At 70.5% G+C, this 56,718-nt stretch carries 49 protein-coding genes, 2 pseudogenes and 1 riboswitch (2 of these 52 running past the window's edge); of the genes and pseudogenes, 19 read left to right on the top strand and 32 right to left on the bottom strand.

Going from position 1 to position 56,718, the window contains the following annotated elements; genetic code table 11:
- On the bottom strand, positions 1-441 hold the beginning of the coding sequence (locus tag P2Q00_RS45175; protein WP_275780631.1) for a xanthine dehydrogenase family protein molybdopterin-binding subunit. Its footprint begins 1,932 nt before the window's first position; the window shows 441 of its 2,373 coding nt (coding positions 1-441); it begins with the start codon at positions 439-441; its stop codon lies beyond the left edge, outside the window.
- A complete protein-coding gene (locus P2Q00_RS45170) occupies positions 438-908 on the bottom strand; it encodes a (2Fe-2S)-binding protein (protein WP_275780630.1) in 471 nt (156 codons plus the stop codon). Before P2Q00_RS45170 ends, P2Q00_RS45175 begins: the two co-directional genes overlap by 4 nt.
- Positions 909-1,155: 247 nt before the next feature.
- Here P2Q00_RS45170 and P2Q00_RS45165 point away from each other — a divergent pair, with 247 nt between their 5' ends.
- Complete coding sequence (locus P2Q00_RS45165) at positions 1,156-3,012, top strand: cellulase family glycosylhydrolase (protein WP_275780629.1); 1,857 nt, start codon at positions 1,156-1,158, stop codon at positions 3,010-3,012.
- 72 nt (positions 3,013-3,084) lie between these two features.
- On the opposite strand, the gene P2Q00_RS45160 is transcribed toward P2Q00_RS45165, so the two are convergent.
- Complete coding sequence (locus tag P2Q00_RS45160) at positions 3,085-4,332, bottom strand: YncE family protein (protein ID WP_275780628.1); 1,248 nt, start codon at positions 4,330-4,332, stop codon at positions 3,085-3,087.
- Positions 4,333-4,484: 152 nt separating this feature from the next.
- Here P2Q00_RS45160 and P2Q00_RS45155 point away from each other — a divergent pair, with 152 nt between their 5' ends.
- Positions 4,485-5,147: a TetR/AcrR family transcriptional regulator gene (locus tag P2Q00_RS45155; protein WP_275780627.1), complete on the top strand. Its 663-nt coding sequence runs from the start codon at positions 4,485-4,487 to the stop codon at positions 5,145-5,147.
- Between the two features lie 64 nt (positions 5,148-5,211).
- On the opposite strand, the gene P2Q00_RS45150 is transcribed toward P2Q00_RS45155, so the two are convergent.
- A complete protein-coding gene (locus tag P2Q00_RS45150) occupies positions 5,212-6,438 on the bottom strand; it encodes a glycosyltransferase (RefSeq protein ID WP_275780668.1) in 1,227 nt (408 codons plus the stop codon).
- A 239-nt stretch (positions 6,439-6,677) separates the two neighbouring features.
- Between P2Q00_RS45150 and P2Q00_RS45145 the strand changes: the two genes are divergently transcribed.
- The gene (locus P2Q00_RS45145; protein ID WP_275780626.1) at positions 6,678-8,645 is read left to right on the top strand and encodes an RICIN domain-containing protein; all 1,968 of its coding nucleotides are present in this window, start codon (positions 6,678-6,680) and stop codon (positions 8,643-8,645) included.
- Here P2Q00_RS45145 and P2Q00_RS45140 read toward each other — a convergent pair.
- Together P2Q00_RS45140 and ctaD are read right to left on the bottom strand one after the other, a co-directional pair.
- Positions 8,638-8,988 carry a hypothetical protein gene (locus P2Q00_RS45140; RefSeq protein ID WP_275780625.1) on the bottom strand — a complete coding sequence of 117 codons (351 nt, stop codon included), beginning with the start codon at positions 8,986-8,988 and terminating at the stop codon, positions 8,638-8,640. The two genes, P2Q00_RS45145 and P2Q00_RS45140, sit on opposite strands and share 8 nt — an antisense overlap.
- On the bottom strand, positions 8,985-10,592 hold the full coding sequence (gene ctaD / locus P2Q00_RS45135; protein ID WP_275780624.1) for an aa3-type cytochrome oxidase subunit I: 1,608 nt from the start codon (positions 10,590-10,592) through the stop codon (positions 8,985-8,987). Before ctaD ends, P2Q00_RS45140 begins: the two co-directional genes overlap by 4 nt.
- A 105-nt stretch (positions 10,593-10,697) precedes the next feature.
- Here ctaD and P2Q00_RS45130 point away from each other — a divergent pair, with 105 nt between their 5' ends.
- Positions 10,698-11,249, top strand: a complete 552-nt coding sequence (locus P2Q00_RS45130; RefSeq protein WP_275780623.1) for an RNA polymerase sigma factor — start codon at positions 10,698-10,700, stop codon at positions 11,247-11,249.
- On the top strand, positions 11,242-12,273 hold the full coding sequence (locus P2Q00_RS45125) for a CU044_5270 family protein (protein ID WP_275780622.1): 1,032 nt from the start codon (positions 11,242-11,244) through the stop codon (positions 12,271-12,273). The genes P2Q00_RS45130 and P2Q00_RS45125 overlap by 8 nt, the downstream gene beginning before the upstream one ends.
- On the opposite strand, the pseudogene P2Q00_RS45120 reads toward P2Q00_RS45125, so the two are convergent.
- Positions 12,274-12,762 (bottom strand): annotated as a pseudogene (locus P2Q00_RS45120) (tetrahydrofolate dehydrogenase/cyclohydrolase catalytic domain-containing protein); the annotation flags it as partial.
- Positions 12,720-12,803, bottom strand: a riboswitch (ZMP/ZTP riboswitch). (Overlaps the previous pseudogene by 43 nt.)
- 243 nt (positions 12,804-13,046) lie before the next feature.
- The gene (locus tag P2Q00_RS45115) at positions 13,047-13,412 is read right to left on the bottom strand and encodes a nuclear transport factor 2 family protein (protein WP_275780621.1); all 366 of its coding nucleotides are present in this window, start codon (positions 13,410-13,412) and stop codon (positions 13,047-13,049) included.
- 183 nt (positions 13,413-13,595) lie between these two features.
- Here P2Q00_RS45115 and P2Q00_RS45110 point away from each other — a divergent pair, with 183 nt between their 5' ends.
- Positions 13,596-13,886 carry a hypothetical protein gene (locus P2Q00_RS45110; protein WP_275780620.1) on the top strand — a complete coding sequence of 97 codons (291 nt, stop codon included), beginning with the start codon at positions 13,596-13,598 and terminating at the stop codon, positions 13,884-13,886.
- 97 nt (positions 13,887-13,983) lie between these two features.
- Here the strand turns inward: P2Q00_RS45110 and P2Q00_RS45105 are convergent, their stop codons facing one another.
- The 9 genes from P2Q00_RS45105 to P2Q00_RS45065 form a co-directional block, all read right to left on the bottom strand.
- Complete coding sequence (locus P2Q00_RS45105) at positions 13,984-15,231, bottom strand: type III PLP-dependent enzyme (protein ID WP_275780619.1); 1,248 nt, start codon at positions 15,229-15,231, stop codon at positions 13,984-13,986.
- A complete protein-coding gene (locus tag P2Q00_RS45100) occupies positions 15,228-17,000 on the bottom strand; it encodes an IucA/IucC family protein (RefSeq protein ID WP_275780618.1) in 1,773 nt (590 codons plus the stop codon). Before P2Q00_RS45100 ends, P2Q00_RS45105 begins: the two co-directional genes overlap by 4 nt.
- Positions 17,000-18,202 (bottom strand): MFS transporter, encoded by a 1,203-nt coding sequence (locus tag P2Q00_RS45095; protein WP_275780617.1) that lies wholly within the window; start codon positions 18,200-18,202, stop codon positions 17,000-17,002. The genes P2Q00_RS45100 and P2Q00_RS45095 overlap by 1 nt, the downstream gene beginning before the upstream one ends.
- Entirely contained in the window at positions 18,199-19,902 is a 1,704-nt protein-coding gene (locus P2Q00_RS45090; protein ID WP_275780615.1) for an IucA/IucC family protein, read from the bottom strand. Before P2Q00_RS45090 ends, P2Q00_RS45095 begins: the two co-directional genes overlap by 4 nt.
- Positions 19,899-21,074 (bottom strand): ATP-grasp domain-containing protein, encoded by a 1,176-nt coding sequence (locus tag P2Q00_RS45085; protein ID WP_275780614.1) that lies wholly within the window; start codon positions 21,072-21,074, stop codon positions 19,899-19,901. The genes P2Q00_RS45090 and P2Q00_RS45085 overlap by 4 nt, the downstream gene beginning before the upstream one ends.
- A gap of 88 nt (positions 21,075-21,162) precedes the next feature.
- Entirely contained in the window at positions 21,163-22,182 is a 1,020-nt protein-coding gene (locus tag P2Q00_RS45080; RefSeq protein WP_275780613.1) for an ABC transporter substrate-binding protein, read from the bottom strand.
- A 34-nt stretch (positions 22,183-22,216) separates the two neighbouring features.
- Positions 22,217-23,032 carry an ABC transporter ATP-binding protein gene (locus tag P2Q00_RS45075; protein ID WP_275780611.1) on the bottom strand — a complete coding sequence of 272 codons (816 nt, stop codon included), beginning with the start codon at positions 23,030-23,032 and terminating at the stop codon, positions 22,217-22,219.
- A 41-nt stretch (positions 23,033-23,073) separates the two neighbouring features.
- Complete coding sequence (locus P2Q00_RS45070) at positions 23,074-24,123, bottom strand: FecCD family ABC transporter permease (RefSeq protein ID WP_275780610.1); 1,050 nt, start codon at positions 24,121-24,123, stop codon at positions 23,074-23,076.
- The gene (locus P2Q00_RS45065) at positions 24,120-25,112 is read right to left on the bottom strand and encodes a FecCD family ABC transporter permease (protein ID WP_275780667.1); all 993 of its coding nucleotides are present in this window, start codon (positions 25,110-25,112) and stop codon (positions 24,120-24,122) included. The genes P2Q00_RS45070 and P2Q00_RS45065 overlap by 4 nt, the downstream gene beginning before the upstream one ends.
- 207 nt (positions 25,113-25,319) lie before the next feature.
- Between P2Q00_RS45065 and P2Q00_RS45060 the strand changes: the two genes are divergently transcribed.
- Positions 25,320-26,162 carry a (2Fe-2S)-binding protein gene (locus tag P2Q00_RS45060; protein ID WP_275780609.1) on the top strand — a complete coding sequence of 281 codons (843 nt, stop codon included), beginning with the start codon at positions 25,320-25,322 and terminating at the stop codon, positions 26,160-26,162.
- 85 nt (positions 26,163-26,247) lie between these two features.
- Here P2Q00_RS45060 and P2Q00_RS45055 read toward each other — a convergent pair whose 3' ends face one another.
- Positions 26,248-28,002 carry an ABC transporter ATP-binding protein gene (locus P2Q00_RS45055; protein WP_275780608.1) on the bottom strand — a complete coding sequence of 585 codons (1,755 nt, stop codon included), beginning with the start codon at positions 28,000-28,002 and terminating at the stop codon, positions 26,248-26,250.
- Positions 28,003-28,146: 144 nt separating this feature from the next.
- On the opposite strand from P2Q00_RS45055, the gene P2Q00_RS45050 reads away from it, so the two are divergent.
- The 3 genes from P2Q00_RS45050 to P2Q00_RS45035 all read left to right on the top strand — a co-directional run bounded on the left by P2Q00_RS45050 (position 28,147) and on the right by P2Q00_RS45035 (position 31,460).
- Positions 28,147-29,235 (top strand): S-(hydroxymethyl)mycothiol dehydrogenase, encoded by a 1,089-nt coding sequence (locus P2Q00_RS45050; protein ID WP_275780606.1) that lies wholly within the window; start codon positions 28,147-28,149, stop codon positions 29,233-29,235.
- Positions 29,235-29,867, top strand: a complete 633-nt coding sequence (locus P2Q00_RS45045) for an MBL fold metallo-hydrolase (RefSeq protein ID WP_275780604.1) — start codon at positions 29,235-29,237, stop codon at positions 29,865-29,867. The genes P2Q00_RS45050 and P2Q00_RS45045 overlap by 1 nt, the downstream gene beginning before the upstream one ends.
- A 678-nt stretch (positions 29,868-30,545) precedes the next feature.
- A complete protein-coding gene (locus P2Q00_RS45035) occupies positions 30,546-31,460 on the top strand; it encodes an SDR family oxidoreductase (RefSeq protein ID WP_275780603.1) in 915 nt (304 codons plus the stop codon).
- Position 31,461: 1 nt separating this feature from the next.
- On the opposite strand, the gene P2Q00_RS45030 is transcribed toward P2Q00_RS45035, so the two are convergent.
- Positions 31,462-31,989 (bottom strand): hypothetical protein, encoded by a 528-nt coding sequence (locus P2Q00_RS45030; protein ID WP_275780601.1) that lies wholly within the window; start codon positions 31,987-31,989, stop codon positions 31,462-31,464.
- A gap of 49 nt (positions 31,990-32,038) precedes the next feature.
- Here P2Q00_RS45030 and P2Q00_RS45025 point away from each other — a divergent pair.
- Positions 32,039-32,293, top strand: a pseudogene (locus P2Q00_RS45025) (SDR family NAD(P)-dependent oxidoreductase); the annotation flags it as partial.
- Positions 32,294-32,566: 273 nt separating this feature from the next.
- Complete coding sequence (locus tag P2Q00_RS45020; RefSeq protein ID WP_275780666.1) at positions 32,567-33,265, top strand: L,D-transpeptidase family protein; 699 nt, start codon at positions 32,567-32,569, stop codon at positions 33,263-33,265.
- A gap of 35 nt (positions 33,266-33,300) precedes the next feature.
- Here P2Q00_RS45020 and P2Q00_RS45015 read toward each other — a convergent pair whose 3' ends face one another.
- From P2Q00_RS45015 to P2Q00_RS45000, 4 genes are read right to left on the bottom strand one after another with little or no spacing between them, the layout of a single operon-like run.
- Positions 33,301-34,503, bottom strand: a complete 1,203-nt coding sequence (locus P2Q00_RS45015; RefSeq protein ID WP_275780665.1) for a Gfo/Idh/MocA family protein — start codon at positions 34,501-34,503, stop codon at positions 33,301-33,303.
- Between the two features lie 47 nt (positions 34,504-34,550).
- Positions 34,551-35,897, bottom strand: coding sequence for an extracellular solute-binding protein (locus tag P2Q00_RS45010; RefSeq protein ID WP_275780600.1), 1,347 nt, complete (start codon positions 35,895-35,897; stop codon positions 34,551-34,553).
- Between the two features lie 10 nt (positions 35,898-35,907).
- On the bottom strand, positions 35,908-36,831 hold the full coding sequence (locus P2Q00_RS45005; RefSeq protein WP_275780599.1) for a carbohydrate ABC transporter permease: 924 nt from the start codon (positions 36,829-36,831) through the stop codon (positions 35,908-35,910).
- A gap of 17 nt (positions 36,832-36,848) precedes the next feature.
- Positions 36,849-37,814 carry a carbohydrate ABC transporter permease gene (locus P2Q00_RS45000; protein WP_275780598.1) on the bottom strand — a complete coding sequence of 322 codons (966 nt, stop codon included), beginning with the start codon at positions 37,812-37,814 and terminating at the stop codon, positions 36,849-36,851.
- Between the two features lie 168 nt (positions 37,815-37,982).
- On the opposite strand from P2Q00_RS45000, the gene P2Q00_RS44995 reads away from it, so the two are divergent.
- Positions 37,983-39,143: an ROK family transcriptional regulator gene (locus P2Q00_RS44995; RefSeq protein WP_275780597.1), complete on the top strand. Its 1,161-nt coding sequence runs from the start codon at positions 37,983-37,985 to the stop codon at positions 39,141-39,143.
- A gap of 98 nt (positions 39,144-39,241) precedes the next feature.
- Complete coding sequence (locus tag P2Q00_RS44990; protein WP_275780596.1) at positions 39,242-39,427, top strand: hypothetical protein; 186 nt, start codon at positions 39,242-39,244, stop codon at positions 39,425-39,427.
- Between the two features lie 54 nt (positions 39,428-39,481).
- On the opposite strand, the gene P2Q00_RS44985 is transcribed toward P2Q00_RS44990, so the two are convergent.
- Both P2Q00_RS44985 and P2Q00_RS44980 read right to left on the bottom strand, forming a co-directional pair.
- Complete coding sequence (locus P2Q00_RS44985; RefSeq protein ID WP_439145909.1) at positions 39,482-40,831, bottom strand: S1 family peptidase; 1,350 nt, start codon at positions 40,829-40,831, stop codon at positions 39,482-39,484.
- A gap of 148 nt (positions 40,832-40,979) precedes the next feature.
- Positions 40,980-41,810: an SAM-dependent methyltransferase gene (locus P2Q00_RS44980; RefSeq protein WP_275780594.1), complete on the bottom strand. Its 831-nt coding sequence runs from the start codon at positions 41,808-41,810 to the stop codon at positions 40,980-40,982.
- Positions 41,811-41,970: 160 nt separating this feature from the next.
- On the opposite strand from P2Q00_RS44980, the gene P2Q00_RS44975 reads away from it, so the two are divergent.
- The 3 genes from P2Q00_RS44975 (at position 41,971) to P2Q00_RS44965 (ending at position 44,466) form a co-directional block, all read left to right on the top strand.
- Positions 41,971-43,149 (top strand): MalY/PatB family protein, encoded by a 1,179-nt coding sequence (locus P2Q00_RS44975; protein ID WP_275780593.1) that lies wholly within the window; start codon positions 41,971-41,973, stop codon positions 43,147-43,149.
- A gap of 56 nt (positions 43,150-43,205) precedes the next feature.
- A complete protein-coding gene (locus P2Q00_RS44970) occupies positions 43,206-43,952 on the top strand; it encodes a type 1 glutamine amidotransferase domain-containing protein (protein WP_275780592.1) in 747 nt (248 codons plus the stop codon).
- A gap of 127 nt (positions 43,953-44,079) precedes the next feature.
- Entirely contained in the window at positions 44,080-44,466 is a 387-nt protein-coding gene (locus tag P2Q00_RS44965) for a PPOX class F420-dependent oxidoreductase (protein WP_275780591.1), read from the top strand.
- Between the two features lie 64 nt (positions 44,467-44,530).
- On the opposite strand, the gene P2Q00_RS44960 is transcribed toward P2Q00_RS44965, so the two are convergent.
- Entirely contained in the window at positions 44,531-47,308 is a 2,778-nt protein-coding gene (locus tag P2Q00_RS44960; RefSeq protein ID WP_275780590.1) for a dienelactone hydrolase family protein, read from the bottom strand.
- 164 nt (positions 47,309-47,472) lie between these two features.
- Between P2Q00_RS44960 and P2Q00_RS44955 the strand changes: the two genes are divergently transcribed.
- On the top strand, positions 47,473-48,213 hold the full coding sequence (locus P2Q00_RS44955) for a hypothetical protein (RefSeq protein ID WP_338059416.1): 741 nt from the start codon (positions 47,473-47,475) through the stop codon (positions 48,211-48,213).
- 7 nt (positions 48,214-48,220) lie between these two features.
- Here the strand turns inward: P2Q00_RS44955 and P2Q00_RS44950 are convergent, their stop codons facing one another.
- On the bottom strand, positions 48,221-48,634 hold the full coding sequence (locus P2Q00_RS44950; RefSeq protein WP_275780663.1) for a Zn-ribbon domain-containing OB-fold protein: 414 nt from the start codon (positions 48,632-48,634) through the stop codon (positions 48,221-48,223).
- A 129-nt stretch (positions 48,635-48,763) separates the two neighbouring features.
- Positions 48,764-49,429 carry a TetR family transcriptional regulator gene (locus P2Q00_RS44945; RefSeq protein WP_275780661.1) on the bottom strand — a complete coding sequence of 222 codons (666 nt, stop codon included), beginning with the start codon at positions 49,427-49,429 and terminating at the stop codon, positions 48,764-48,766.
- A gap of 194 nt (positions 49,430-49,623) precedes the next feature.
- On the opposite strand from P2Q00_RS44945, the gene P2Q00_RS44940 reads away from it, so the two are divergent.
- The gene (locus P2Q00_RS44940; protein WP_275780589.1) at positions 49,624-50,283 is read left to right on the top strand and encodes a peptidoglycan-binding domain-containing protein; all 660 of its coding nucleotides are present in this window, start codon (positions 49,624-49,626) and stop codon (positions 50,281-50,283) included.
- 1,130 nt (positions 50,284-51,413) lie between these two features.
- Here the strand turns inward: P2Q00_RS44940 and P2Q00_RS44935 are convergent.
- From P2Q00_RS44935 to P2Q00_RS44920, 4 genes are all read right to left on the bottom strand, one after another.
- Positions 51,414-51,788: a hypothetical protein gene (locus tag P2Q00_RS44935; RefSeq protein WP_275780588.1), complete on the bottom strand. Its 375-nt coding sequence runs from the start codon at positions 51,786-51,788 to the stop codon at positions 51,414-51,416.
- Between the two features lie 417 nt (positions 51,789-52,205).
- Complete coding sequence (locus tag P2Q00_RS44930; protein ID WP_275780587.1) at positions 52,206-53,129, bottom strand: MurR/RpiR family transcriptional regulator; 924 nt, start codon at positions 53,127-53,129, stop codon at positions 52,206-52,208.
- A gap of 142 nt (positions 53,130-53,271) precedes the next feature.
- Positions 53,272-55,026 (bottom strand): ArnT family glycosyltransferase, encoded by a 1,755-nt coding sequence (locus P2Q00_RS44925; RefSeq protein WP_275780586.1) that lies wholly within the window; start codon positions 55,024-55,026, stop codon positions 53,272-53,274.
- A 42-nt stretch (positions 55,027-55,068) separates the two neighbouring features.
- A protein-coding gene (locus P2Q00_RS44920; protein WP_275780585.1) for a phosphatase PAP2 family protein crosses the window boundary here: on the bottom strand, positions 55,069-56,718 show its 3' portion. Its footprint extends 279 nt past the window's final position; only the last 1,650 of its 1,929 coding nucleotides appear in the window; its start codon lies off the right edge, out of view; its stop codon occupies positions 55,069-55,071.

Here is a 56,718-nt window from a genome sequence, read left to right as displayed (position 1 = left end):
CGCGGCCTCCAGGTCCAGGACCGGGGGCAGGGGCTCGTAGTCGACCTCGATCGCCTCCAGGGCGTCGGCGGCCGCGTACCGGTCGCGGGCCACCACCACGGCCACCGGGTCGCCCGCGTACCGCACCTCGTCGACGGCGATCGGCGGGTGGTCGGGCAGCACGATGTCCTCGGTCACCGGCCAGGCGCAGGGGAGCGAGCCCAGTCCGTCGGCCAGGTCGCTGCCGCTGAACGCGGCGACGACACCGGGGCGTGCCAGAGCCGGTGAGACGTCGATGCGCCCGATGCGGGCGTGGGCCATCGGGCTGCGCAGGATCGACATGTGGAGCAGCCCGTTGACGCTGATGTTGTCCGTCCAGTTGGTCTGCCCGGTGATCAGGCGGGCGTCCTCCTTGCGAAGCCGGGCCCGGCCGACCTCGCCTTCCACGATCTGGTCGGTCATGCCGGGACCTCCTGTTCGGAGGCGGCCTGTACGGCCCGCACGATGTTCTGGTAGCCGGTGCAGCGGCAGAGATTGCCCTCGAGGGCGTGGCGGATCTCGTCCGTGGTGGGGTGCGGGTGCTCGCGCAGCAGATCACGTGCGGCCATCAGCATCCCCGGCGTGCAGTACCCGCACTGCAGGGCGTGCTTCTCGTGGAAGGCACGCTGGAGCGCGGTCAGCTCCCCGTCCCGGGCCAGCCCCTCGACCGTCGTCACCTCACCTCCGTCCGCCTGGACGGCGAGCACGGAGCAGCTCTTGACGCTGACGCCGTCCAGCTCGACCGTGCAGGCCCCGCAGTTTGAGGTGTCGCAGCCGATGGGGGTGCCGGACAGGCCGAGGCGGTCGCGCAGATAGTGGACCAGGAGGAGACGGGGTTCCACGTCGTCCTCGTACGTCGTGCCGTCCACCTTCACCGAGATATGGGTCATGTGCCCTCCCAGGATCACGGACGTGATGTACGTCACTCTATGACCGGTTCCGGGAGGGGGCGAGGGCAGATGGCTCATTGGTTGAGCGTTAATCCGTTTTCAAGGTCGAGCGGGGCCCGGACCACGGCGCCGACGTCCGGGCGGACCCGGTGGGGGTCGGCCGGGAAGGGGTACAGCCAAAATCCCGATACTTACTCAAGAGTCAGAAGTATTGACGGTGTCAGGACATCACCGGACTGTAGTGAACATGCCGAATATCCGGACACGTCTGCTCCTTGTGCTGGTTGTCCTCTTCGGATCTCTGACGGTGGCGGGTGCGCCGTCCGCCACCGCCGCGACCCTTCCCGACTCCCTCTGGTTCGATGAATCACCCCTGACCGTGCAGAACGGCAGATTCGTCGACGGCAACGGCCGCGAGGTCGTGCTGCGCGGCTACAACGTCTCCGGCGAGACCAAGCTGGAGGAGAACGGCGGACTGCCCTTCGCCTCGGTCGCCGACGCCAAGAAGTCCGCGACCGCGCTGCGCGCCCTCGGCGGCGGCAACTCGGTCCGCTTCCTGCTCTCCTGGGCGCACGCCGAACCCACCCGCGGCAGGGTCGACACCACCTACCTCGCCGCCGTCACCGACCAGATGCGTGCGTTCCTCGACGCAGGCATCCGCGTCTACCCCGACTTCCACCAGGACCTCTACTCCCGCCACCTCTTCAACACCGGCAGCTGGTACACGGGCGACGGAGCACCCAAGTGGGCCGTGGCCCTGGGGAGTTACCCGACGGAGTCCTGCGGGATCTGCCTCTTCTGGGGCCAGAACATCACCCAGAACCAGGCCGTGACCAAGGCGCAGTACGACTTCTGGCACAACAACTACGGCCTGCAGGACGCCTTCCTCGACACCGCACAGAAGACCATGGCGTACGTCGAACAGCACCTGAGCGACGCGGAGTTCACGGGTGTCGTCGGCTTCGATCCCTACAACGAGCCGTATGCCGGCAGCTACGACTCCGGCCAGACCAGCCGCAGTTGGGAGCAGAACCTGCTGTGGCCCTTCTTGCAGAAGTTCCGGGCCCGGATGGACGCGGCCGGCTGGCAGGACAAGCCCGCCTTCGTCGAACCGAACCTCTTCTGGAACGCCAACATCGACTCCCAGAAGCAGGAGGGCGGGCTGTTGGATGCCGGAACGCTCGGCCCGCGTTACGTGTTCAACACCCACTTCTACGACCAGAAGGCCATCTCCGGGGTCCTGATGTGGGGCAATGCGTCCGACGGGCAGTACTCGACGGACTTCGGGACGATCCGCGACCGGGCGTCGGCCGCCGGGACGGCCGCAGTGGTCAGTGAGTTCGGCCATCCGCTGTCGGGAACGGTGTCGGGCAAGGCACCGACGGTCGACAAGGCGATGTACCAGGCCCTCGACTCCCGTCTGCCCGGCTCCAGTTGGTGGTCCAACCCGGCAGGCTCAGGCCCGGTGCTCTCCGGCAACCAGTGGCAGTGGGACATCTACAACGGCCGCCACCACGAGCTGATGAACGACAACCCCGACAAGGTCCAGACCTCCGGCGACGCCTGGAACGACGAGGACCTCTCAGCCGTGAAGCTGGACGACTCGGGCGCGGTGACACTCCGTCAGGACGCCCGGCTCCTCGACCGCGTCTACCCGAGCGCGACGGCCGGTACGACGCTCGCCTTCACCTACGAGGACCGCTCACGCGATGGCTCGACGACCCTGACCTGGAATCCGGTGCCGAGTTCGCTGCCGAACGTGTCCCAGCTGGTCGGCTCCGGCCAGTACGGGCTGCTGGTGTGGAAGTCGGGCAGCGGCTCGGCTCCCACCGAACTGCATCTGCCCGCCTCCTTCCCGAGGTCGGCGACCACCGTGGTCTCCGACCTCGGCACGGTGTACGGCCCGCCGGCGTACTCGACGTCGACACCGGTGGCGGCCGCCCCCGAACCGGGCGGCACGGGCAGCAGGCGCCTCCTGCTCACCGACTCGGACTCCGGTGTCCTGCACTATGCGCTGGTGACCAACGGGGCGACGGCACCGTCGGCGAGCCTGCTCGGTGCGGCGAAGTCCGAGCTGGCGGCCTGGGCGGCGGCGCACTTCTGACGGAGGGCACTCGGGCGGGCCGATCCGGAGACCTTCTCCGTCACGCCCGCCCGAGGCTCTGTGCCGGGGAACTCAACTGCCGGACGTACCCGACCAGTTCGCCTCCACATGCCCCAGTCGCACCCGCTGCGGATGGTCCCCGACCGGCACGGATGTGACCTTCTGCCCGGTCGCGAAGTCGATCGCCGTGACCTGGTCGGCGCCGCTCTCGGAGATGATGCAGTCCTTGCCGTCGCCGCTGACCGTGGCCCAGTAGGGCTTGGAGGCGGTGACCAGCGGACCCTCCTGGAGGGTGGCGCGGTCGACGACGGTCGCGTAGTTGTCCATCGTTCCGGCCACGCACAGCTTGGTGCCGTCGGGGCTCATCGAGATGCCGTGGTGGCGCGAGTCCAGCAGCCAGGTGGTGCGGTCGGTGCTGGTCGCCGGGTTCTCCGGCAGCGTCTTCACCCGGGTGATCTTGTCGGCGGCGATGTCGTACTCCAGGAAACCGTTGAAGAACGACACCTGGAAGTACATCTTCGACCAGTCGGGCGTGAACGCGGCAGGCCGCACCGCGTCGGAGAAGTTGGTGAGGCCGATCGCGTCCAGCCGGTCGCGCATGTCGATGACCTTGACCGTCTTGTACGTCGTGGCGTCGACGACCGTGATGTGCCGGTCGCCCTTCGTCCAGTCCATCGACGGGTCGTCCAGGGAGGTGGTGACCTCGCCGATCGCCATGTTCCAGATGTACTTGCCGCCGTTGGTGAAGACGTTCTCGTGGGGCTTGTCGCCGGTACCGAACTCGCCCAGTTCCTTGCCGGTGTTGATGTCGAGGACCTGCACCTTGTTCGCGGTGGACGCCGAGACCGCGACCTTGGTGCCGTCGGGGGAGACAGCCATGTGGTCGGCGCGGTAACCGGCCACCGGGAAACGCCAGTTGATCCTGTCGGTGGCCAGGTCGATCGAGACGACGTCGGCGAAGCTGGGGCGGGAGACGACCACGGACCTGCCGTCAGGGGTGGAGTACATGTCGTCGACGTACTGGTCGTGGCCCTGCCCGACCTCGTTGCGGATCGCCGTGTAGTAGATCCACTTGATCGGGTCGGCATTGATCTCGGCGATCCGCGCCGCCTTGTCGGGAACGACGTTGATCTCGCCGACCTTGGCGAAGTCGCCGGAGGACTTCAGGACGGTTGCGGTGCCGTCCCAGTTGTTGCCGACGAACAGCACCTCGCGCAGCGCCGCGGACGAGTCCGCGGTGGCCGCGGTGGCCGGAGCGGTGATGGTCAGGACGAGGGCGGCGGCCACGGAGCAAAGGTGCCTGGGTCTGAAGGCAGGCATGACTGCTCTCTCCTCTGAGGGGATGGGAACGAAGCCAAATCTGAAAACAAGCGCGTTCAGATTCTTACTTACTGGAAAGTAAGGAAGAGGTGCCCTTCTCCACAAGACTGCGTACACGACAAAATTGGCGGTCGGACGACAAGGGAGGTTCAGTGGCGGGAAGGCTCAGGGCGCCGACCGGACGCTACGGCGGCAAGACCGCCTCGGAACGGCAGGCCGAGCGGCGCAGGAGATTCCTCGACGCCGCGCTCGAACTCTTCGGCGGCGATCCCGGCTACCGCGCGACCACGGTCGCGGCACTGAGCGAGGCCGCGGGCCTGTCGACACGCCAGTTCTACGAGGAGTTCCGCACCCTTGAGGATGTACTGGCCGCGCTGCATCTCCAGGTCAACGACTGGGCCGAGGAGGCCGTCCTGACCGCGTTCGCCGAGGCGCAGGGCCTCCCGCTCGCCGAGCGCGTCACCGCGATCTTCCGGGCCTACGCCGCGAACGTCACCGGCGATCCACGCCGGATCAGGATCACCTTCGTCGAGATCATCGGCGTGAGCCCGCGCCTGGAGGAACAGCGCCTGGCCCGCCGCTCCCGCTGGGTGGACCTGATCTGCGCCGAGGCCGACACCGCCGCCGCCCACGGACAGGCCGCCCCGCGCGACTACCGCATCGCCGCCACTGCCTTCATCGGCAGCGTCAACGGGCTGCTCCACGACTGGAGTGCCGGATGGGTGAACGCGACGCTCGACGAGGTGGTGGACGAACTGGTCCAGCAGCTGCTGGCGATTCTGCGTCCGCCGGGGTGGGACGCGCCGACCGACTGAGTGGGGTGCGCCGCTGTCGGGGCCGCCGGCCGTGGTGCGCGGGTGCCGGGCGGCGTGCGCGCGATCAGCCGGTCCCGTTCACCGCGGCCAGCACCGGAGCCACCCCGTCCTCGTCCCGGATCCGCGCCCCCAGCTCCGCCGCGCGCCGCGCGAACGCCGGGTCTCGGGTGGCCCGCATCAGCGCCGTGGCCAGCGTGTCGGGGGTGAGGTGGCGCAGCGGCAGGGTGCGTGGGGCGACGCCCAGGGCGACCAGGCGGGCGGACCAGAAGCCCTCGTCGAACTGGATCGGAACCGGCACGGCCGGCACCCCGGCGCGCAGACCCGCCGCCGTCGTGCCCGCGCCCGCGTGGTGGACCACGGCGGCCATGCGGGGGAAGAGCGCGGAGTGCGGGACCTCGTCGACGGTCAGCATGTCGTCGCCGGAGGCCGCCAGGCCGGCCCAGCCGCGCTGGATCACTCCGCGCAGCCCGGCCCGGCGCAGAGCGCGCACGATGCAGATGCTGAGCCGCTCGGGGTCGGGCACGGTCGCGCTGCCCAGGCCCACGTACACGGGTGCCGGTCCAGCGGCGAGGAAGTCCTGCAGCACGGAAGGGAGTTGAGCCTCTGAGTCGTACGGCCACCAGTATCCGGTCACGGCCAGACCCGGCCGCCAGTCGTACGGCCGTGGCACCACCAGCGGGCTGAATCCGTGCAGCACCGGCCGCTCCGTCCGGTCTCGGTCCCGCCATGCCGCGGCGGCAGTCGCACGAGGCAGTCCCAGCCGCTCCCGTACGGCAGGCAGTGCCCCCGCGAAGACCTGCTCCACGGCCAGAACCACCCCGTGCCCGGCGATCCGGTTGCCCACGGCTCCGAGGGAGCGAGCCCCCAGCATCGGGGGCCCGAACTCCCTTGTGGGGGCAAGGGGTTGAAGAGGCACATCGAGATACGGCAGGGACAGGCCCTCGGCGATGGTGCGCCCCAGCGGCCCCACCGAGCCGGACAGCAGCAGCATGTCGGCCGACCGGGCGGCCGCCACGAGATCGTCCGTCATCCGCCCGACCAGCGCCCGCGCCATCGCGACCACCCGCACCAGCTTCCCCGCACCGGACGCACTGCGATGCAGCCTGCGCCCCCGCGATGACTCCAACTCGGCCCGGGGGTCCACCGGCAGCGGATGGAAACGGACCCCCGAACCTGCCACCAGCGGTTCGAACCGGGCATGCGTGACCAGAGTGACCTCATGCCCGGCACGGGAGAGCCCATGTCCGAGTCCGGTGTACGGGGCGATGTCACCCCGGGATCCCGCCGTCATGATCGCTACGCGCACGATGGCCAGTATGGCGCCACCGGGCGCCGCCGAGCGAGAACACCCCGTCGAGAAAGGCCACTTCACGCTTGTCACTTCCGTTGACTTGACGCTCCCTGTGGCTCTACTTTCGGCCCGCGATGCGTTCGATTCACCGATCCTTGTTCGAGATATCGAATGGATTGCCTGTGTGTCCTGTCCCTACGGAAGCCGGGGCCCTCCCCCCTCATCACCTACGGAGCCGCATGTACCCCCCTCCGCGCTCGACCCACAGAGGTCTCGTACGCCGCTGCAGAGCCGCCGCCGTACGTCTCCTCGCCCTCGCCCTCACCGCGGCCGCCGCGCTCCTGTTCGCGGCACCCGGCCCTGCGCAGGCGGCGACGACCCGTCAGATATCCGTGCCCACCGCCCCCATGGGCTGGGCCTCCTGGAACAGCTTCGCCTCGAAGATCGACTACAACGTCATCAAGCAGCAGGTCGACGCGTTCGTCGCGGCGGGGCTGCCGGCGGCCGGCTACAAGTACATCAACATCGACGAGGGCTGGTGGCAGGGCACCCGCGACAGTGCCGGCAACATCACCGTCGACACCAGCGAGTGGCCCGGCGGCATGAGCGCCATCGCCGACTACATCCACAGCAAGGGCCTCAAGGCCGGCATCTACACCGACGCCGGCAAGGACGGCTGCGGCTACTACTTCCCGACCGGCCGCCCCGCCGCCCCGAACACCGGCAGCGAGGGCCACTACGACCAGGACATGCTCCAGTTCTCCAAGTGGGGCTTCGACTTCGTCAAGGTCGACTGGTGCGGCGGCGACGCCGAGGGACTCGACGCGGCGACGACGTACCAGTCGATCAGCGACGCGGTCACGAAGGCGACGGCCACCACCGGCCGCCCGCTCACTCTCTCCATCTGCAACTGGGGCAAGCAGAACCCCTGGAACTGGGCACCGGGCCAGGCCCCGATGTGGCGGACCAGCACGGACATCATCTACTACGGCAACAAGCCGTCGATGACAAACCTGCTGTCCAACTTCGACCAGACCCTGCACCCCACCGCGCAGCACACCGGCTACTACAACGACCCGGACATGCTGATGGTCGGCATGGACGGCTTCACCGCCGCCCAGAACCGCACCCATATGAACCTGTGGGCCATCTCCGGTGCACCACTCCTCGCCGGCAACGACCTGTCCACCATGACCTCCGAGACCGCCGGGATCCTGAAGAACCCCGAGGTCATCGCCGTCGACCAGGACCCACGCGGACTCCAGGGAGTCAAGGTCGCCGAGGACACGACCGGGCTGCAGGTCTACGGCAAGGTGCTCGCCGGCAGCGGCAACCGCGCCGTGACCCTCCTCAACCGCACCTCCTCCGCCCAGAACATCACCGTCCGCTGGTCCGACCTCGGCCTGACCAACGCGTCCGCGACCGTGCGTGACCTGTGGGCCCGCGCCAATGTCGGCTCCTACGGCACGAGTTACACCACCAGTGTTCCTGCCGGGGGCTCGGTCATGCTGACGGTCACCGGGGGGACGGAGGCGTCGAGCAGCACGTACACCGGCACCTCCGGCTTCTCCGGTGTGGTCGCCGGGAGCACCGGCGTCAAGGTCGTGGACGTCTCGTACACGAACAACACGTCCACGGCACGCACCGGCACCCTCAAGGTCAACGGCCAGGGCGCCACCACCATCTCCTTCCCGCCGACCGGCTCCAGCCCGGGCACGGTCTCCGTCGAGGTCGGCCTGTCCAAGGGCTCGGCCAACTCGCTCACCTTCTCGGGGGCACCGACCCTCGACTCGATCACGGTCCGGCCGCTGCCCGGCGCGAACGGCGCCCAGGTCGTCGGCAAGCAGTCGGGCCGCTGCCTGGACATCTACAACAACACGATCACCAACGGCACCCAGGCCGAGCTGTGGGACTGCAACGGCGGCCAGAACCAGGCCTGGACGTACACCTCCCGCAAGGAGCTCGTGGTGTACGGCAACAAGTGCCTGGACGCCTACAACCTCGGCACGACCAACGGCACCAAGGTCGTCATCTGGGACTGCAACGGCCAGAACAACCAGAAGTGGACCGTCAACAGCGACGGCACCATCACCAACGTCAACGCGGGCCTGTGCCTGGACGCCTACAACGCGGCCACTGCCAACGGCACCTCCATGGTGTTGTGGTCCTGCGGGACAGGCGACAACCAGAAGTGGACGCTCAACTAGCGCCGGCCCAGGCGATCGGCAACAGCAGGACGCCGACGGCCGCGACCGCGGTGCACGCCAGCAGCCAGCCGGCCAGCAGGCGGCGCCGCAGTCCGCGGTAGGCCTCCTCGTACTCGCCCCGCAACTCGCGGGCACGCTCCGCGGAGCGCTGCCACGAGGCGCGGGCGAGTGCGAGGTACTCCGTCTCGAACCGGCGCTCCACATCCTCCCGTTGAGCCTGCGTCAGCCAGTCGAACGGGGCGCTGAAACGCACGGCGGCCGTACGTCCCTCCTCGCGGGCGGCGGCGATCAGCAGGTGCCCCTCGATCTCATTGAGGAGCACCTGCGCGTCCTCGTTGCTCATGGCGCGGTCAACTCCCTTTCCGGGGCAGGGGATCCGGGATGGTGCAGGTCGAAAGCAGGGGATTCGCTGCGGATCTGGGGGAGCGCCACGAAGTTGTGCCGTGGGGGCGGACAGGAGGTCGCCCACTCCAGGGAACGGCCGTAGCCCCACGGATCGTCGACCTCGACCTTCTCGCCGTATTGCGCGGTCTTCCAGACGTTGTAGAAGAAGGGCAGGAACGACATCCCGAGGAGGAACGAGAAGATCGTCGACACCGTGTTGAGCGTCGTCAGGCCCTCCACTGCCAGATAGTCGGGAATCCGGCGCTGCATTCCGTTCACCCCCAGCCAGTGCTGGACCAGGAAGGTGCCGTGAAAGCCGATGAACAGCGTCCAGAAGGTGATCTTACCGAGGCGTTCGTCGAGCATCTTGCCCGTGAACTTGGGCCACCAGAAATGGAATCCGGAGAACATGGCGAACACGACGGTGCCGAAGATGACGTAATGGAAGTGGGCGACGACGAAGTAGGTGTCGGAGGTCGGGAAGTCCAATGGCGGTGAGGCGAGCATCACGCCGGTCAGGCCGCCGAAGACGAACGTGATCAGGAAGCCGGTCGCCCAGAGCATCGGGGTCTCGAAACTCAACGACCCCTTCCACATCGTTCCGATCCAGTTGAAGAACTTCACGCCCGTCGGTACGGCGATGAGGAACGTCATGAAGGAGAAGAACGGGAGCAGTACACCGCCGGTGACGTACATGTGGTGGGCCCACACGGTCACGGACAGACCCGCGATGGCGATCGTCGCGCCGATGAGGCCCATGTAGCCGAACATCGGCTTGCGGGAGAACACCGGGATCACTTCGCTGATGATTCCGAAGAACGGCAGCGCGATGATGTACACCTCCGGATGGCCGAAGAACCAGAAGAGGTGCTGCCACAGCAGGGCGCCGCCATTGGCCGCGTCGAAGACATGCGCACCGAATTTACGGTCCGCCTCCAGCGCGAACAGGGCGGCGGCCAGTACCGGGAATGCCAGGAGTACGAGAACGCCGGTAAGCAGCACGTTCCACACGAAGATCGGCATGCGGAACATGGTCATGCCCGGCGCGCGCATGCAGATGATGGTGGTGATGAAGTTGACCGCACCGAGGATCGTGCCGAAGCCGGAGAAGGCCAGACCCATGATCCACAGGTCGGCGCCGACACCCGGCGAGCGGACCGCGTCCGACAGCGGGGAGTAGGCGAACCAGCCGAAGTCGGCCGCACCCGAGGGGGTGAGGAAGCCGCCCACCGCGATCGTCGAGCCGAAGAGATAGAGCCAGTAGGCGAGCATGTTCAGCCGCGGGAAGGCCACATCCGGGGCGCCGATCTGCAGCGGCATGATCCAGTTGGCGAAGCCGGCGAACAGCGGCGTCGCGAACATCAGCAGCATGATCGTGCCGTGCATCGTGAACGCCTGGTTGAACTGTTCGTTCGACATGATCTGCAGGCCCGGACGGGCCAGTTCGGCGCGCATGAGCAGAGCCATCACGCCGCCGATCAGGAAGAACGCGAACGACGTGACGAGATAGAGCGTCCCGATCGTCTTGTGGTCGGTGGTCGTCAGCCACTTGAGGTGCCTCATGCCCCGCCTGTGTCCGCTCCGGGTACGCCGGTCACACTCGGGTGACGCGACGAGAATCACGGAAACGGGTGTGACGATCCGGATGGTGCCGGACACGAACGGAACATGAGCAACGACGAGATCTTCGCCGCTGCCTATCGCGAGCACTACTGGGCGGTCAGCCGCTATGTCGCGCGGCGACTGGACGGGCGGACCAGCGAGGTGGAGGAAGTGGTGGCGGAGGTGTTCACGGTCGCCTGGCGACGCCGGGCCGACCTGCCGGGGTCCCCCCTGCCCTGGCTGTACGGCGTGGCCCGCAACTGCCTGGCGAACGCGGTACGCGGCTACGGGCGGCGCCGCCGGCTGGTCGACCGGCTGGGCAATGACGAGACCGCGCACGGCCGGCAGATCGTGGCGAGCCCCGACGCGGAGACCCCGGGCTCCTGGGTGCACGACGCCCTGGCCCGCCTGTCCGAGACCGACCAGGAGGTGCTGCGCCTGACGGCGTGGGAGGAACTGGGCGTCGACGAGGTCGCCGTCGCCCTCGGCTGCGGCAGCCGGGCCGCATCGATGCGGCTCCATCGCGCCCGGCGCCGGCTGAGAGCCGAGATAGACCGCATGCGCCCCACCCCGCCCTCCGCCGATGCGATCCCCGCGAAGGAACACGGCCATGGCTGACGAACTCGAACTCCTGCGCCGCGCCGACCCGGTGCCGGTCGACGGCCCTCACTACGGCGACGGACCGCTGGACCACCGCGCCGAGCGGCGCCTTGAAGAACTGCTGCACGGGCGCCCCGCGGACCGCCGCACGCGGCTGCGCCGGCTGCGGGCGCGACTCCCGAACGGCGGCCCGGTCCGTGCTCACCGCGCCCGGCTGGCCTGGGGGCTCGCCGCCACGGCCGTCGTCACCGCCGTCACGCTGACCCTGGTCGTCAGCGGCCCCGGCACGCCGCCGGCCGTGGCCGCGCCGCGCCCCCTGGTCGTCCAGGCCGACTCCACCCCCGTACCCCTCGACGCGCTGGCCGACCGCGCACAGCGCCAGGCCACGGCCGAAGGTGCGCCGCCGCTGCGCAAGGGCACGCACGTGCAGTCCTGGAGCCTCGGCATGAGCGACTCGGAGCCTCCGATCACGCTCCCGACGGAGCGCGTCGTGCGCTGGAAGGCCGACGGCAGCCACACCGAGCTCGTGGTGGCGACCGACCCGCGCCACCCGGGCCGGCCCGTCCTCGACGACGGCGGTGGCGATCCGCACCTGGTCGAGGACGGCCATGTGCTCACCAGGCAGACCTATCCGCCGAGCTGGAGCGACGCACCGCCCGAGTCGCCCCCGCCGCACGACGTCGCCGGGCTGCGTGCCTACCTCCAGGAGGCCGCGTCCTACCACACCAAGCTCACGACTCCCGAACTCCTCGACGCCGTAGCCGAGTTGCTCGACCACTGGACGCTCGGTGCCCGCGAATCGGCGACGGTGGCACGGCTCCTCGCGGACACCCAGGGGCTGCGGCAGGCCGGGCAGGTGACCGACCGGCTCGGGCGGCGCGGTCAGGCGTATGTGTACGACGCTCCCGGCACCCGCCGGATGCTGATCATGGACCCGTCCACCGGTGCCGTACTCGGCCTGGAGACCACCTTCACCAAGGCGGAGCCCGAGTACGGCGTCGAGGCCGGCGATGTCATGGACTACAACGCCTGGATGCGCTGATCACACGCCGAGCTGCCGGGCGGCGGCGTCGACGGTCTGCTCCAGCAGCGTGGCGATCGTCATCGGACCGACGCCGCCCACGATGTCCGCCTCCCGGACCACCGACGACAGGTCCCGGGTACGGGAGTGGCAGTACGTCATCGCTTCCCGGACACGTCGACGTCGTTCTCGTCGGGCAGCCGCATGATCCCGCCCGACGTGCACGAGACGAAACCCGGCAGGCCGAAGCTCATCGTGGCGAAGGACGCGAAGGTGACGCCGTCGACATCCTTCTCAGGGGCGATCGCCTCGAATGCGGCCCGCTCGTCGATGTGTTCGCCCATCGGGTGCTGCAGCAGGATGCCGTGCACGTCGGGGTCCCTCGACAACGCGCACAGTGCGCCGACGAGTTCCTCGGTCGTCGTGGCGGCGAAGTTCCACCTGGCGCGACTCGATGCCGGTCTTGCGGCAGCGGTCCAGGCGCACGGCATCGACTCTTCGGGGCCGCTCCTCGGTGGTGCTCCACCTCAGCGCCAGTCACGGACCGCCCTCAGGCTGACCGAGCCCCACGGCGGTCGGGAGCCGCTCTCACCGATGCAGGACACGCCGCTTCCGAGGAGCAGGAAGCGGGCGGGACCGCCTCGCTCTGAGCACCGACCGCAGCAGGGCGACGGATGCCAGCCGTCGTGCCGTGGCGGGCCGAGGCTTGGCCGGACGTACTCGCCCGAGGGCCGCACGGGCCGAGAAGGTCCAGGTCAAGTGGGAAGTGAACTGGACCCTCCCGGTTCTGCCTCCTACTCGTCCCATGCCTGGATCAGGACCTCTTCGGCGATCTTGCCGTTGCGCAGCGTGATCATCGACTCGGCCAGGACGCGTGTCCCGTCCGCGTACTGGCAGGACTGGCTGTAGGCGGCGTGGTCGCCCTGGATGATGCACTGGTCCACTTTGTGCGTCATGTCGCGGTTGTAGATGTCGTTGAACAGTGCGCCTATTTCGTCGCGACCGTGCAGGACCCTGGGCTTGCTGGGCTGCGTGTTGCGGTCCACGATGCGCACTTGCGCGTCGTCGGCGTAGAGCGACAGAAGATCTGCCGCGGTGTGTCCCTCGACACCCCGGCGCAGGGTGTCGGCATTGAAGGCGGGGGTTGCCGTGGTGCCCATGATGACCTCCCTCGAGGGCCGCGGCCCGTTGAGGAGCGGGCCGCGAAGGGCCTTTCCTCCGAGACTCCTCCGCCGCGGCAGCCTCGGCAAGCGCAGCCGGACCGCAGCCGGACCGCTGCCCCTGATGGGTGAGTGGCGTGGCAGAGCCGTGACCGGCGGAGGCCCGGTGCCGTTGTGGGGAGCATGATCTCAACACGACGTATCGTCGCTGCCGTTGGTCTCGCCGCAGGAATCACCGCCCTTGCCGCCCCGCTCGCGTGCGCGTCCGATGCGACCATTCAGAACAAGGATGCGAGCCAGCTCAACCCGATCTCCACGCTCGATGCACTCGCCCAGAGCGGCATCCCGGCGGAGCGCAGGTCAGAGGTGCCGCGCCCGTCCGAGCAGCTGCAGCAGCTGAACCGCCTCAACAACCTCGCGCAGATGGGCCGGGTCGCCCGCATGGGGACTCCTGGCGGGCTGCCGGGCTTCTAGCAGGCCGACGCTGCATCGAACGTCCTGGCACAGCCAAAGGGCCGCCCCTTTTCACGGGCGGCCCTTTGGCTGTGCCGGTGACCGTGCCGGGTTGTGGTCACAGCCCTCCGGTTGAATGGTGAAGGAAGTGGAAACCGGGCCGGGGGTGCATCAGGAATTCGTGGTGGGAGATGTTCCATGCGTAGGCGCCTGCCAGTGAGAACACCACCCGGTCGCCGGCCCTGAGTCCGGGTGCGGGCACCTGGCGGGCCAGGACGTCCTTCGGGGTGCACAGCTGCCCGGCCACTGTGACCTTCCCCCAGCCTTCGGCCGGGGGGACCCCCATCTCCCTTCGGTCGTCCTCGGCGGACGACCGCGGCCACGGGTGCGGCCAGGCGTCCACCTTCAGCACGGTGCAGGGCTGGTCGTGTCCCTTCGTCGCCGGGGTCCGGAGGTGATGGGTGCCGCCGCGGACGACCGCGAACTCCTCGCCGTGGCTGTGCTTCACGTCCAGCACCTCGGTGGCGTACCAGCCGCAGTACGCCGTCAGCGCCCGCCCCGGCTCGATGCGCAGGGTCAGCCCGGGGTGCGCCTGGGTCAGGCGGGCGAGCCCGTTGCCGTACGCGGCCCAGTCGAAGCGGCGGTCGGGGGCTGTGTAGTCCACGGTCATGCCTCCGCCGACGTTCACCTCGGCGAGCGGAACACCGAGACCCGTCGCCCACGATACGACGGACTCGGCCACCGCCAGCTGCTCCGCCGCCTGAAGGCCACTGGCCAAGTGCGCGTGAATGCCGCGCAGTTCGAGATGCGGGTACGTGCCGTCGGCAAGAGCCCGGACCGCCTCGACGGCCTGTACCGGATCCAAGCCGAACGGCGTCGGGCGGCCCCCCATCGCCAGCGAACTGCCCGCCAGGGAGCCGTCCGCGACCGGCAGATTCACGCGCACCAGCACCGCCACCCGCCGCCCCGGCGCGCACGTCCGCGCCAGTTCGGCCAGCATGCGCAGCTCGTACCCGCTCTCCACATGGAACCGGTCGACGCCGAGCTCCAGCGCGGCCCGCACCTCGTCCGGCGTCTTGCCGGGACCGCCGAAGGCGAGCGGCCGGCCCGGCACCGCCTTGGCCACATGGGCGAGTTCACCGCCCGAGGAGACCTCGTAGCCGTCGACGTACGGGCCGAGCGCGCCGAGGATCTCCGGCTCCGGGTTGGCCTTGGCGGCGTAGTACACCTCGACCCGCTCGGGCAGGGCGGCCCGGACGGCGGCGGCATGCGCGCGCAGTGCCGCCAAGTCGTAGACGTAGGCGGGCAGTTCGGCCGACGACAGGGACAGGACACGGTCGCGGACGGCGGGCGTCGGGTCGGTCATCGGGGGCTCCCGCTCGCGTCGCGCAGGATGTCCTCGGCGAGCGGGGACGGCAGCCGGACGTAGCCGGCCTCCCGGTCCGCCTTGCGTTCCCAGCGGGTCAGCAGGTTGGCCTTGGCGGGCAGTGGCACCCCGGCGAGCAGGGCGGCCAGCCTCGGCGGGCAGCCGTAGCGGTCGGAGTACCTCCGGAGCGTGGCGCGCACCCGGGACCACAGGGCCGCCTCCGCCTGCGGATGCAGGTCGGCGAGGGCGGCGAGCAGCTCGGCGACGTGGTTGACCAGCAGGCAGTACACGACCCGGTCCCAGCCGCGCTGTGCGTCGTACGTCATCGGGCCCGCGACCTCGGGCTCCAGCGCGGCCAGGGTGTCGGCGTGGTGCTCGGGGACCAGCTTGGTGCCCTCCAGGTCGCGGAAGAGGACCTGGGCGGGCATGCCGTCGGCGCCGACGCAGACCAGGACGTTCTGCAGGTGGGGTTCCAGGACCAGACCGTGGTCGAAGTAGGCGGCCAGGACGGGCGGGACGAGCAGGTCGAGGTAGGTGGACCACCAGGCGAGGGTCGTCCGTACGTCCGCTCCGGCGAGGAGGCGGGAGATGTGGGCCGCGCCGGTCGGGTACTCGTCGGCGACGGCCGCCGCGAGGAGGGGAACCGTGCCCGGGGCGAGGCGGCGCGGCAGGCCCTCGCGGACGATGACACCGAAGCCCTCGAACAGCTCGCGGTCGGGGGTGCCGTCCGGGCCGGGGAGGGCCAGCGTGCGGTAGGCGGGCTCGCGCAGCACGGCGCTGCCGGGGAAGCGGTCGGCCAGGTCGGCGAAGGCCGGGGCCAGGGCGCGGGTCAGGGCGACGGCGCCGGACAGCTCGTAACTGCTGTTCTTGCGCAGGCAGTTGGTGATCCGGACGTTCAGGCTGAACTTGAGGAAGGTCTCCCCGTCGTACAGCGTGCGCACCGAAGCGGTGGCGGCGAAGGGGCGTCCGCCCGGGCCCAGGTCGAGGATGTCGCCGCGGTCGAGCGCGGCCCGCAGCGCCGGGTGGGTGCGGAGCGTCTCGTACTGCCAGGGGTGGGCGGGCAGCAGCCGGTAGCCCTGCGGGACGTCCGTGCGCACTCCGTCCAGCTGGGCGGTCGTCGACGGGTCCGTGGACTCCTCGGCGATCAGTTCGGCGCGGACGGCGAGGTGCCGCAGCGGGAAGGAGGCGCCGACCTCCGGCGCGTACGCGGACCAGGCGTGCGGATCGCCGGTGCGGGCCTTGGGCGTGGGGTGGAAGCGGTGCCCGAACAGCAGCGACTGCTCGGAGGCCAGGTAGGCCGAGAGACGGTCGTCGGGGATGCGGGCGGGGCGCCCGGCGGCGAGCGCGGTGGAGATGGCGCCGTGGCTGGAGGCGATCTGCTCCAGGAACTCCTCGTTGCGCACGCCGGTGCGCAGCGACAGCTCGTCGTGCGTGTACTCGGCCAGACGCCGCCAGTCCACCTCCGACCAGCCGTCGTCGCCCTGTTCGCTCACGGGGCCGGTGAACCGGTGCGCGCCCAGCAGCGAGGTGCGGCGCAGCGCGACGCGCAGCAGCACTCCGCGGCGCGGCAGTCGCAGCAGCAGCCGGCCGTCGGCGACGACCGACTGGCGCTCGGGTCCCGATACCTCTCGTAGCAGGCAGTTGAGGAGCGTGTGGGCCACCGCGTCGTCGGCGGAGGGGAGTTCGGCGGGCGCGGCGGAACTCCCGGGCGAGCGAAGCGAGACGGGGGTCCCCCCGGACGAGGTCTCGGGGCGGGTCAGCGAGGGCATCAGCGGCTCCTGCGGGTGCGGGGGGTCAGCGGGGGGAGGAGAGTGGCCAGTACGGTGACGGCGGCGGCCGCGCTGCCGGTCAGCACCGGTGCGGCCGGGCCGAAGCGGGCGCTGCCCGCAGCCGCGGCCAGGCCGGCTGCGACCGCGCCGGCCTTGGAGAAGAACTCCAGCGAGCCGAACATGCCGCCCGGCGCCCGGCCCTTGGCACAGTCGGCGGCCAGCACCGACAGGCACACCAGGCCGAGGGTGAGGCCCGCGCCCAGCAGCAGCCGCACGGCGATCAGCGCGGGCAGCGAACCTGCGACCCCGTGCCCGGCGAGCCCGAGCGCGATGCAGGCGAAGCCGAGCGCGATCCCGGTCCGGGGGCGGCTGTGGAAGGCGGAGTGCACGGCGAGCGCCGACACCAGGTAGCACAGGTGGGGGAGGGCGAACAGCACTCCGGAGAGAGTCGGCGACGTGCCCGGGAGGCGGTCGTCGACGAGGGCGATCAAGTAGGGGAAGGAGATGACGGTGGAGAACACGAAGGCGAACTCCAAGGCGTACAGGGCCTTGAGCGAGATCAGCGGCGGCTCGTCCGCGGCGGTCGTCGCGGGGGCGCTCTCCAACTCCTCCGCGCCGGAATCCGGTTCAGGCAGTGCCGCCAGCAACAGGGCTGCGGTGAGCGGCAGTACGGCGAGCAGGGCGTACTGACGGTGCGGGGACAGCCAGCCCGACAGCGAGCCGACCACTATCGGCGCGACGACCAGCGCGGCCCGCGCGCTGCCCTGCATCAAGGTCAGTGCCTTGGACAGGGCAGGCCCCTCCAGGGCGGCGCCCAGGTATCCGTTGGACGCGGCGAACGTGCCGCCCAGGATGCCCTGCAGCACCAGCGCCACGGTGAACGTGGCCAGGGAGTCCGCCCAGCCCGCGAGCAGGAAGGCCACGGCCAGTCCCAACTGGGCGCGCAGCAGCAGCCGTTTACGGCCGTGCCGGTCGGCGAGCCGCCCCCACAGCGGGGCGCCCAGCGCGCCGAACACGGTCGGGACGACGTACAGCACCCCTGCCCAGCGGGCTTCGTGGTCCCCCAGCTCCGGGAGGATCTGCGTGAGATACGGCGGCAGCCCGAGCGCCGCGAAGGAGGCCACGAAGTAGCAGCCCGCCACCGCTTGCACATGCCCGCGGCTGAACGCCGTACCCGGCATCCGCAGAGTCTCGGTGCTCATGCCGAACCCCCGCCGGACAGCAGGTAGTTGGGGCCGCTCGTGTAGTGCTTGTTGACGTCCGCGGCTCCCGAGCGCTCCTTGCTGAGCAGCGTGCCGGCCGTGACCATCGCCTTGACCGGCAACCGCGGCGCCTGAAGGACATGCGCACGCAGAACCGCCCCCGCGTCACCACCGAGCCGGTCGACGGCCTCCGTGAGCCGTTCGCGTACGAGCGCCAGCAGCGCGTCCCGGTGCTCGGTGAGCCCGAACGCGTAGGCCCCCGCGCACAGATGGACCGTGATGGTGGCGAACACGTCGGCTACCGGCCCGTCCCCGGCGGTGAACGTCCGCGGGTCGTCGAAACCCCACGGCCCGGGCAGTACGGACTCCAGCCGTGCGGCGTTGATGCGGGGCCCGTCGTTGTCCTTGAACAGCAACCGGGGACTGCCAGGACCCAGCACCAGCGAGACATTCTGCTGATGCGACTCCAGCGCGATGCCGTAGCCGAACAGCGTGGTCTGCCAGTCGAACAGCAGCGTAAGACAGGCATCCAGCAGGGCCAGCGGATCGCCGTCGTAGAAGCGGTCGGCCAGGTGGTCGAGGACCAGCCGCCCGCCGGGTGCCTCGGCGAGGAGCGCGGCCAGCGGTACGACGACGGAGTCCCCGAGGGCGGCCGGGAAGCGGCGGCACAGGACTGCGAGGAGTTCGTGCCCGGCGTGCGCGTACGTGGTCTCGTCGGCGTGCAGGATCGTGTCCCGGAAGCGCGGCTCGCGTGCGATCACCGCCTCCACCAGCCGCTGCCCCGCCGCGCCGTCGACGAGTGTGCCCGGCTTGATGGAGCGCTTGTTGCGCAGGCCCAACGTGGCCGTCGCCAGGGGGAGTTTGAGGTGCAGGGACGGATCCGCGGCCACCGCCACCGTGCGCATCGAGAGCGTCGGCACGACTTCGAGGTGCGCGTGCTCGGCGAGCAGCGCACGGCCCGCGAGACCGGTGGTCCGCAGGGCCTCGTCGAGTGGCGCGCCCACGGTCAACGGGTGGACGGGCAGCGCCACATGGGTCTGCTCCACCTCGGGCAGACCGAGCCGCGCGGGAGTCGGCCACAACTCCGGCAGCGGGCCGGTCACGGTCACGGCGTCGCGCGGTACGGCGAGCCAGCGCAGGGCGAAACGGGGATGGAACTCCGGTGCGTATGACCGGAGTTGGTCCTCGGCGAGCCCGGAGCGGCCGCGGGCGGTCGGGTAGACGGGGTGGTCGAGGCGGGCTGCAAGGGTGTCGTACGCCGTCCCCGTCCACCCGGCCGGGTCGTCCCCGTACCGTTCGGTGAGCCGCCGGCCGACCTCGTCCCGTGTCCGCGTGTGCAGCCGCATCGTGTCCAGGGTCTGACGGCACTCCTCGGCGAACGCGTCGAAGCCGTCGCGGTCCACGGGCTCGGCGAGTTCACGCAGCGCGCCGAGCACGGTCTCATGCGAGGTCAGCTCGGAACCGTCCGACTCGCGGGCGAGCAGGGGCAGCCGGGCCCGGAACTCGCACTGGTAGCCGTCCTCGGAGACGGGAAGCAGCAGGGCGTCATCGGCGGTGGGCAGCCGCAGCCAGTCGCCGTCCGGCCGGTGTACGAGTGTGCTGCGGCTGCGCAGCCCGACCACGTCCTCGCGCAGCAGGGCGCCGAGCACGCGGGTGAGCAGCTCCGCCTCGCAGGTGTCCGTCACAGTCGGCGCGGTCACGGCTGGATCTCCCAGCGCTGTGCGGCCAGGAACTCGGCCGACACCCGGTCCACCGTCGCCTGGTCGGTGCCGACGGCCCGCAGGACGCCGAGGTAGTCGCGATTGGTGCGGTGCAGCTCGTGCCGCTCGCCCACGGGCCGTAGCGGACGGTACGTCAGATGAACGCCGTCGAGCGTCAGTTCCTCGGCAGCGGGGGCTGATGTCAGGGTCCCGGCGCGGTCGGCGCACGGGTACTCCAGCCGCGCCGCGCCGTCGCGGCGGGCTCCCAGGTCGGCGGGCAGACGCTCGCCCAGATGGGCACGGAGGATCAGCTCGAAGAGCGGTATCTCCAGCAGCCGGGCCAGCAGCAGATCGCACTGGTCGCCGATGGCACGGTAGTTGACCTCGATGATCCTGGCCCGGCCCGCGTGCACCACGAACTCGGTGTGACAGGCGCCGAACCCGACCCCCAGCGCGTCCAGTTGGGCGAGAACCTGGGCGACGACCGGTTCAGGATGGGCAGGGACGAAGGTGAGCCGCTCCTCGATGAAGAACGGCGGCGGCGACAACTCGGTGTGGAAGCCGCCCAGCACATGGCGGACACGCCCGTCACCGAGCGTCTCCAGGGTGTACAGCTCGCCCGGGAGGTACTCCTCGACGAGCAGCACGGCACCGGGACGACGCTCAAGGATTTCCTTGGCGTGTGTGACGAGCTGCTCGGCGTCGTCGACCAGGACGACGTCCTCGCTGGCCACGCCCTCGCGCGGCTTGAGGACGCACGGGTAGGGCGCGTCGTCGGGCGCGACCGGCTCCGTGAGCTCCGCCGACCACACCGTGTCCACGCCGGCGGCGGCGAGCCGGCGCCGCATCTCCGCCTTGTCCTTGGTGCGCAGCGCGGCCCGCCAGTCCTTGGCGGGCAGGCCGAAGTAGGCGGCGGCCAGGGCGGCCTGTGCCTGGAGGTGGTCGCTGTTGGTGAAGACGGCGTCGGGACGGTGGTGCGTCGAGATCCGGGTGATGACCGCACGGTGGTCGCGGACGTCGCACTCCAGGACCTCGATCTCCGGGTGGGAGCGGCGGTGGGCGTCGGGCTGGTCGGTGAGGACGGTGACCTCCAGTCCCAGCCGGGCGGCGGCGGGCAGAAAGCCCTCGGAGACGGAGTCGGTCGGGTTGAGGGCAAGCAGGTACAGGCGCATGGCTGATGAACAACTTCCGCTGGCGGGTGGGGGGTTGGGGCGGGCCGCGCGCAAGTCGGTGTCGCGGCCCGCCCCTGAAGAGCGGGAGTTACTTCTTCGGGAGCTCCACGCCGGTGGCCTTCGCCACGTCCTTGAGCATCTGCTCCGCGGCCTGGACGCCGATGCCGGACATCCAGGTCTCGTCCGGGACCTCGTAGACCTTGCCGTTCTTGACGGCCGGGAGGGACTTCCACACCGGGTTGGACGTCACCTGCTTCTTCTGGGTCTTGTCCGGGGTGTCGGCGGTGGTGACGAAGACCAGATCTGCGTCGGCCTGGTCGATCTCCTCCGGGCTGACGTCCTTCATCGTGACCTCGGGGTCGTTCGACACCTGCGACTTGGGCCGCTTGAAGCCGATGTCGTTCAGGACGACACCGCTGTAGGAGTTGGACTGGTAGAGGCGGGTCGGACCGGCGATGAAGCGGACCACGGACGCGGTCGGCATGGTGCCGCCGTCCTTCTTCCTGATGGCCTCGCCCAGAGCCTTGGCCTGCGTCTCGTACTCCTTGAGCTTCGCCGCCGCCTCCTTCTCCAGGCCCAGCGCCTCGGCGTGCACCTTCAGGTTCTGCTTCCACACACCGCCGGTGGTCTGAGTGAAGACGGTCGGGGCGATGGCGCTGAGCTTGTCGTAGACCTTCTCGTGCCGGACCTTCGACGACAGGATCAGATCGGGCTTCAGCGAGGCGATCTTCTCCAGGTTGGGCTCCAGCAGCGGGCCGACATCGGCGGTGCCGCTCAACTCGCCCTTCAGATACGTCGGGAAGCCGCCCTCGGTCTTGAAGTGCGGGGCGACCGCGCCGACCGGGTCGATGCCGAGCAGGGTGACGTCGTCCAGCTCACCGGTGTCGAGGACCACGACCCGCTTCGGCTGCGAAGGGATCTTGACGTCGCCCATCACGGTCTTGAGGGTCCGCGGGAAGCCGGCCGAAGCCGAGCCGGAGGCCTTCGCCGTGTCGGCGGCGTCGGACTTGTCGCTGCCGCAGGCGGCCAGGACGGCCGTACCGAGCACGACGGAGAGCAGCACGGCGATCAGCCGGCCGATTCCGCGCAGGGGAGAGCGCTTCAACATGGGGGGTTGGTCTTTCTGATAGGGGAGTTGCGGGTCAGGCGGACGCGGCTGCATGCCGCACCGCGCTGCTCTTCGGGACGACCAGCGGCGTGCCGGTCTCCGGGTCGGGGATCACCCGGCAGTCCACGTCGAACACGGACCTGACCAGGTCCGCGTCGAGGACGTCGGCCGGGGCGCCGGCGGCGGCGAGGCGGCCCTCCTTGAGGACCACCATGTGGTCCGCGTAGCGGGCTGCCTGTCCGAGGTCGTGCAGCACCATCACCACGGTGCGGCCCGCCTCGGTGTGCAGGGCGGCGACCAGGTCGAGGACGTCGAGCTGGTGCCGCAGGTCGAGAAAGGTGGTCGGTTCGTCGAGCAGCAGCAGTTCCGTGTCCTGGGCCAACGCCAGCGCGATCCAGGCGCGTTGACGCTGACCGCCGGAGAGCCGGTCGACCGGCTGGTCGCGCAGGGCAGTGGTGCCGGTGCGCTCCAAGGCATCCTCCACCGCCCGCTGGTCCGCCGCCGACCAGGGGCTCAGCAGCCGCTGGTGCGGATAACGGCCCAGGCGTACGAGCGACTCGACGGTGATCGCTTCGGGCGTGACCGGCTGCTGGGGCAGCAGCCCCAGCCGGCGGGCGAGCGTCCGCGCGGACATACGGTGGATGTCCGCGCCGTCCAGTGTGACGGTCCCGGCGGACGGGGCGAGCAGCCGGCTCAGCCCACGCAACAGGGTCGACTTTCCACACGCGTTGGGCCCCACGATCGCGGTGACGGCGCCGCCCGGCAGCGTCAGATCGAGCCCGCCGACGACGAGCCGGTCGTCGTAGCGCAGATCGAGACCCTCGGTGGAGAGCTGGTTGACGGTGGTCATGTGCGGCTCCTGATGCGCTTCCTGTGGTTCCGGGACGCCGGTCATGCGTGGCTCTTCTGGACGGGTGAGCTCTGCCGGAGCATCAGCACCAGCAGCCAGGGCGCGCCCAGCGTGGCGGTGACCGCCCCCACCGGCAGCCCCTCGACCGGCAGCAGGTGCTGCACCACCAGGTCGGAGGCGAGCAGCAGCACCGCCCCCGTGAGACCGGCCAGCCCCAGGGACGCGGCCGTCGGCGGGCCGGTGACGAAGCGCACGATGTGCGGCACGGCGAGCGCCACGAAGGTCACCGGACCGGCGAGCGCGGCGGCAAGCGACGCCAACGCCACGGCGACGAAGAGGAGTTGGAGGCGCGCGGCGGACGTCCCGAGGCCCAGGGCACCCGCCGACTCGTCCCCGAGGTCGAGCACGGCCAGCCGGCGGTGCAGCAGAAGGGCGGCGGCCAGCGCGAGCACCATGGCGCCGGCTGCTCCCCACACCTCCGTCCAGGTCCGCCCGTACACCGAGCCCGTGGTCCACTGCAGCGCCGACCCGGCGAGCTCCGCCGGGAAGCGCACGATCATCAGGTTCACGGCGGCGGCCAGTCCCGCCTGCACGGCGAGCCCCGTGAGAACGAGCCGGGTGACGGCGACTCCGGACCGCCAGGCGAACACGCCCAGCAGCAGCGCTGAGAGCAGGCCCCCGCCCAGCGCCCCGACCGGGATCAGCGTCTGCGAGGCCCCGGCGGCGATCAGCGCCACCGCACCCAGCGACGCTCCGCCTGTCACGCCCATGACATCCGGAGATGCCAGGGGGTTGCGGAACAGCCGCTGCAGCACACAGCCCGCCGCCCCGAGACCGGCACCGGCGACGATCGCCGCCACCGCCCTGGGCGCCCGGAACTGCTGCACCACCAGCACGTCCCCCGCATCCCCGAGCCCGACCAGCGCACGCAGCGCCGTGGCCGCGGGCATCCGCATCTCACCCGTCGTCAGGGACACGGTGAGCAGCACGAACAGGGTGACGAGAGCGGACGCGGCGAACGCCAGGACACGGCGACGCACCCGCATTCGGGACGTGGACTTCGTACGGACGGTTGCGACGGCGGCGGTCATCGGGCCACCTTCCGGGCCAGCAGCGCCAGCAGGGGCGCGCCCAGGAACGCCGTCACGATGCCGACCTCCAGCTCCGAGGGGCGGATCACCATCCGGCCGAGGACGTCCGCCGAGAGCAGCAGCAGCGGTCCGGCGATCAGACAGCCGGGGACCAGCAAGCGGTGGTCGGCGCCGAGTAGGGGACGTACGAGATGGGGTGCGGCGAGGCCGATGAACGCGACCGGTCCGGCCACGGCGACCGCCGACCCGGCGAGCAGAACCACTGCGACACCGCCGGCCAGCCGGATCCGGGCCACCGGCACACCGAGCGCCTGGGCCGAATCGTCGCCCAGGGCAAGGGCGTTGAGCGCGGGGGAGACGGCGAGGGCGACCACAAGACCGAGCAGCAGCGTCGGCAGCACCGGCCACAGCACATCGAGGGGCCTGCCGGACAGGGATCCGGCCAGCCAGAAGCGGGCCTCGTCGAGGGTGCGCTGGTTCAGCAGCATCACCGCCGACGTCCAGGACAGCAGGACCAGTTGGAGCACGGTGCCGCCCAGCGCGAGCCGTACGGGATCGATGTCCCCGGCGCGACGGGCCAGCGCCTGCGCGAACACGGCGGCGCCCGCCGCACCCGCGAACGCGAACCACACATACTGCACAGGGTCGTTGAGCTTCAGTGCGAAGATCGCGACGACGACCGCGAAGCCGGCGCCCGCGTTGATGCCGAGGGTGGTCGGCGACGCGAGCGGGTTGCGGGTGATGCCCTGCGCCACGGCCCCTGCGACCCCGAGCGCCGCCCCCACCGCGAGGCCGATGACGGTACGCGGCAGCCGCAGCCCGGTCACCACGAGCGCGTCCCGGCCCTGGGCGTGGCCGAACAGCGCGTCGGCCACCGTGGACAGGGGCACCGACCGGGCGCCGAGAGCGAGGCTGAGCGCGGTGCAGAGCACCAGGGCGCCCAGTCCGGCGAGGAACAGGGGGAGGTGTCTGAGGGCATGGAAGGGCACACCGGTAGGTGCGCCCCGTTGGGTCGCAGTCACAAGCCGTGAGCTTAGGCTAGCCTTCCTTTACTTTTCAATTGGCTGTGGGGTGACCCTGACGTGGGGGTTCCATGATCAGGTGCTGCGGACGCCTTATGGATCACCCCATCCGGAGTGAAGTAAGGTAAGCCTTGCCTTCTTGACCTTCTGTGAACCTCCTGTGCTGGAGCGCCCATGCCCGTGGCCCTGAAGACCCCGCCCGCCGGTGCCGTCACGCATGCCCTCGGCGATGTCTACCGCAGACTCGCCGACGTCTGCGAAGCGCTGGACGTACGGGTCATGGAGCCGGGCGACGAAACCCGAGCCGACGTCACAGCGGCCGAGTTGGTGTCGGACCGCGGCGTGCTCGACGCCTTCGTCGACGCCGAGGCGACCCGCATCCAGGCCCGTTACGCGGTCGCCGCCCGCCGTGACGTCGCCGCCTCGCGCGCCCTGCACGACTACGCCTGGACGCTCGGCGTGCTGATGGGCGGGACCTGGTACCTCGAACGGCGAGTGCCCCGCATCCGCCCCGAGGACCTGCGACTGCACCTCGCCACGGGTGCGTACGAGATCACACCCGGCACCGAACTCGCCTGCCTGCCCGGCGACCCCCTCACCCCGCTCACCGGAGCGCTGACGGTCCCTCAGGAAGAGCCGCTGCGGGCCGCGTTGCGCATGGCGGTGGCCGACCACATGCGTCCGCTGCTGGCCGCGATCGGCCCCGTCGCACGACGCGGCGCGCGTTCCCTGTGGGGCTTGGTCGCCGACGATCTCGTGTCCGGCATCTGGTACCTCGGCCGGATTCTGGGCCAGGAGGACGACGCCGTACGGGCCGCCACCGAAGTGCTGCCGATCGGCGTACCCCCATACCCGGCCGGCGCCGACTTCCGGTACCTGACGGGCGACGACGGCCGACGGCACACCACCCGCACCCGCACCGGCTGCTGCATGTTCTACGCGATCCGCCCCGCCGAGACCTGCGTGACCTGTCCCCGCACAAGTGACGCCGAACGGCTGCGCAGACTGGAGAACTGAGTACGCGACGGTGGGCCGAGGCTTTTAGGGGCGCGGGGAACTGCGCGACCAGCCACGACGGCGCCGCAGACGATCGAAGTAGCCTTCACCCGGCGGTGGCAAGGAACTGCGTGGCCGCCAACTCCGCGTACAACGGATCCGCGGCAACCAGTTCACGATGGGTCCCCACCGCACGTACCCGCCCCGCATCCATCACCACAATCCGGTCGGCCATCGTCACAGTCGACAGCCGGTGCGCAACGACAAGAACCGTAGTAGTACGGGCGACATCGGCGACCGTATCCCGCAGTGCCGCCTCGTTGACCGCATCGAGCTGCGAGGTGGCCTCGTCGAGCAGCAGCAGCCGCGGCCGGCGCAGCAGCGCGCGGGCGATGGCGACCCGCTGCCGCTCGCCGCCCGACAGCTTGGTGCCACGGTGTCCCACCAGCGTGTCGAGGCTGCTGGGCAGCCGCGCGACCAGGCCGTCCAGCCGGGTCGTCTTCAGCACGCGCGTCACGGCGGCCTCGTCCGCATCCGGGTTGCCCAGCAGCAGATTGTCCCGCAGCGAACCCGACAGTACGGGGGCGTCCTGCTCCACATATCCGATCGCCGACCGGAGCCTGGGCAACTCCCAGTCCTGCAGGGCGAGTCCGTCCAGCGTGATACCGCCGGACTCGGGATCGTAGAACCGCTCGATGAGGGAGAACACCGTGGTCTTGCCCGCGCCCGACGGGCCGACGAACGCCGTCATCCCGCGGGCCGGCACCGTGAACGTCACCCCGTGATGGACGTACGGCAGGTCCTCTGCGTACCGGAAGCGGACCTCGTCGAAGGCGACCGCGGCCGGTTCCGCGCCGGGAGTGGGCAACGGGGTGGGGCGGGCCGCCGGTTCGGACGGCAGGTCCAGCGCCTCCTGGATGCGGGCGAGGGCTGCGGCGCCCGTCTGGTATTGGGTGATCGCGCCGACCACCTGCTGGATCGGCGACATGAGGTAGAAGACGTACAGCAGGAACGCGACCAGAGTGCCCACCTGGATCGCACCGGTCGCCACCCGCGCCCCGCCCACCGCCAGCACCGTGATGAACGCGATCTGCATCGCGAGACCGGCCGTATTGCCCGCCGCCGCCGACCACTTGGCGGCCCGCACGCTCTGCCGCCACGACTTCTCGGCGGCCTCGTGCAGCGTCCGCTCCTCCCGGTGCTCGGCGCCCGACGCCTTCACCGTGCGCAGTGCGCCGAGGATCCGCTCCAGCGAGGCGCCCATCACACCGACCGCGTCCTGCGCCTGCCGGCTCGCCCGGTTGATGCGCGGCACGATCACGCCGAGCACCGTGCCCGCACCGAGGATCACGCACAGGGTGACCCCGAGCAGCACCGGATCCACCAGGCCCATCATCGCCACCGTCGCGACGAGCGTGAGCCCGCCCGTGCCGAGGCCCACCAGCGAGTCGGTGGTGACCTCGCGCAGCAGCGTGGTGTCGGAGGTGATGCGGGCCATCAGATCGCCCGGCTCGCTGCGATCGACCGCAGTGATCCGCAGCCGCAGCAGATACGACGACAGGGCGCGCCGCGCGCCCAGCACCACCGACTCCGCGGTGCGGCGCAGCACATACGAACCGAGCGCGCCCACCGCGGCGTTGGTGACCACCAGAGCCGACATGGCGAGCAGCGCGCCGGTGATGGCCCGGTCGTGCGACAGGTCGTCGATCAATCCCTTGGCCACCAGCGGCAGCAACAGCCCGGTGGCTCCCGTGACCAGCGACAGCAGCGCGCCCGTCAGCAGGGCCCAGCGATGCGGTCGCACATAGGAGAGGAGCAGCCGCCAGGCGGGCGGGCGGGTCTCGGTCTCTGCGATGCTCACGGCGCTCCTCAGGAGTCGTGCGGAGCATTCAGGCTACGTCGGCGCCCGCCCCGAGGGGCGGCCGGTCCCGGGCGGACTCCGTTACCGATCAGTCACACGTAGGGTCGGAGGGACGGACATCCGCCGACGAAAGGTTTCAACACCATGGCGCAGGAAGTACGCGGCGTGATCGCACCGGGCAAGGGCGAGCCGGTGCGGGTGGAGACGATCGTCGTGCCCGACCCGGGGCCGGGGGAAGCGGTCGTACGGATCCAGGCGTGCGGGGTGTGTCATACCGATCTGCACTACAAGCAGGGCGGCATCAGCGACGACTTCCCCTTCCTGCTCGGACATGAGGCCGCCGGGGTGGTGGAGTCGGTCGGCGCGGGCGTCACCGATGTCGCGCCCGGCGACTTCGTGATCCTCAACTGGCGTGCGGTGTGCGGCAATTGCCGCGCCTGTCTGCGGGGACGGCCCTGGTACTGCTTCAACACCCACAACGCCGAGCAGAAGATGACCCTCGCCTCGACCGGTCAGGAGCTGTCACCGGCCCTGGGCATCGGCGCGTTCGCCGAGAAGACGCTGGTGGCGGCCGGGCAGTGCACGAAGGTCGATTCGAGTGTGACACCGCAGGTGGCCGGGCTGCTGGGCTGCGGCGTGATGGCCGGAATCGGGGCCGCGATCAACACCGGCGGTGTCGGCCGCGGCGACAGCGTGGCCGTGATCGGCTGCGGCGGAGTGGGCGACGCGGCGATCGCCGGGGCGAACCTGGCCGGCGCCGCGAAGATCATCGCGGTGGACCTGGACGACCGGAAACTGGCCACGGCGCGTGAGATGGGCGCCACGCACACGGTGAACTCCAAGGAGACCGACCCGGTGGAGGCGATCCGCGAGCTGACCGGCGGCTTCGGCGCCGACGTGGTCATCGAGGCGGTGGGCCGCCCGGAGACGTACAAGCAGGCCTTCTACGCCCGCGATCTCGCCGGGACCGTGGTCCTGGTCGGCGTGCCCACCCCGGAGATGAAGCTCGAACTGCCGCTCCTGGACGTGTTCGGGCGGGGCGGCGCGCTCAAGTCGTCCTGGTACGGCGACTGCCTGCCCTCCCGGGACTTCCCGATGCTGATCGACCTGCATCTGCAGGGCCGCCTGCCGCTGGACAAGTTCGTCACCGAGACGATCCAACTCACCGACGTGGAGAAGGCGTTCGAGCGGATGCACCACGGCGACGTGCTGCGCTCGGTGGTGGTGCTCTGATGACCGGGGCCCGCATCGAACGCCTCGTCACCTCCGGCACCTTCAGCCTGGACGGCGGCACCTGGGAGGTGGAGAACAACGTGTGGCTCGTCGGCGACGACCACGAGGTCATCGTCATCGACGCGGCCCACGACGCCGACGCGATCGCCGAAGCCGTGGGCGACCGCCGCCTGGTTGCCATCGTGTGCACACACGCCCACAACGACCACATCGACGCCGCACCCGCGCTGGCCGACCGCACCGGCGCGACCATCTGGCTGCACCCCGACGACCTGCCGCTGTGGAAGCAGACCCACCCCGACCGGGACCCCGACGCCCACCTGGTCGACGGCCAGGTCATCGAGGCGGCGGGGGCCGACCTCACGGTCCTCCACACCCCCGGCCACGCGCCGGGCGCCGTCTGCCTCTACGATCCCGCCCTGGCCACGGTCTTCACCGGCGACACCCTCTTCCAGGGCGGGCCCGGCGCGACAGGTCGCTCCTACTCCCACTTCCCGACGATCATCAACTCCGTCCGCGACCGCCTGCTCTCCCTCCCTCCGGAGACCAAGGTGCTCACCGGCCACGGCGATTCGACCACCATCGGCGCCGAAGCCCCCCACCTGGAGGAATGGATCGCCCGCGGCCACTGAGCCCCGGACAGGCCCAAACGCGAGGAGCGCCCCAGCAGCCGGGCCTGTTCGCTCTTCAGCCGTGTGAACCGGTCGCGGGTGTACTCCTGCAGTCCGCGGCCGGGAAACGTCACGACCGAGAGATGCTCACCGAAGTCGCCCTGCGCCCAGCGCGCGACGGCGATCTCGTACCCGGAGACATGTGCGCACAACTGCAGGAGCGCGTCCGGCATCTCCTCCTCGATCAGCAGATCCGCCTTGGTCACCACCACGTCCCGCATGGCACGGATGTTGGGGACGAACACGGTCGTGGCCCAGGTCCGCCACTGCGCCAACTCGTCCTCGCTCGGCGGTATGTCGTGGTCGAACGGGTCCCGTCCGTCCGGGCGGACGAACTTTGCGGCGAACGTGTCGTAGACCCGGCTGTTGGCCTCCATCAGCGCGAACAGCGGTCCGTAGAACTCGCTCAACTGGGCGTTGACACGGTCCAGTCGAGCCTGCCGCTACGTCGCCAGGTAGCCGAGGAACGCCAGCCCGACGGTCAAGATCACGGTGATCATGGGAGGTGATGGTACGGCGCGCACGGCTGCGGCCGGCCGGGTGATCGTCCAGCCCGCTACCTGAAAGGCGACAGAGGATGTCCGGATTTCCCGGCACCCTCGACGGTGACAGCAGTCGTAGGGGAACGGGAGGCCGGACATGTCCGCACCGCTGAAGGGCAAGGTGGCGCTGGTCGCCGGGGCGACGCGGGGCGCGGGCCGCGGGATCGCCGTGGAACTCGGTGCGGCCGGCGCCACGGTCTACGTCACCGGACGCACCACCCGTGCCCAGCGCTCCGAGTACGACCGCCCCGAGACCATCGAGGACACCGCCGACCTCGTCACCCAGGCGGGCGGCCAGGGCATCGTCGTACCCACCGACCACCTCGAACCCGCACAGGTCCGCACCCTCGTGGACCGCATCGCGGACGAGCAGGCCCGCCTCGACATCCTCGTCAACGACATCTGGGGCGGCGAGACGCTCTTCGAGTGGGACCGCCCGGTCTGGGAGCACGACCTCGACAAGGGACTGAGGCTGCTCCGGCTTGCCGTCGAGACGCACGCCGTCACCAGCCACCACGCCCTGCCGCTGCTCCTGCGTCATCCCGGCGGACTGGTCGTCGAGGTCACCGACGGAACCGCCGAGTACAACCGCGACACCTACCGCGTCTCCTTCTTCTACGACCTCGCCAAGGCGTCCGTGCTGCGCATGGCCTTCGCCCTGGCCCACGAACTGGGCCCGCGCGGCGCGACCGCCGTCGCCCTCACCCCGGGCTGGCTGCTCTCGGAGATCATGCTCGACCAGTTCGGCGTCCGCGAGGACAACTGGCGTGACGCCCTCGAACGCGTCCCCCACTTCGCCATCTCCGAGACACCCCGCTACGTCGGCCGAGCCGTCGCCGCGCTGGCCGCCGACCCGGACGTCTCCCGCTGGAACGGCGAGTCCCTCTCCAGCGGCTCACTCGCCCACGAGTACGGCTTCACGGACCTCGACGGCAGCCGCCCGGACGCCTGGCGCTACCTCGTCGAGGTCCAGGACGCGGGGAAGCCGGCGGATGTGACCGGTTACCGGTGACTCACGGCTGGGGCACGGACCAGCGTGCCGAGTGACCCGGCGGCAGGGCGAGATCCTCCCGCACCGCCGCGTAGTACCCCCGGCGGCCGGCCAACTGCCGCTCCACCAGGGCCCGCCAGGCCGCCGGATCGTGGGTACCGTCCCGCAGGAACCGTTCCATCTCCACCACGGTCAGCACCCACTCCTGGGCCTTCTGCACCACCTCGGTGCTGCCCAGCAGGATCAGTGCCTCGCCGACCGGATCCCGGGCGAGCTGCGCCTCGGTCAGCAGCGGCTCCGCCTCCTGGGGCGACAAGGGGTGCGGGTTCGGGTCGTTGCCGAAATGTGCGGCGACCCGGTAGGTCAGCGTGACCGACCTCTTCAACGACTGCGCGTAGTCGGCGTACACCGCGAGCCGCCGCTCCTCCCAGCGCGCCGCCTGCTCCCGCCTGAACCGCGCCTGATCACCCCGCACCACCGCCAGATACGAACCGAGCGCACCGATCACGACACCTATCAGCGCGGGGAGTTGCTGCAGAAACGCGGACATGGGCGCACGCTACCTGCCCTGTGGATCTTCGGGGGAGTAGCTGCGGCCCATGGCTGACACCAAGCGCTTCGAGGGATACGGAGTTCTCGTCACCGCCGTCGCCGCCTTCGGCTCGCTCGACGTCCTGGTCAACAGCACGGCGGGCTGCACCCCGCACACCCCGCTCTTCGAGGACGGCCGGGACGACGCGTGGGCCCGCGACCTCGACATCAACCTGACCGGCACCTACCGCTGCTGCCGCGCAGCCCTCCCGCACCTGGCCGCCTCGGGCCACGGCGCCGTCGTCGACATCGCCTCCGCCGTCGCCTTCCTCGCCTCCCGCGAGGCGTCCTCCGACAGGCAGCTGCACACCCCAGACCCCGCTCGGGGCGGCCGACAAGCGCCGTTACCTGCAGCCGACCTGATCCGCCGGGCAGGCCCTGGCGGTGCAAAGCATCACCCTGTGACCTGCGGCACTGCGAATGTCACCGTTTCGTCGCATCGTGAGGGACTCCTGCAACCGATCGCGCCGGACGCCGGTCTAGCTGGCAGACATCGCAGATCAGACGACCCATCCGCACGAAAGGCAAGGCAGGCCATGGGGGACATACGCAGACGGGGAGCCGTCGCACTCGGGATAACCGGACTGGTGGCGCCGCTCACCCTCGCCCTGGGCAGCGCGCCCGCGCAGGCGGCCACGGGCTGCACCACACAGACCGGGCCCTACCAGAAGCAGGTGGAGAAGTTCCTCGGCCTGACCGTCGACGGCAAGCAGTCCGCCATCGACTGCAAGGCGATCAAGGCCTTCCAGACCAAGCACGGCATCACCCCGAACATCGGGTACGCGGGCTCCGTCACGTGGGGCGTGATGGATCTCATGAACAAGCAGAAGGCCGTCGGGAACCACCCCAACAGGGACGGCGCATGCCCCGTCAACAAGGGCCGCATCGCCTGCGTGAACCTCACGCTCCAGCTCAGCTGGATCCAGGACGGCAGCAGGCTCGTCTACGGCCCCGTCCCGGTCCGCACCGGCCGCGACGGCTTCGAGACCCGCACCGGCCTGAAGAAGATCTACTGGCGGGACAAGAACCACGTATCGGACATCTATAACGTGCCCATGCCCTACAGCCAGTTCTTCGACGGCGGCCAGGCCTTCCACTCCGTGAACCTCAGCATGTGGAACCCGCCGGGCTCGCACGGCTGCGTCAACATGACCCCCGCCACGGCCCAGAAGTACTGGTCGCTGCTGAAGACCGGCGACGACGTCTTCGTCTACGGCCGCAAGCCGGGCACCTGACGCGTAAACGCAGGCACCCGGCTCGCTCAGGGTCGTCACGCCTCGGGCGCGTCCCCGAAGTCCGGGATCTCCAGCCTGGCCCCGCCCTGCCGTGCCGAGTCGTGCGCGACGATGCCCGGCAGGGTGTAGCGGGCGGCCACCCACGCGTTCACCGACGGCAGCGACCGTGTGTTCACGGCGGTCACGAAGTCGTCGACCAGGAAGTGGTGGCTGCCTTCGTGCCCGTTGTGCAGGTTGTCGAACTCCCGCGGCAGCCGCGCGCGATCGTGCACCGGCGCCGAACCCGAGGTGAAGGCGGCCCGAAGTTCCGGCGCAATGTGCTGAAGTGACGGATCGTCAGGAGACATGGTGGGCTTGGGCTCCAGCAGCTCGCTGATGTCCTTCACACCCTTCTTGTCCTGCCACAGGGCCACGGTGGCGAGCTGCTCCATGCTCGCGTCCGTGCCGAAGAACCGGAAACGCGACTCCCGGATGTGCGAGGGATAGCCCACCCGCCGGAACTCGTTCGTACGGAACGAACCGCCGCCCGCCACCTCGAACAGCGCGGTCGCATTGGAGAAGTCGTTGCCGAACTGGCTGACGTCCTTGTCGAAGACGCCGTCGCCCCGCTCGTCGACCACACCGATCGCCGACACGCTCACCGCATGCGTCTGCCAGGCGCCGAGCACCCCGCCCACCGAGTGCGTGGGGTAGAGCAGCGGGGGATAGCTGGCGGTCTGCTTCCAGTCCGCGCCGCCGCTGTACTGGTACGCCTCGTAGAACCCCAGATCCATGTCGTGGACGTAGTCGCCCTCGGCGTAGAAGATCCGCCCGAAGGCGCCCTCGGCGATCTGGTTGCGGGCGTGCACGGTCGCCGGGTTGTACTGGCTGGTCTCGCCCATCATGTACGTCAGCCCGGTCGCCTTGACCGCGTCGATGATCGCCGCAATCTCCTCCGTGGCTATCGCCATGGGGACCGCGGAGTACACGTGCTTGCCGGCGTTCAGGCCCTGCAGCACGAGCGGCCCGTGCGTCCAGCGCTGCGTGAAGATCGCGACCGCATCGACGGCCGGGGACTCCAGCATCGCCTCGTAGGACGGGAAGGTGCCCGCCAACTGCTGTGCGGAAGCGAGTTGTTCGGCCCGTTCGGGCAGGAGGTCGGTGACATGGACGTCGCTGACGCCGGGGTGGGCCTGGAACAGCGTGGCGAACTGGCCGGAGAACTGGCCGGCACCGACGATGCCGAGGGAGAACGTCATGTAAGGCATGCCCTTCATGGGTCGAGTGACAGGTCGACTCAGTCGACTCACTGGTCGAGAATCAGGTTGATCTGGCTGTTGGTCTTGTCGAGGCTGCTCACGGACTTGCCGTTGCCGTAGATGTCCTGCATGGCCGGGTGCATCAGTGCGAACACGTCGGCCGCGTAGTTGGTGATCGGGTAGGAGAAGGTCGTGAAGTCCTTCTTGTCGGCGACCGGCCCGGTGAAGGCCGTGACGTCGATGCCCTTCTTCTTGTATGCCGCCACCGCGGCCTTCGTGCCGTCGGGTGTGGCCGGGAAGACGATGCCGTAACTGCCCACCGTCTTCTGGCACTCGTCAGAGGCCAGGTACCGCACCCACTTCTTCGCGCCCGCCTTGCCCGCGGCATTCTTGGTGATGGAGTCGGCGAGGCCGTTCATCATGGTGGCGCGCTTGCCGGTGGGGCCCTCGGGGGTGAGCGCGGTGGCGATCTTCATGCCCTTGAAGCCGGCGTACGTCGAGATCATCCACGCCCCGTCGAACGTGGCCGCCGCCTTGCCCGCGGCCACCTGCGCGTTGCCCGGACTGGACTGGGAGTTGTAGGCGGTGAAGGGCGCCATGTAGCCCTTCTTCGCCAGCCCGAAGTACCACTTGACGACCGACTGGAAGGCCTTGGAGCCGTACCCGTACTTGGTGCCCCACCGCTTCTTGTCGGTGTAGGTCCAGCCCGCGGAGGCGGCGAAGTTGCTCCACTGGGTCTGGCCGTCGCCGTCCCCGGCGCCGTTGCTGGCCAGGCCGTACACCTTGACGTTGTTCTTGTCGAAGCCCGGTTCGTCGCCCCGCTTGCCGTTCTTGTCCACGGTGAGGTGGGCGACGGCCTTCTCGAAGGTGCCGCCGTCCTTCGAGTTCCAGGACAGGTTGTTCAGCTGCCCGGCGGTGAGACCGGCCGCCTTCGCCGCCTTCTCGTTGTAGAAGAGGGCGACCGTGTCCCAGTCCTTCGGGGCGCCGTAACGGTGTCCGTCCTGGCCGATCCAGTTGTCGGCGAGACCCTTCTGGTAGGCGGCCGGGTCGATGCCCAGGTCGTCCAGCGGCTCCAGCACCTTCAGGTCGGCGAACTGGCCGAATTTCTGGATGTGGTCGGTGAAGACGTCCGGTTCCGTGCCGGCGATGAAGCCGGCGGTGAGCTTGGTCCAGTAGTCGTCCCAGCCCAACTGGGTGATCTTCACCTGCAGTCCGGGGTTCTGCTTCTCGAAGCCCTTGGCGCACGCCTGGTAGGCGGGCAGCTGGTTGGAGTCCCACAGCCAGTACGTCACCGTGTCCGACGACGCACCGGCCCCGCCCTTGGCGCATCCGCTCACCAGGGACAGCGCCAGCGCTCCGGCCAGTGCCGCGACCGTACGCATACGAACTCGCATGTCCGTCCCCTTACTTGATGCCGGTGAAGCTGATGGAGCCGACGATGCGGCGCGCGAAGAACCCGAACAGCACGAGCATCGGGAGGGCGGCGATGAGCGTGGCCGCCATCAGGCCCGACCAGTCGGTGCCGGTCTGCGGGGTCTGCGCCCGGAAGATCGCCAGGGCCACCGTGAGGACGCGGGAGCTGTCGCTGTAGGAGACCATCAACGGCCAGAAGTAGTCGTTCCAGGCCGTGATGTATGTCAGCACCGCGAGCGTCATGACCGGCGTCGACGCCATCGGCAGCAGCACCCGGAAGAAGATCCGCACCTTTCCGGCGCCGTCGAGCAGCGCCGCCTCCTCGACCTCGCTCGGGATGTTCATGAAGAACTGGCGCAGGAAGAACACCGCGAACGGCGTCATGAACATCGTCGGCAGCGCGATCCCCAACAGGGTGTCTACCAGGCCGAGTTGCTTGATGAGCACGAAGTTCGGCAGCAGCGTGAAGATCGTCGGCACCATCAGCCCCGCGAGGAACAGGCCGAACACCTTGTCCCGGCCGCGCCAGCGCAGCCGGGCGAAGGCGTACGCGGCCATCGCGGAGAAGAAGATCTGACAGACGGTGATCAGCGTCGAGACGATCACCGAGTTGAGCAGATAGCGCCAGAACTTCAGCCCGCCGCCCGCACCGCCCTGGGCGATCGCCTCCCTGGTCGACTGCAGGCCGAGCGCTCGCTCGAAACCACCGGTGGTCAGGCCGACCGGCAGCGGGTCGGACGGGTGCGCGGCGAGGCCGCTGTTGGTGGACAGCGCGGTGCGCAGGATCCAGTAGAACGGCAGCAGGGTGACGAGCACGATCGCGGCCATCACCGCCCAGGCGGCGATGCGGCCCAGGGAGGGCCGGCGCCCGAGGGGCCGGATGCGAGTGGTCGTCGTAGTGGTCACGGCAGCCATGTCGGTCTCCTTTCCCGTCAGCCGAGATCGCTCTGGCCGGCCCGGGTGAGCCGGTACTGCAGGACGGTGATCGCGCTCAGCACCACGAGCAGGGCCACGGACATCGCCGAGGCGTAGCCGAACTGGAAGCGGCCGAAGGCGGCGCCGTAGATGTAGAACTGGAGCACGTTGGTCGCGTTCGCCGGGCCGCCGGCGGTCGTCACGGCGACCGTGTCGAACACCTGGAACGAACCGATCACCGTCATGATCAGCACGACCGCCAGCACCGGCCGCAGCAGCGGCATCGTGATCCGCCAGAACATCCGCCACTCACTCGCGCCGTCCACCTTCGCGGCCTCGTACACGTCGTTCGGAATGGCCTGCAGACCGGCGAACAGCAGCAGCGCGGTGTAACCGACGTGCCGCCACACATTGATCAGCGCAATCGTCGGGATCGCCCAGGTCTCGTCCGCCAGGAACGGGATGCGGTCGAAGCCCAGCGCCGAGATAATCTCATTGCCGATGCCGAGCTGGTTGTCCAGGACCCAGAGCCAGACCAGGCCCGCGACCACGTTCGACATCAGATACGGCGTCAGCACGATCCCGCGCAGCACGGCCGACTGGGTCAGCCGCTGCAGCAGTACGGCGATGGCGAGCGCGGACACCGTCTGGATGCCGATGTTGATCACCACGTACTCGACGGTGACCTTCAGCGAATCCCAGAAGATCGGGTCGTGGACCATCCGTACGTAGTTGTCCAGGCCCACCCACTCGGCGGGGGTGAGCAGGTTGAAGCGGGTGAAGCTCAGGAAGATGCCCCGCAGCGTCGGCCAGAGCAGGAAGACCGTGAAGCCCAGCAGTGCCGGCGCGATGAACACCGCGGCCAGCCGTCCGTCGCCCCCGTTCTCACGGGCCTTGGCCCGTCCCGTCCTCTGCTCGGTCCCTGCCCCCTCCGCGCCGCGCAGTGGCAGGCGCGACGGAGGGCTGCTGGAGGCGATGGTCATCGGGAGACTCCCTCGTCTGCGGCGGCTCGTCCTCTGGCCATTTACTTTTGGTGCGAAAGAATCCATGCGTCAAGGGGCCCGCGCACATCTTTTTCCAGGCCTGCGGCGCGCGCTATCCTGACCTGGTTGCTTTTATGGCGAAAGAAATCATGTGGGAGTCTGACCTTCATGACCACAGTTGCCGACAGCTGGCTTCCGCTGAGCCCCGGCGAGCGCTCCGTGGCGATCGAGGTGCTCGTCAACGGCCCGCTGTCACGCACCGAACTCGCCCGGCGGCTCGACCTCTCCGCGGGCAGCCTCACCCGGCTGACCAAGCCGCTGATCGAGTCGGGCCTGCTGATCGAGGTCGCCGAGGCAGGAGCCCCGGCGGAGGTGCGCCTGGGGCGCCCCTCGCAGCCGCTGGCCGTCGTCGCCGAGTCCCGCTCCTTCATCGGCTTCAAGATCACCGAGGACATGGTCTACGGCGTCGTCACCACCCTGCGCAGCGACATCGTCGCGCGCCACGACCGCCCGCTCACCACCCATGACCCGGCCGAAGTCGCCGACCTGCTCGCGGAGATGACGGCCGAGCTCGCCCGTGCCCACCCGCGGCTCGCCGGCATCGGCATCGGCGTGGGCGGTCTGGTCGAGGACCGTGCCGTGGTGGGGGAGTCACCGTTCCTGCGGTGGCGTGACGTCCCGCTGGCCGGGCTCGTCGAGGAGCGCACCGGGCTGCCCGTCGTCGTCGAGAACGATGTCGCCGCCCTCGTCGAGGCCGAGACCTGGTTCGGCGCCGGCCGCGGCCTGGACCGTTTCGTCGTCCTCACCATCGGCGCCGGCATCGGCTACGGGCTGGTCCTGGGCGGCAAACGCGTGCCCTGTGCGGAGGAGGACCGAGGCTTCGGCCGCCACTGGATCATCAATCCCAACGGGCCGCTCACCCCCGACGGCGAGCGCGGCAGCGCCGTCTCGCTGCTGACCATCTCCAGCATCCGCTATCAGGTCCGGGCCGCCACCGGTCGTGACCGGACATACGAGGAGATCCTCGCCCTCGCTGCCGCCGGTGAGCCCATGCCCGGCCGCGTAGTCGACGAGGCGGGGCGCGCCCTCGGCACCCTTGTCGCCCAGATCGCCAACTTCGCGATGCCGCAGAAGATCCTCCTCGCGGGCGAGGGTGTCGGTCTGATGGATGTGGCCGGAGACACAGTGCGGGAGACGATCACTGCCCACCGGCATCCGATGGCCCGCCCGGTCCCCCTGGAGACCAAGGTGTCCGACTTCCACGACTGGGCCCGCGGTGCGGCCGTCCTGGCCATCCAGGTGCTGGTGCTGGGGTCGGCGGAGGTGTGAACTCGGCCGCCGGTGTTGCCAGATGACGTGATCAGTAACACGTCCGATATGCCCGCTTCATGTTGCCTTACTCACAGTGCCTTCACCTTCGGAGCCGTATGCTTCACAGCATGTCCACCACTGTTGAACCCGTCTCCGATCGCTCGGCAGCCGAGGTCAACGAGGAGATCCGGGCCCTGTGGCGCCGGGCGGGCGGGACACTGAGCGGCGAGCAGCGCGAGGAGTACCAGCGCCTCGTCCTGGAGTGGGCCGCAGCGGCCCCGCAGCCGGCGCGGGCGGCCTGAGCACCGCCTCCTCGTATTGGCCCCGGCCCTCCTCTGCTTCCCGAGGCCGACGCATCAGCCCCAAGTCGCCGAGTAGTAGCGCCGGTACGCCTTGCGGTCCTGTTCCGCACGGATCCAGCGGGTGGCCACCAGCGCGAGCAGGCTGCCTCCGATCACCAGCATTCCCGGACCGATGTTCTGGGGGTTCGTGAGCCGGGCCAGCAGCGTCGAACCGTTCGCAATGCCCGTCACGGGGGTCGAGGAGCCGGGTGACGTCGTGCCGGGTGCGATCGCGCTGTGCGTGGCCGAGGCGGACGGTGCCGAGCTGGGGGAGGCGCTCTGCCCGGCGGCGGCCTGCTTCGACACGATCATCTGGACGCCGAGCGCCTGCATCGCCTTCGTCACCGGCTGGAAGAACGTCGTACCACCCGATGTGCAGTCGCCGCTGCCGCCCGAGGTCACGCCCAGCGCGATGCCCTCGGAGAACAACGGGCCACCGCTGTCCCCGGGTTCGGCGCACACATTCGTCTCGATGAGGCCGGTGACGGTGCCCTCCGGATAGTTCACCGTGGCGTCGAGCCCCTTGACCTCCCCGTCGTGCAGTCCGCTGGTGCTGCCGCTGCGGAAGACCCGCTCCCCGACGGCCGGATCGCCGACACCGGTGATGCGCACCCCGTTGCCGTTGCCGATGGCCACGATGTCGGCTCCGGCGCCCGCCGCGCCGTTCGCGTACTGGACCAGGGAGAAGTCGCTGCCGGGGAAGTTCTGCTGCACCGTCTTGCCCAGCTGCTGGTCGCCCCGGTTGTCCGCGAACCAGATGGACCCGGTCGGCCCGCAGTGCCCGGCGGTGAGGATGAAGTCGCTCTGCCCGTTGGTCACGTTGAAGCCCGCCGAGCAGCGCCCGCCGGTGGACAGGATCGGCGACGCCCCGTTGAGACGGGTGGTGAAGGTGCCCTGGGTGCGCTCCATGCGGACGTAACTGCCGATGCCGCCCGCGACCTTGGTCATGCTCGACCAGTCGGTGGCCGAGACGGTGCTGTCGGCCTGCACCACCACCTGGTTGGTGCGGTAGTCCATGACCCACGCCGTGCCTGCGACCCGGGGCGCCGAACGCAGGGTCGACGCGGCCGCCTTCAGCTCGTTCATGCTGTGGCCGACCATCTTCGCCTCGACACCCTGGCGCTTGACCTCGGCTGCCGCCTTCTCGTCGGTCACCGCGACGACCGGACGTCCGTCCGCGCCGATCCAGGTGCCGGCCGTACGGGAGGTGCCGAGCTCGGACACGAGCGCGGCACCGGGGTTGTCCGAGGTCCCCGAGGCGCTGAACGGGAGGGCGGAGGTGCCGGGCGTCTCGCTGGCCATGGCTGCCTGCGTCACCATCGCTCCTCCGAGGAGGAGTCCGCCGACGGCCGCCAGTCGCGTCACTCGCCGGACGATCCGTCGTCGTGCGTGCCTCATGCATGGCTCCCGAACCCGAACGCGCGGCGTGAACACCGCGGGGCCCTGCGGTCGTTGAGTGCCCTCTCTCCATACGTGGCCGGGGACGGTCGCGTTCAGCGCGCGGGCGATCTTCTCACCGTTTGCGGCCGACCCCGCCGTACATGGCCACTTCCTGCGGCTCGCCCGCGTCCGTCTGCTCGGGCCGCCAGCGCGAGCAGGAGACCACGCCCGGTTCCAGAAGCTCCAGACCGTCGAAGAATCGGGCCACGGCCTCGGGCGTGCGCTGGGTCAGCGACGGGGTGCCGTGCTCGTTCCAGAAGCGGACCGCCTCGTCCACCTCGGGCAGTGCGGGGCTCGTGATGGTGTGGGAGAGGACGAGGCGGCTGCCGGAGGGCAGGGCGTCCATGAGCCGCCGCACCATGCCGTACGGGTCCTCGTCCTCGCCGATGAAGATGACCACCCCGAGCAGCATCAGGGCGACCGGCTGCGTGAGGTCCAGGGTGTCGGCGGCGCGCTCCAGGATCGAGTCGACGTTGCGCAGATCCTCGTCCAGGTGGTCCGTGCGGCCCTCGGGTGAACTGATGAGCAGGGCGCGGGCGTGCGCCAGCACGAGCGGATCGTTGTCGACGTAGACGATCCGTGCGTCCGGGGCGAGACGCTGGGCGACCTCGTGCGTGTTGTCGGCGGTGGGCAGGCCGGTGCCTATGTCGAGGAACTGCCGGATCCCCGCGTCCGCCACGAGGTGACGCACGGCGCGTCCCAGGAAGAGGCGGTCGGCGCGGGCGTACTCGCCGATGGCCGGATGGAGCTCCCGGATCCGGTCGCCCGCGACGCGGTCGACCTCGTAGTAGTCGCTGCCGCCCAGCCAGTAGTTCCAGATCCGGGCCGTGTGCGGGCGCAGCGTGTCGATGCGGCTGCGCAGCGTCGCGGCGGGATCTTCGGTGGCTGCCGGGTTCTCCGTCACGGGCTCTGCTCCTGGAGTGCCTGATGGTGCGCCGGGTACGGCGTCAACCGGCAATGTAGAGGGCGGAGTTGGCGTCTGCCGAGGGGGAGGGGCGGGTGTCTTCCCAGCACACGCCTCCAGGTCCTGCCAGGGCACACCGCAGCCGCCTATCTTGTGCCCCATGACCAGCATCCCGCACGGCACGTCCGGTGAACCGAATCCCCTGACCGCACTCTCCCTCGACCGCCTGCGATGTCGTACGAGCATGAAATGGCGAACCTACCCGGCCGATGTGCTGCCGCTGTGGGTGGCCGAGATGGACGTACCGCTCGCCGAACCCGTCGTCCGCGCGGTCACCGATGCACTCGCGCTCGGGGACACCGGCTACCCGGCGGGCACCGCCTACGCCGAGGCACTGGCCGCCTTTGCCGAGAAGCGGTGGGGGTGGGACGGGCTCGCCGTGGAGCGCACGGCGATCGTGCCGGACGTCATGCTGGGCATCGTCGAGATGCTCAAGCTGGTCACCGGGCACGGGGATGCGGTCGTCGTCAACCCGCCCGTGTATCCGCCGTTCTACCAGTTCATCGAGCACATGGACCGGCAGGTCCTTGAGGCTCCGCTCGGGGCGGACCTGCGCATCGACTTCGAGGCCCTGGAGGAGACCTTCCAGCAGGCGGTCGCCGGCGGCCGGCGGGCCGCCTACCTGCTGTGCAGCCCGCACAACCCGACCGGAACCGTGCACACCGCCGGGGAACTGGCCGCCGTGGCCGACCTCGCCGGCCGCTACGGCGTGCGCGTCGTCGCCGACGAGATCCACGCCCCGCTGACCGCGTCGGGCGCCGACTTCGTGCCGTACCTGAGCGTCCCGGGCGCGGAGAACGGCCTGTCTCTCATGTCCGCGTCGAAGGCGTGGAACCTGGCAGGGCTGAAAGCGGCGCTCGCCATCGCAGGCCCCGCGGCCGCCGCCGACCTCGCCCGCGTGCCCGAGGAGGTCAGCCACGGTCCCAGCCACGTCGGCGTCATCGCCCACACGGCCGCCCTGACCGACGGCACCGCCTGGCTGGACGCGCTGCTCACCGGCCTCGACGACAACCGGCGGCTGCTCACCGGCCTGCTCGCCGAACACCTTCCCGCCATCGTCCACCGTCCCGGCGAGGCCACCTACCTGGCCTGGCTCGACTGCCGCGCCCTCGGCCTCGGCGACGATCCGGCGGAGGTGTTCCTGGAGCGGGGGAGGGTGGCACTGAACTCGGGACTCCCCTTCGGTACCGGCGGGACGGGACACGTACGCCTGAATCTGGCGGCCTCGCCCGAGCTGATCACGGAAGGCGTCCGGCGGATGGTGGCGGCACTCGACTGAACCAATCCACAGGTCGGGGTGTCATGGACACGTGACAGCCTTGCATGATGACCCCCATGCGCGTGCTGATCCCGCTCCCCGACCACGACTTCGACGTCACCGAGGTCGCCGTGCCCTGGCGGCTGCTCACCGACGCCGGGCACCAGGTCGTCTTCGCCACCGAGCGCGCCCGTACCCGGCCCGCTGCCGATGCACGGCTGTTGACCGGCGTGCTCTTCGGGCAGCTCGGAGCGGAGGACGAGCCCAAACGGTTCTACGAACAGCTCACCGCCGCCCCGGAGTTCACCGCGACGACCGCCTGGGCCGACGTGGACGTGACGGCGTACGACGGGCTGCTGCTGCCCGGCGGACATGCGCCCGGCATGCGGCAGTACCTCGGCTCGGACCAGCTGCAGCAGCAGGTCGCCCGGTTCTGGGCGCTGGGCCGGCCGGTCGGTGCGATCTGCCACGGAGTGCTCGTCCTGGCCCGGACCCGGGACCCCGAAACGGGCCGCAGCCTTCTCGCGGACCGCCGGACGACCTGTCTGCCCAAGTACATGGAACGCACCGCCTACCTGACCACCGCCTGGCGCCTCGGCCGCTACTACCGCACCTACCCGGCGTACGTGGAGGACGAGGTGCGGTCCGCCCTCGGTGACCCGGCCGTCCAGTTCGAGCGTGGCCCCCGGGTACTGACCCGGCGCGGTACGGCGGACGACGATTCGCATGCCTTCGTCGTCCAGGACGGCACCTATTTGTCGGCGCGGTGGCCGGGGGATGCGTACCTTTTTGCGCGGCGGTATCTCGAACTGCTCGGGGCGTAGTGCTCCGCGGTGTGGGCCGTTTTTCGTCTGCGGCGCCGTTGTGGCTGGTCGCGCCGTTCCCCGCGCCCCTTTCGGGGCGCTGCCGAACCGGGGGCTGACTTCGGGCACCCCTGCTTAGACTTTCGCTATGGACGACACGTCGCTGGAGCGGCTCGGCGCGGGCAAGTACCTGCTGATCACCAGCTACCGCAAGAACGGCACCCCGGTCGCCACCCCGGTGTGGGTGGTGCGCGACGGCGACACGCTCGGTGTGTGGACGCCGGCCGACTCCTGGAAGGTCAAGCGGATCCGGGCCCGCGGCGACATTCTCGCCGGCCCCTGTGACCTGCGCGGCAACCCGACCGGCGCGCAGCTCCCGGCCACCGCGGAGATCGGCGACGAGGCGACCGTCGCCCGCTACCGCGAGCTGATCGCCCACAAGTACGGCATCGCCGGCCGCCTCACGCTGCTCGGCAGCCGCCTGCGCCGAGGCCTGAAGGGCACCGTCGGCATCCGCGTGACGCTGCAGCCCTGAGACGCGTACGGCCGCGCGGTCCTCCCGGGAGAACCGCGCGGCCGTCACCACGGCGAACGCAGGCCTACGACGCGTCCAGCACCGTGCCGCTCAGCACCGGCCCGCCGGGCTGCGGATCACCGTTGTCGTTCGTCAGCTGGAAGCGCACCGACTCGGCCGGCTCCGTCACCCGGTCCCTGACCGTCGGCAGGGACACTTCCGCACTCAGCTTTCCCTTGGGCACGTCAGCCCCCAAGGAGAGGTACTTGATCTGCGACAGGGGGCGTTCCGGATCCGGTGACTCGCCCGAGGCGTTGGCGAGCCACGCCGGGTCGACGTCCTTGGTGGACAGCTCCGGACCGCCGGTGACCGGCGCGACGGCGAACGTCGGGCTCAGGTCCACGTCTGCGGCCTCGGACAGCGACACCTTCCACTTCAGCGGCTTCCCCTCGGCCACCCGGTCCGCTACCGGTGTCACGGTGATCGCGGGCATGGGGTCGTCGTTCTGCACCGTGATCCCACCGCGGTACGAGCCGATGACCGCGCCCTGCACGGCCTTCACGATCACCGTGTTGTCCACGTCGTACGAGAAGCGTGTGTTGCCCTTCACCTCGACCGGTACGTCGATGTCCTGGCTGCCCGGACGCACCGTGACGAGGTGTTCCTCAGCCTTGCCGGTGACCGGGTCGACGACGTACACCCGCACCTGCCCGCTGCCCTGCCCGGACACCTGCACCGGCACCTGGTATGTACGGACGCCCGAGTCGCCCTCCTTGACGGTCGTACGGCCGAGGTCGACGCGCGGCAGCGCCGCCTCATGCACCGCAGGGGTGCCCGGGCGCCAGCCCCAGGCATCCATCAGCCAAGCCTTCCCCGACCGTGAACGCGGCGTCAGTTCAAGGGACTTGATGTGCTTCAGATCGAGACCGGCCCGGGACGCCGCCGACAACGGGACGCGCACCTCGCGCGCCCAGTAGGAGGCGGTCCGCTCGGTGCCCGGCAGGCCGTCGACGGCGATGCGGCCGAGAGCGGCCCGTTTGCCGTGGGTGTCGGTGAGGGACACGTCGAGCTTGGTGCCCTTCGAGTTGGGCGGCACGATCACCCGCAGGGCCAGCTCCTTGGCGCCGCCCAGCGACACCGGCGCATCGGAGCGCACCCGGGCCGCCGATCCGGCCGACGACCACTGCAGCGCGACCGCGCGACGACCGGTCTCACGATCCGTCTCCCACTGCGCGAAGTGCGGCGACGCCCCCTTCACGCCCCGGCCCAGACAGGCCACGTGCGCGTCCGGATCCACCGCGGAGCACAGCCGTCCGCCGGTCACCGTGACCTTGCCGTCCGGCAGGAACCCGTCGCCGCGGTTCGCCCCGACCGCGTGCGTGAGCACCCGCGCGGGATCGGCCGACGGCGCGCGCCGACCCGACCCGTCGAGCAGCGGCCGTACGCGGTCGTCGCCGGCGACGAACAGCCGGGCGGCCGCCGCGATGTAGGTGCTGCCCGCCTTGTGCTGCTGGTTCGCGGTCAGCCGGGTCGCGGTGCCCGGCGAGCACACCGGGTCCCGGTGCCCCGGGTCGTTGTAGAAGTCGTCCTCGGCGGGCGCCTGCGCCTGCCCCGGAGTCCACTCGGTGTTGAAGAAGTTGTGGTCGGCGCCCACCACGTACACCGCGCTGTGCAGTGCGGCACCCTTGCTGACCCCGCGAGTGCCGTCGACGTACACCTCGCCCTGCAGGTCGGAGACGTCGCCGTCGCAGCCCGGCAGGATCGTCGCCGACGGCACGTCCGCGACCGGATTCTGGCCGAAGATCGTCGGTCCGATGAGCACGGTGCCGCGGATGTGCCAGCGCACCGGGCCGTGGTAGCCGTCCTGCGCGGCGGGCGGCGGATAGAGGCTGTCCATCGCCGCGCGGTTCACGCCCTCGCCGCCGCGCGAGTGGCCGACGAGCAGGACGCGCGAGAGGTCGGCCGCAGGCGCGTTCCGTACGGCTGCGGGGGCCGAGCCCGGGTGGGCCGCCCAGTCCGCCCAGCGGGCCAGGTGCAGACGCACCAGCGAGGAGCGGGCCTGTGCGCCGCCGTCCTCGGCCGCGTCGTCCTGGGCGTTGATGCCGTTGGCCGAGATCGACACCGTCACATAGCCCTGCGACGCCAGCAGCCGCTGGTCGCGCAGGTAGCCCCGGTAGCTAGGGATCGGCTTCGTGCCCTGCGGGCAGGGCCAGTCACCCGTGACGTCCGTACGGGTGTAGCAGGTGGAGTGGCGGCCGTGCAGGAACAGGGCGAGCGGCCGGTGGCCGGTGGCGCCCTTCGGCGCGACCACCACGGCACGCATCTCCACCGGCTGCGGGAAGCCGGGCAGCTTCACGGGGTCGAGGTCGTACTCGCCGGTGGTCGTGCCGTACCGGCCCGGTTTCCCGGGATCGACGGAGTTCGCCGGAAGCCGGGCGGGCGGCGCAGCCGCCGCGGAGCGCCGCCCGCCCGGGGTCTCGGCACGGCCGGAGGCGTCCAACTCCCGTCCTCCGGCCTGCACATGAAGGTCCGTCAGACTGGGCGTCGTCCCGGCCCGGCCGAGGTCGAGGCGGAACGTGCGGCCGCCCCGGTCCGGTTGCGGGACGCCCAGCATCCGGCCCCCGGAGTAGAACTCGACGCGCGCGTCTCCCATGGGCACCGGGGCGGTCGAGTGCCAGACCAGCTGCCGCTCGGCCCCCTCACCGGCGATCCTCCAGCCGGGCGGCAGGCCACCTGCCTGATCGGCCGCTGTGCTTGACGGTCTGGCGTCCGACGGCACTGCCGACTGCGCCAGCCCTGGCGATCCCCCCGCCACCGCGAGCACCGCCGCAGCGGTGACCCATATTCGCCGGGCACGGAACAAGGTCCCCTCCTCAAGTCCTCAAGTACCGAGCAAAGGCGCCCCGTTGGTCAGCGGAGGCCGCTCGCGATTCAGAGGACGACGGGAGGGAACTGTGGGTTGCCTGTGTCCGGCGATTCAGCTGGTGCCCACCGATGGGATCAGGCCGACGATGACGACGGGTGGGCATGGGCGCCGGGCCTTCGGGACAGGACCCCTCAGGACGTCTCGCTTTCTACGGCTCGGAGGCGGGCGAACGCCATGGACTGCGCCGGGACTACGACCGCGCCCACGGGGCCGGCCCGGCCGCCGACGACCCGTTCGCACTGGACCTGGCCGACAACGACACCCTGCGGGCCCTGTATCTGGAGGCCGAGCGGGACGACGGATACATCCGCGACCGAAACGTCTTCGGCGGCCCGGTCACCATCGAGGACGACATGGCGGTCCTCGTCCGCTACGCGCGCGGGGCGACGATGACGTACCACCTCACCGCCTACTCCCCGTGGGAGGGCTACCGCGTCATGTTCAACGGCAGCGCCGGCCGCCTGGAGCTGGAGGTCGAGGAGTGCCTATGGGCGCAGCCCCGGACCCCGGTCGCCTCGGACAGCGGCGCACTGCACGGAGACACGGCCGCTCAGCACGCGGGCGGTGCACGGCTCACGCTGCGCCCGCTGTGGCGGCCGCCGGTCGACATCCCGCTCGACGCCGCCCACGAGGCTCACGGCGGGGGAGACCCCCGCATGCTCGACGCGTTGTTCGGACCCGTGGACTCCGGTGCGTTCGATCAGGACGCGGCGGCGCATCCCACAGCCACCCAGCGCGACGGCGCTCTCGCCCTCGCGGTGGGCCTCGCCGCCAACCGATGCTTCGAGACGGGACGGCCCGTGGCCGTGCGGGACCTGGTCCCCGGGGTGTGGGAGAGCTGAGGGAGCGTCAGGACCAGGCGCGGTAGGGCTCGTCGACCAGCTGGAAGACCGGCTCGCCGCGGACCGGGTCCTTGGCCGTCGACAGCCGGACCCGGTCACCGCTGTGGATGCCGATCAGCGGGCCCATGACCCTGCCGCGCACGACGAATCCCTCGGCCATCTCCACGAGCGACACATTGCGCGCGGCAGGGGTGTTGCGGTGCACGATCGTCGCATGGCGGACCGTGCCCGTGCCCTCGCTGCGCTCCGTTCGCAGATCGCCGCCCTGGCAGACCGGACACAGCAGCCGGTGGTACATGGCGGTGCCGCACCAGGTGCAGCGCTGGAAGAGGATGGTGTCCGAATCGGGCGCCTGGGGATCGAGCACGCCTGCCGCGGAGCCGGCTGCCTGACGGGCAACGTTTCCTGAGTGGTGGTACACGCGGGTCAACTCCCTGCGCTCGGCCGGAATTCGACGTGCGCGGTTCGCCGTGCCACCGTGCACGACATCAATGTATGGCACTGAGTGTCATACGTAAAGACACTGCGTTCCCTCAATGTGCGGCCCCGGTCAGTCCTGCTCGAGAGCGCTCTCGATCTCCTGGACCACTCGCCACAACGGTGCGCCACGCCGGGAGACGACCACCACCACGTCCTCGGGTTCCTCCTCGTCGTGCGCCGGGGGCGTGGTGAAGGCACCCTGTACGTACCCCAGTGCGTGGTCGAGAGCGGCGCTCGCGTCCCCCTGTCCGTCCGAGCGCAGCCAGGAGCGCAGCGCGTTGTTGTGCGCCGCGGCCACCGCCGCCGCGATCACATCGGCCTGCAGCGTCCCGTCCGGACGGCCCCCAAGGCGGCCGCGCAGATGGTCGGCGAAGGCCCGCTCGTAGCGCCACACCACCGAGAGTTCGTACGCGCGCAGTCCGGGCACCTTCTTGGTCAGGCGATAGCGCTGAACGGAGAAGGTCGGGTTCTCGGTGTACATGCGCAGCACGATCCGGACTGCGTCACAGACCCGCTGCACCGGTTCGTCCTCGTCGCCGCTGTCGGCGAGGAACGCCGTCATCTCGGCCAGGCTCCGCTCGTGGTCGGGAAAGACCACGTCCTCCTTGGAGGGGAAGTAGCGGAAGAACGACCGCCGCCCGACGCCGGCGAGCGCCACGATGTCGTCCACCGTGGTCTGCTCGTAGCCCCGCTCGAGGAACAGGTGGAAGGCCGCCGCGACCAGGGCGTCCCGCATGGGTGGCCGCGTGGCCGTCGGCTCTGTCTTCATGAACGGGAACGTAGCATCCGGACGGCACGGATGGCACTCAGTGCGCTGCCGAAGGGAACTGAGTGTCCTCCTGCGGGACCGCTGAACTGTCGTGGTGCGGGGCGCGTATCACTTCCGGGGGAATGGCGGAGGCCCCGCAACGGGGACGGAAGGAGAGCACTGTGCCCACACCGCCCGCATCCGGGTCGCCGCAGGACCGCCCGCCGCTGGAGCCCATCCGGGTCCTGCGCCCGCGCCGCACCGACGCCCTGGCGGAGCTGTTCAAGGAAATGGAGCAGGGCACCGGCGATCTCGAGGCCGTCGCCGTGCCGGATCCACGGTCCTGGGACGAGGGCGAGACACAGGAGCTCCCGCCCGTGCGTACCGACGGCCCCGGCGCACCGCGCCGCGGCGACCGCTTCGGGTTCGGGCCCGGACTGCGCCGCGCCGCCGTCACGGTCGCCGTCGCCGCGGCCGCCCTCATCGGCTTCGGCGGCGCCCTCCTGCTGCACGCCAGGAACAACGACGCCACCGCCGAGCCGCCCCGCCCCACCGCGTCCGCCGAACCTACCGCCACCGCCTCCGCCGCCTCGGACCCCGACGGCGCCGGCACCCTCCGCGAGGGCGACAGCGGCCCCGCCGTGACCGACCTGCAGCAACGTCTGCTGCGCATCCCGAACATCTACGACAACGGCTCCACCGGCGGCACCTACGACGCCACCCTCAAGGCCGCGGTGGCCCGCTTCCAGCTCTGGTACGGCATCCGGGGCGACGAGACCGGCGTCTACGGCAACGACACCCGGCTCGCGCTGGAGTCCCGGACGGCCACCGGGACCGGCTGACGCGGCGGGGCGCCGGCCCTCGAACACCGGGCAACGGGTGAAGAAAGTCCCGGTGGACGGTGTGGACAAGTGACAGTCACGCGTCACCATGGGCACCGGGCCGCCGAATGCGGCGCCCCGCCCGCCCAACCCGAAAGCCACGCCCATGAACGGCTCCCGCATCCCGGGCCTGGTCCTGCCCACCGTCTTTCTGCTGGCCCTGGTCGTGGGCGTGTTCTGGTACTGGCGCCACCGCGGCGACGACTGAACGGCGACCGGCCACCGGCCCGCACCGCCGCCTGCTGCGGGTCCACCGGAACCCGGACGCCGAGCAGCCAGACGCCGTCCCACCGCTCACCCTCCGGCATCGCGGCGAGCAGCGACCCCCGGGAGCCGGGCTCGTCGGTGCGGCGGCTCGGAACAGCCTCGGAGAGCCGCTTGAGGCCCCGGTCGAGACCCTCCAGACTCCGAGGCCTCCGGTGGGTAGCGGCGCATAGATCATGACCGCGTAGGCACCCGCCTCCGAGCAAGGTGCTCAAGCAGGCACCGGGCGAGATCCTGCGGTGTGGCGTCGCGGACGAGTTCCCCCCCGAGGGGGCCGCGAGCTGCCGAATCGTCGTGGGCGGAGGCCGAGTTGAGCGCGGATGCAACCGTGGCTCATGGGGGACGGTGCAGGCGGCGCACTCTGCGGAGTGCGGCGGGCTCGGCGGACGGAGCGGGCTCGGTCGTGGCGGCGGAATCATGGAAGAGGGCCGATTCGGGGGAGACGCCGGGCTCCCGCTCGCGGGCCGTGCCGCCCGGCGGCGGTGCCGGGCCGCCGAGCGTGAGCCGGCAGTTCTCGTGCGGTGAGCGGTCACCGGCCTCCGCGCGCCGCCGCGGCGCCCCCCTCCGCGGCGTCCGTAGAGCAGCTGGGCAGGGCCATCACCGCGCCCTTGTCCTGTTCCGGGACGGTCGGCTTGGCGGCCGGGTCGTGCAGTCGGCCGTCCCGGCATACTGCTCGGCGGCCACCCTGGCTCGTGCGACGGTGTCCGGTGCGGCGCGGGACTCCGCCGGCCCGGCGGGCTGCTCATCACGCGTCGAGCGTCGCGCCCGGGGCGGCCTGCGATCGTGGCCTTGCCGGCCCCGGTTGCTCCCGCCGAAGCCGGCCGCCGTCAGCGCCCCGAGTCGACCAGGGCCTGGGAGACCGCCCGGACGCTGCGTGCGATGTGCTGGAGCTGCAGCACCTCCGCCGCGTACAGCTTGATCGTGTGCTCGATGACCGACTCGGGCAGGCCGAGTGCCGGGAGGTCGGCGCGTGCCGTCTGCAGGGCGGTGCGCGCGACCCGGATCTCGTGCTGCACCTGGATCTGTGCATGGCGGGCCAGCAGCACGGGGTGGCGGATCAGGGCCGGGTAGCTGCCGTAGCGGGCCGGCACCAGTTCGCGCAGCCACCTGGCCGCCGAGCGCTCCCAGTCGAAGGAGCCGGGCGTCTTGACCTGGCACGGCCAGTCCGGGCTGATACGCGTGGTCGTCAGTTGCATGATCATCGCTTCCGGGTGTGCGGCGTCGTGTGGGGTGGTCCGACGAGGGCGGGCGGCCCCGGTCTAGGGGATGACCGGGGCCGCCAAGGGCGCTCGCAGAGGCGAGGCCCGACCGAACACCCTGAGCGCCGACGCGGGTAGGAGACGGCGGCTTCGGGTGCCCGTGCAGGGGCCCGGGAGGGCAGACGGTGCCGGCGCGGCGGATGGTGCAGACGCATGGGCGGACCGTCGGCTTTCTCCGGGCGATGCGGGGTGGGGACGGGGGTACGGAACGTGTCCCGGAGTTGGCCGGTGCGCGATCCGTGAGAAGTATTTATATATGCCGTCCGGTTTGCAAGAAGCATGAAAACATTCATGCGCAGTATGTTGTGAAAGGTCCCTTTGTAATTCCGCCGTAACACCGGATCGGTCGCCGGCGCCGGATCAGTCGCGCAGGAAGAACTGATGCTGGTCGGAGATCTGCTCGTACTCCTCGAGCCGCGCCTGGGTGCGCTCGGGGTCGGCGTCGGTCATGGCCTGCAGCAACGCGGCGGCGATCACGCCGGGTGCCGCATAGGAGTCGAAGACCAGGCGGGAGCCGGTGCCGGTGGCGAGCACGACATCCGCCTCGTCGGCCAGGAGCCCCAGCGCCAGGTCCGTGACCAGGGCGACCTTCAAACCGGCGCTGCGCGCGACCCGCACGGCCGTGAGGGTCTCCTGTGCGTGCCGGGGCATCGAGAACGCCAGCACCCACGTACCTCCCGCCTCACGCGACTGCAACAGTGCGTCGTAGGCGACACTTCCGCCCCGCGTCACCAACCGCACGTCCGGATGGATACGGCGCGCGGCGTAGGCGAAGTACTCGGCGAGCGAGGCCGAGATGCGCAGCCCCAGGAGGGTCAGAGGCGTCGACGCCGACAGCTTGCGGCCGAGCTCGATCAGCTGGTCGGGGTCGGCGAAGTCGCGCCGCAGGTTCTCCAGGTTCTCGACCTCCGCGTCGACCGCGGCCTGTAGCTCGTTGCTGACGTTCTCCTCGGTCGTGCCGGGTCCGCCGGCCAGGGTGCGCAGCGCGATCGACTGGAGCTTCTCGCGCAGCGCGGGGTAGCCGCTGAAGCCGACCGCCGCGGCGAAACGCGTCACCGAGGGCTGGCTCACACCGACGCGCTCGGCGAGGTCGGTGATCGAAAGGAACGCGGCTTCGGTGATGTGCTCGATCAGATACTGGGCGATGCGCCGCTGGCCGGGGGAGAGCCGGGGCCGGTCGAAGAGCGTCCTGAGCTGGGAGGCCGGGGCGGCCTCGGCCTCCGGAGCGGTCTTGCCCGAGGTGATCGCGGATGCCTGTGCGCGTGCCTGCTGCGGCGATGGCACCGGTGTGCCTCCTTTGTCTCCCACAGTGCTTCAACATAGCTCACACACCGTCGTGACCAGGGCTTGTACGGAGCATCCGGCGTTCGCCGGACGGATCCTCAGGTTGCCCGCCGCTTCCGGTGCCGGGACCTGCTGCCACCTGTCACCGGCGATAGATCGTGATCGAATGACCGACGTCGTCGATCGGACGACTGTTGCGGATCAACGCGCCCAGCGGGCCTCGCGCCTTGGCAACCGCGGAGTCCGACACGACCAGCAGCCCGTGCACCCGACGCGGGGGCACGTTGCGCGGATCGGACGCGTGGATGCCGTAGTACGACGGCACACCGCTGCCCTTGTACACCAGCCAGATCCGCTCGCCCCGATACCGGTTGTGCAGCCGGTCGGCGAGTCGGCCCAGGTCCTGGCCCCAGTCCACGTTGGAGTCGTGCAGCCGCAGATGCGTCTTGGCGGGACCGCCGAACGCCTCGTTGGAGTACGGCAGATAGTAGGGATACGTCAGCAGCGAGCTGACCGCCACGAACAGCACCAGGGCTCCCGTCACGAGGGGCGCCCACCGCCACCGCACGGCGAGCACACAGCCCGCGGCGACCGCCAGGAACATCGGCACGAAAATCGCGTACCGGGTCCCGAAGTCCCGTGACCCCGTCATGGCCGCGGCCAGCAGCACACCGGCGGGCACCAGCACATACGGCGCGGCGGGCCGCAGCCGCCGCACCGCCACCAGCACCACGGCACCGGCGGCCCACAGGGCGAGCATGCCGAGCGGCGTCTTCACCAGCAGCGCGGCCGGCAGGTAGTACCAGCGGGAACCGGTGTACAGCTGGCCGAACAGGAAGCCCTTCCACGGGTAGTTCTCCAGCCCGAACTGGATGCGCATCCCGTCCCGGTACGACGCCGGGAACGGCAGCAGCCGCACCAGCAGTCCCTTCAGCCCGTGCACCGCGGGCACCGGCTGAAGGGACTGCCCGGGCGTCCACCGCAGGCGCGGATCGACCACCAGATACGAGGCCCATACGACCGCCACGGCCACCACCGCCACGACGGCCGCCCCCGCGCCCGCCCGCAGCAGCGCTCTGCGCCGGCCCTCCGCCCCGGCCCGCCACACCGACCAGGCGGCCAGCGCCATCAGCACCGGAACCACCGGCAGCACGCTCATCTTGGTGGCGAGCCCCGCCCCGAGCGCCACACCGCCCAGCGGCACATACAGCCGGGGCCGCCGCCGCGCCCGCCACAGCAGCCACGCCGACGTCAGCACGAAACCGGCCGCCGGCACATCGAGCGTGGCAAGCGAGCCGTGTGCGATCACGTCGGGGGAGAAGGCGTACAGGGCGAGGGCGGTCAACCCGGCCGCCGCGCCCGCGAGTTCACGGGCGAAGGCGAAGACCACGAGCCCGAAGAGCAGTGTCAGCACGATCATCGGCAGCCGGGCCCAGAACATCAGCCGCCACGGGTCGTTGCCCGAGGTGTACAGCAGATGCGCCCCGAAGCGGCTCTGGTCGCCCTTGTACGACGTGTCGACGTGCGGGTCGGCGATCGCCACCCCGACCGCGATCACCAGCTTGCCGAGCGGTGGGTGCTCGGGGTTGAAGCGGATGCGGTGCTCGTGAAGGTAGTCGGCGGCCGTGGCGACGTAGATCGGCTCGTCGATCGTCGGCGTCTGCTGCACGGCGGTGGTCACCATGGCCGCGGCCATCTGGGCGAGCAGCACGAACACCAGCAGCGGGACCAGCCACCGCCTGCGGGGGCCCCGTGCAGGGCCGGCGGACCTCGCCCGCGGCGGCGGGTGTTCCTCGTCGTCGCGTCTGCCCGGCTTGAGGACCGAGTGCTGTTCGTGCGCCATCATCCGCCCCGCGGTGACACGGACCGCGAGGGGGCGGGAGTGATCCGGACCCATCCCATGAGCCCTACTTTCGCATCAGCTCCCGCCTCCCGTGCGTTACCGCTTCAGGAGTCGTACCGACAGACCTTCCGTCGTGTAGACGGGTACGGCCCGCAGCCGGTCGGAGTTCAGCTCGACGCGGTCGAACTGGCCGCGCAGCCCCGCAGCGGACAGGACCCGCACCGTGCTGCCCGCGGCCGGCGGCCGTTCGGCGTCGAGGTGAAGCGACAGGACGCTGCCCATGCCCAGCACCGCCCGGCGAGTGACCTCCAGGGCCGGTTCGTGGCCCGAGCGGAGCGTCAGCTCCAGCGCGCCCGACTCCTGGGAGTATCCGCCGTGCACCTGCACGGACCGCTCCAGCCGCAGCGTGCCGCCCGAGACCCGCACAGCGCCGTGACCCAGCGCGTGGGACGAGGCGGCGACCAGCACGCCGTCCTTCACCACGGTGCCGCCCGTGTATGTGTTGTGGCCGGTCAGCGCTAGGGTGCCGCTGCCCTGCTTGGCCAGCCCGCCGTCGCCGCAGATGTCGTTGCGCCAGCTGTCGGCGGCGCCGAAACCGCCCGCGGCCGCGTCCAGCGTGACGGTCACGTCGGAGTCGAAGGCGCCGTAACCGTCCGCCGCGGCGAACAGGTTGAGCCGCCCCCACTGCTCGAAGCCGTCCAGCAGCACATACCCGGAGGGCAGCGCCGTGGTGCGCAGCACCTCGCGCCGCTGGTCCGCGTCCAGATACGGCAGCCGCGTCTCCAGCAGCACCTCCGCGCCCTTCGGCACGGTGAGTGGCTCGCTGCGGCCGTGCCGGGTCAGCACGTACGTCAGGCGCGGCTCGACCGCACAGGCATTGGCCTCGCGGTCCGCGTAGGGGTCGCTCGCGTCGGAGTGCGCGTAGGCGAAGAGCGTGTCGGCCGTCGTGCCGGTCTGCGCCTCGAAGTAGGCCAGGGCCTGGGCGCGGGCCGCGGCCTTGAGGGCGGCGTTGGCCGGGTCGGCGAGGGTGGCGGCGGCGAGGGCGGTGGCCATGATGCGGCCGCCCATGACGTCGACCGGGGAGTGCATGCCCGCCATGATCCGCGTGTGGCCGAGCTCGATGGCCCGCGTCACCAGCTCCTGGAAGCGCTCCGGTACGGCGTACGCGTAGGCCAGGCCCGCCAGGTGGAAGGCGTTGGTGTGGCCGCTGGGGAAGCCGGCGTCGTCCGTCGGGGATGTGCCGCGCTGGCGCAGCAGCTGGGGCGCGACGACCACCTCGGAGTCGTACACGGGGTAGCCGAGCGCGTCCTTCGCCCCCGTGTCGACGACCTCGCTGTCCTCGTTCATGCGCCACGGGCGCGGGTACTGGAAGGCGTACTTGGACGGGTTGCCCGAGGCGTACGGGCCGCGCACCGTGTCGACCAGTTCGGCCACCTTGCCGAGCGCGGAGTCGTGCGAACCGGCGCCGAGCGCGGAGCCGGCCGGGGCGTCCGCCGGCACCGCGTCGTCGATCTTGGCGGGCGGCGTGCCGTCCGGTGCGCTGGTGATCGACGTGACCGCCTTGGCACCCGCCTTGTACAGGCCGGCCAGCGGCCCCAGGCCCGCGATCATCGCGTAACTCTGGTGCTGGCGGTCGTAGAGGAACGCCTCCTTCGCCTGCGCGTCCGTGCGCGCGCCGGTGATCCGGGCGCAGTAGCGCATGTTGGCGCTCAGTACGTCGGGCAGCAGGGGCGTGCCGGTGTTCCA

It is taken from the genome of Streptomyces coacervatus (assembly GCF_029223485.1).
GTDB lineage: Bacteria > Actinomycetota > Actinomycetes > Streptomycetales > Streptomycetaceae > Streptomyces > Streptomyces coacervatus.
This window is presented reverse-complemented; position numbering and strand designations above follow the sequence as displayed.

Coding starts and splice junctions, on each gene's coding strand:
- P2Q00_RS45170 (WP_275780630.1), bottom strand. CDS start 908: ATGACCCATATCTCGGTGAAGGTGGACGGCACGACGTACGAGGACGAC.
- P2Q00_RS45165 (WP_275780629.1), top strand. CDS start 1,156: ATGCCGAATATCCGGACACGTCTGCTCCTTGTGCTGGTTGTCCTCTTC.
- P2Q00_RS45160 (WP_275780628.1), bottom strand. CDS start 4,332: ATGCCTGCCTTCAGACCCAGGCACCTTTGCTCCGTGGCCGCCGCCCTC.
- P2Q00_RS45150 (WP_275780668.1), bottom strand. CDS start 6,438: ATGACGGCGGGATCCCGGGGTGACATCGCCCCGTACACCGGACTCGGA.
- P2Q00_RS45145 (WP_275780626.1), top strand. CDS start 6,678: ATGTACCCCCCTCCGCGCTCGACCCACAGAGGTCTCGTACGCCGCTGC.
- P2Q00_RS45140 (WP_275780625.1), bottom strand. CDS start 8,988: ATGAGCAACGAGGACGCGCAGGTGCTCCTCAATGAGATCGAGGGGCAC.
- ctaD (WP_275780624.1), bottom strand. CDS start 10,592: ATGAGGCACCTCAAGTGGCTGACGACCACCGACCACAAGACGATCGGG.
- P2Q00_RS45130 (WP_275780623.1), top strand. CDS start 10,698: ATGAGCAACGACGAGATCTTCGCCGCTGCCTATCGCGAGCACTACTGG.
- P2Q00_RS45125 (WP_275780622.1), top strand. CDS start 11,242: ATGGCTGACGAACTCGAACTCCTGCGCCGCGCCGACCCGGTGCCGGTC.
- P2Q00_RS45115 (WP_275780621.1), bottom strand. CDS start 13,412: ATGGGCACCACGGCAACCCCCGCCTTCAATGCCGACACCCTGCGCCGG.
- P2Q00_RS45110 (WP_275780620.1), top strand. CDS start 13,596: ATGATCTCAACACGACGTATCGTCGCTGCCGTTGGTCTCGCCGCAGGA.
- P2Q00_RS45105 (WP_275780619.1), bottom strand. CDS start 15,231: ATGACCGACCCGACGCCCGCCGTCCGCGACCGTGTCCTGTCCCTGTCG.
- P2Q00_RS45100 (WP_275780618.1), bottom strand. CDS start 17,000: ATGCCCTCGCTGACCCGCCCCGAGACCTCGTCCGGGGGGACCCCCGTC.
- P2Q00_RS45095 (WP_275780617.1), bottom strand. CDS start 18,202: ATGAGCACCGAGACTCTGCGGATGCCGGGTACGGCGTTCAGCCGCGGG.
- P2Q00_RS45085 (WP_275780614.1), bottom strand. CDS start 21,074: ATGCGCCTGTACCTGCTTGCCCTCAACCCGACCGACTCCGTCTCCGAG.
- P2Q00_RS45080 (WP_275780613.1), bottom strand. CDS start 22,182: ATGTTGAAGCGCTCTCCCCTGCGCGGAATCGGCCGGCTGATCGCCGTG.
- P2Q00_RS45075 (WP_275780611.1), bottom strand. CDS start 23,032: ATGACCACCGTCAACCAGCTCTCCACCGAGGGTCTCGATCTGCGCTAC.
- P2Q00_RS45070 (WP_275780610.1), bottom strand. CDS start 24,123: ATGACCGCCGCCGTCGCAACCGTCCGTACGAAGTCCACGTCCCGAATG.
- P2Q00_RS45060 (WP_275780609.1), top strand. CDS start 25,320: ATGCCCGTGGCCCTGAAGACCCCGCCCGCCGGTGCCGTCACGCATGCC.
- P2Q00_RS45050 (WP_275780606.1), top strand. CDS start 28,147: ATGGCGCAGGAAGTACGCGGCGTGATCGCACCGGGCAAGGGCGAGCCG.
- P2Q00_RS45045 (WP_275780604.1), top strand. CDS start 29,235: ATGACCGGGGCCCGCATCGAACGCCTCGTCACCTCCGGCACCTTCAGC.
- P2Q00_RS45035 (WP_275780603.1), top strand. CDS start 30,546: ATGTCCGCACCGCTGAAGGGCAAGGTGGCGCTGGTCGCCGGGGCGACG.
- P2Q00_RS45030 (WP_275780601.1), bottom strand. CDS start 31,989: ATGTCCGCGTTTCTGCAGCAACTCCCCGCGCTGATAGGTGTCGTGATC.
- P2Q00_RS45020 (WP_275780666.1), top strand. CDS start 32,567: ATGGGGGACATACGCAGACGGGGAGCCGTCGCACTCGGGATAACCGGA.
- P2Q00_RS45015 (WP_275780665.1), bottom strand. CDS start 34,503: ATGACGTTCTCCCTCGGCATCGTCGGTGCCGGCCAGTTCTCCGGCCAG.
- P2Q00_RS45010 (WP_275780600.1), bottom strand. CDS start 35,897: ATGCGAGTTCGTATGCGTACGGTCGCGGCACTGGCCGGAGCGCTGGCG.
- P2Q00_RS45005 (WP_275780599.1), bottom strand. CDS start 36,831: ATGGCTGCCGTGACCACTACGACGACCACTCGCATCCGGCCCCTCGGG.
- P2Q00_RS45000 (WP_275780598.1), bottom strand. CDS start 37,814: ATGACCATCGCCTCCAGCAGCCCTCCGTCGCGCCTGCCACTGCGCGGC.
- P2Q00_RS44995 (WP_275780597.1), top strand. CDS start 37,983: ATGACCACAGTTGCCGACAGCTGGCTTCCGCTGAGCCCCGGCGAGCGC.
- P2Q00_RS44990 (WP_275780596.1), top strand. CDS start 39,242: ATGCTTCACAGCATGTCCACCACTGTTGAACCCGTCTCCGATCGCTCG.
- P2Q00_RS44975 (WP_275780593.1), top strand. CDS start 41,971: ATGACCAGCATCCCGCACGGCACGTCCGGTGAACCGAATCCCCTGACC.
- P2Q00_RS44970 (WP_275780592.1), top strand. CDS start 43,206: ATGCGCGTGCTGATCCCGCTCCCCGACCACGACTTCGACGTCACCGAG.
- P2Q00_RS44965 (WP_275780591.1), top strand. CDS start 44,080: ATGGACGACACGTCGCTGGAGCGGCTCGGCGCGGGCAAGTACCTGCTG.
- P2Q00_RS44955 (WP_338059416.1), top strand. CDS start 47,473: ATGGGCGCCGGGCCTTCGGGACAGGACCCCTCAGGACGTCTCGCTTTC.
- P2Q00_RS44945 (WP_275780661.1), bottom strand. CDS start 49,429: ATGCGGGACGCCCTGGTCGCGGCGGCCTTCCACCTGTTCCTCGAGCGG.
- P2Q00_RS44935 (WP_275780588.1), bottom strand. CDS start 51,788: ATGATCATGCAACTGACGACCACGCGTATCAGCCCGGACTGGCCGTGC.
- P2Q00_RS44925 (WP_275780586.1), bottom strand. CDS start 55,026: ATGGGTCCGGATCACTCCCGCCCCCTCGCGGTCCGTGTCACCGCGGGG.